The following is a 57,671-nucleotide window of genomic DNA, read 5'->3' on the forward strand; positions in this document are numbered from 1 at the left end:
GCTAAACGAGCCTGTTCAGCTTTTAATTTTATCCAGCTTTACGGGCTAGCCCTTCGGAAAAAAGATAAAATCCGATTGTGACAAATAAACGTCACCCTCTGATTTTCCTATTTTTCAGTCAGAGCTAAACGAGCCTGTTCAGCTTTTAATTTTGAGCTTCAATTTTTTCCAATAGATTTGGATCAAACGTTTGGGATTTCAGCATTGCGATTTCGTAACCGTATGGCGCTTTACTTGTTTTTTTATCAGCACCAACATACGGTGTTTCTAAAATTTTAGGTAGATCTTTTAATTTTTCATGGTGAACAACCTTGTTTAATGCATCAAAGCCAATCGTGCCAAAACCAATATTGGCATGACGGTCCTTATGTGAACCCATCGAATTTTTAGAATCATTGACATGGACTACCTTCAAACGATCTAAACCAATAATTTTATCAAATTCTTCTAAAACACCATCAAAATCATCTTTTACGTTATAACCAGCATCGTTGATATGACAAGTATCCATTGTCACTGATAGCTTTTCATTTAGCTTAACCCCTTCAATGATCGTTGCCAATTCTTCAAAGGTCCGACCGAGCTCAGTGCCCTTACCTGCCATTGTTTCTAAGGCAATTTGCGGTACTTGTTCTTTCCATAACACTTCATCTAACCCTTTGATGATTTGTTTCAAGCCAGCATCCACACCAGCACCCACATGCGCACCTGGATGCAATGTGATTTGTGTTGCTCCTAATGCATGAGCACGCTCGATTTCTTGACGTAAAAATGACGTTGCAAAGCCAAAATTTTCTAATTTGATCGTATTCCCTAAGTTAATGATATAAGGTGCATGAACCACAATATTACTTAAATCATGCTCAGCCATAAATGCTTGACCAGCTTCAATATTCATCTCTTCAATCGGCTTACGGCGCGTATTTTGCGGCGCACCCGTATAGATCATAAAAGTCGTTGCACCATAACTCGCAGCCTCTTCCGCTGAACCTAGTAACATTTTTTTACCACTCATACTAACATGTGAACCTAATAACATAATAAACCTCCTCATAATAATCAATGATCAACAGTTTCTTTGAAACTCTTGTACTGTTCAACATCCGTTCATTTTACTCACTGTGTTTCAAAGCAAAAGCGTAGCGAGCTCGTTTAGCTCTGACAGAAAAATATGAGGGTGGCGCTCTTTGCCACAATCAGATTTTATCTTTTTTCCGAAGAGCTAGCCCGCGTAGCTAGATAACAATAAAAGCGGAACAAATTGTTTAATCCTGTAGAAAATTAGGAAATTGCCATTGAAATGCTCTTTATTTCACTGACAATTTATCTATTTTCCTAAGGATTGATTTGTGCAGCTAGATAACAATAAAAGCGAAGCGGGCTCGTTTAGTCTTGACAGGAAAATAGGAAAAATTGATCGAGACGCTTTTTTGTCTCACTCCATTTTTATCTTTTTCCCGAAAGGCTAGCCCGCGCAGCTAGATAACAATAAAAGCTGAAAGAGCACGTTCAGCTTCGACAGGAAAATAGGAAAAAATGACTGAGGTGCTTTTTGCCTCATTCAGTTTTTATCTTTTTCTCGAGACGCTAGCTCTTGAAGCTAGATAACACATGGTAGCAACATTCCCCTTTGCTTCACCTTGTATTTTTAAACATCCACCAACTACAAACAAACATAAAATATTTCATTCTTAAAAAGAGTACGTGAAACAAACAGAAAAAACAATCTTTTTGCTTCTATAAAAACACGCTCTACTTCTTATTCTTCGCCGTAAAACGAGTATAACTAGCAACCCATTCGTCTACCGAAATTTTACTAACTAATTCCCCAATCAACTCATAAGGAATAACTTTAGGATTACTAAAACGAATACAACTTTTTCCCATGTTCAGCTTAGTTGGAACAACTTTTTTGTACTCTTCCTGAAACCAAGCTAATAATTCTTTATTTCCCATGAACCCCATATGATACAAAGATAGATGCTTTTTCTGAGCAGCTAAACTGATAAACGGCAATGGTTCGTCTTTTCGCTCTAAATAACCTGCTGGAAACACACTTAAGGGCACGACATATGTCGGCATTCCGTATTGTAATCGTAAATCAAAGCCAGCTGGTATATTTTCAGCAATGATTCTAGCTAATTTTTGATAGGACTCTTGCCACTTTTCGCCGATATTTTCTACATACTCTTCTATTTCCTCCAAATTATTCCCTCCTTTATTTAGCCACAAATTGACGATACAGTTCTTTAGACTTAAAACCTTATCCTAAAATCTCAATCATTTCTTGCTTTCTTTTCTCTTGCGTTGCTGCTTGCTTGGCACTATATACATATCTAGCCCAATCCTTTTTGTATCCAGGTGTTAGCTGATCAAATAAGACTTTTGCTTTTTCATGATTTGCAATAAAAGATTCTATTTCTGGGATAAATTGTAGATAGTCTTCTACACGACCACTACTGACAGCTTTTGATGATCCAGTTGCTTTTCGCTCGATATTTTTCATTCCTGTCACTGTAAATGTTTCATCTAAGCAAACCATTCTATTAAATTTTAAAGTGCTATTTGCTCTATAGCCGTCCTCTTCATTGACTTAAAGAGTTGGAAATATTTCATCTCGGTGGACAAAAGTTTGATATACTTTGTTTTCCTTTTTAGGATATGCCACAAAAAGCACCCCATTTTTATTCAGTAATTGTTGTTGGATAACGCTCATTACGACTGCTTTAAACTCAGCCATCGTTTCTACAAAAAAAAAGTAAATCGACTGGTTCTATCGGGAATTGGCTTTGTGCTTCTTTTAGTTCAGGCAAGTATTCGTTATTTGGACGATTGACAATCGCTTTATTGGTGTAACGCATTAAGTTCAATTTTTCAATAATCGATTTCTCCACTTTATTCAGTCTTTCATTCTGTTATAAGATGCACTGATAGTGTACCATAAAACGGTTACTTCTTTCACTCTCTGTGTTTTTGATCAAAAGAAATCCATCATTCTCTACATCATGGTATACTAAACATAATATTTCAACAGAAAGTAGGGATCGTGATGACTATCATCGAAGACTATGTCGCAAAAATGCCAGCAGATCGTCAAGAGAAATTACAACAGCTGTATACTACCATTAAAAAACTCGTTCCAAAAGCTACAGAAAAAATGTCTTATGGCATGCCCACATTCTATTTAAACGGTAACTTAGTCCACTTTGCGAATGCTAAAAACCATATTGGCTTTTATCCTACTCCAAGCGCTATTGAAGCATTTAAAAATGAGTTGATCACTTTTAATACAAGTAAAGGTGCCATTCAATTTCCTTTGGATCAAGAATTACCACTAACATTGATCAAAAAAATCGTATTATTTAGATTAGAAGAAAACACGTCAAAATAATAAAACTTAAGCAACACGTCACGTATTTATTATGGATCTACGCTGACCTTTTTGGTCCCGATTTATATTAAGTTTTTTCGATTAAGTTCCTATAAATATCTGAACAACTGTTCATTATAGCTTTTTTTTGCTATAATATCACGGAATGTATCATTTTATTGAGGTGAAGCTTTTGGACAATCAGGATAATTCCCGTATAACGGAACAACATTCTAAGAAGGTACCAGAAAAGAAAAAGATTTTTTTAATTATAAATGTCGTGATTCGTGTACTACAATCCTTATTTGTATTTGCAGTTGTTCTACTACTATTAGGTGGTGCCTTAGGCATGGGTATTGGTATGGGGTATTTTGCTTTTCTAGTGGAAGACACTCAACCACCTACTAAGGAAGAACTTCAGACGGAAATCAGCGATATCACAGAGGTTTCCAAAATGACATACGCTGACGGTACGAATATCGCTATGATCAAATCTGACTTAGTTAGAACCAGAGTTGATGGAGAGCACATCTCCCCACTATTGAAAAAAGCGATTATTTCTACTGAAGATGAGTACTTTGAAGAACACAAAGGTGTTGTTCCCAAAGCCGTGATTCGTGCCCTTGTTTCAGATGCAACAGGTATAGGCGGTTCATCTGGTGGTTCAACCCTAACGCAACAACTAGTCAAACAACAAATTTTAACGGATGAAACAACATTCAAACGAAAAGCCAACGAGATACTTTTAGCTTTTCGCATCGAAAAATATTTTTCAAAAGATGAGATCGTTACGACCTATCTGAATGTCTCACCCTTTGGCCGAAACAATAAAGGTGAGAATATCGCAGGTGTTGAAGAAGCTGCAAAAGGTCTATTTGGTAAAAGTGCCAATGATTTAACACTTCCTCAAGCAGCCTTTATTGCCGGTCTACCGCAAAGCCCTATCATTTACACGCCTTATAGTAACACTGGTGCTCTAAAAGCGGATGAGAATCTTGCATACGGTATGAAACGAAAAGATTTTGTGTTGTTCAGCATGTATCGCGAAAAAGCAATCACAAAAGAAGAATATGAAACGGCTAAAAACTATGACTTAAAACAAGATTTCCAACCACAAGAAGCGTCTAATGAAAATACTGAAAGCTATCTTTATAATGCTGTCTTAGAACAAGCAACGAATGTTGTAATGGATATCAATATAGAAAAAGCTGGCGTTAAAAAAGAAACACTAGATGAACTAGGTCTTTCCCAATATAAAGATCAAGCACGAAAAGAAATTCAAAATCGTGGATACACAATTCAGTCAACCATCGATCAAACAGTTTATGATACTATGCAAAATGCGGTCGCAAACTTTGGCTACATGCTAGATGATGGCTATGGTGCTGGTTTCGTTGAGACTGGAAATGTTCTGATGGACAACAAAACGGGGCGCATTATTGGGTTTATCGCCGGTCGTGACTTCAATGTCAGCCAAAGTAACCATGCCTTAGATACCGTCCGCCAAGTTGGTTCTACAATCAAACCAATCTCCGTTTACGGACCTGCAATTGATCAAGGAATGATCGGTTCAGAAAGCCGCTTAGCGAATTATCCGATGTCTTATAAAACTGGCGGAGAATTGACTAATGCCACAAATTCTGGAACGAACACCTTTGATACTGTACGTCATGCGTTAGAATGGTCGTATAATATTCCTGTCTACCATCTAAATGAAGCAATGAAAGCACAAATGGGTGACGACAATTTCTCTTACAATAACTATCTAAGTAAAATGAACTACCCTGCAAGTGATGCTTGGGCTTATGAATCAGCTCCTTTTGGTTCGGTTGAAACAACTGTTCTTACTCAAACAAATGGATTCCAAGCCCTAGCAAACAAAGGGCAATATCAAAAAGGCTATATGATCGAAAAAATTACAGATAATAGCGGCAAAGTGATTTATGAGCATAAAAATACGCCTGTTCAAGTCTATTCTGAAGCAACAGCATCAATCATGAATGACCTGATGCGCTCTGTCTTAGATTCAAAAATAACAACACCCTTTAAAAATATGTCTATAGGTCTCAATCCAGCGTTTGCAAATGTTGACTGGGTTGGTAAAACAGGAACCACGAATGCTTATAAAGATGCTTGGCTAGTCGTTTCTACACCAACCATTACATTAGGTTCTTGGACAGGCTATGATATCCCCACTGCTATGAGTCCAAATAGTGGTGATCAAAATAGTGCCTATCTAGCAAATCTGGCAAACGCCATCTACTCAGTCAGACCTGACTTATTCGGTGCAGGTGAGAAATTCACCCTTTCAAAAGATGTGATTAAATCAAATGTATCTAGCTTTACAGGAGAAAAACCTGGTACTTTTACTTATAATGGCGGTACTTATACAGCTCCTGGTCCAAACGTTGAATCCTTCTATGCAAAAGATGGAGCGCCTAAAGGCCAATATAAATTTGGTTATGGCGGAACAGATGCTAACTACAGTGCTTACTGGGGACGTTATGCAACAACAACGCCAAGTTCAGGTTCGACAACACCTTCTTCTGAGAAAAAAGAAGATACTAAAAAAGAAAATACGACACCTTCTTCAAGTGAAAAAAAGAATAATTAACTACCTACTTCCTTTTAGATTAAATTTAGAGCTTCAAACAAAACGGTTAACTGTTTTGTTTGAAGCTCTTTTAAGTTACTCTAAATTATTTAAGCGATAGACCTCTTCTATATCCTTTTCTAAAAGAGGTTGATCCTTATAATAAAATGCACGATCTTTTTCATTGATTTTACGAATGACTTTACATGGATTACCAACAGCCACAGAATTCTCTGGAATATCTTTTGTTACAATACTACCAGCACCCACTACACTATTTTTGCCTATCGTGACTCCTGGACAAATAGTCGTATTGGCTCCGATCCAGCAGTTATTCTCAATCGTTACCGGACTACCATACATCAATCGACGGTAATCAGGATGAATAGGATGTCCAACTGTTGCAATCGTCACACCAGGACCAAATGCAACGTTATTTCCAATTGTAATTTTAGCATCATCAATAAAACTACACCCCATATTTAAGTAACATTCTTCCCCAATTTCGATATTATGACCATAACAAAAATAAAATGGTGGTTCGATCCATGCATTTATTTTTGTTCCAAAAATGGCATCTAGTAACTGAAATCTTTTTTCTAATTCATCAGGTGCTGTTTGATTAAAAGCCATCATTCTTTTTTTAGCTTGTAATCGTTCTTCAGGAAAGCCTTCACAATCATCTAAAAATAATTTACCTGCAATGATTCTTTCTCTCATATTCATCGATTACCACTCCTTTTCTAGTTATATCATTTAGTGTTCATCAAAAAAACACTCCCCTAAAGTAAGTATACTAGCTTTTAATGCTAGAATCTACTTTGTAGGGAGTGTAGCTGATCAGTAACAGATACTTTCAACTATGTTTTTTATTTAGTTGAACCTTTTTGATCCATACCATATGGTAAGATAACTGTTTTATCTTCAATTTCTTCTTTGTTCATCAATTTTGTCAATAAGCGCATTGCTACCGCACCAATATCATATAACGGTTGTGTTACACTTGAAAGACGTGGACGAGCAACTTCTGTTAATAATGAGTTATTGCTTGTAATGATCTCGAATTCTTCTGGCACTTTCACACCAGCATCGATCATGCCATCTAACAAACCAATTGCTAGTTCATCATCGGTAACATAAGCAGCAGTTGCGCCACTGTTACGAATACGTTCAGCTAAAGAAATACCTGCTTTAAACTTGTACTCAGATTCAAAAATCAACCCTTCGTTATAAATCAAACCATTATCCGCTAAAGCTTCTTTGTAGCCTTTAATACGATTTTGACCATTGATTGGATCAATCAATGCACCGCTAACGAATGCAATTTTTTTATTACCGTTTTTAGCTAATAAATTCGTTGCATCTTTTGTTGCTTCTGTATAATCAATATTGACACTGCCAACTTGTTCATCTGGATCGATTGAACCCGCTAAAACAACAGGTGTTTTAGAACGTGAAAATTCTCCACGAATTTCATCTGTAATATGGTGTCCCATAAAAATAATTCCATCCACTTGTTTTGCCAAAAGATTGTTCAATACATTGACTTCTTTTTGATCATTGCTGTCAGAGTTAGCCAAAATAATATTGTATTTATACATTGTTGCAACATCATCGATCCCACGAGCTAAAGAAGCAAAAAAGATATTACTAACATCAGGGATAATAACACCCACAGTTGTTGTTTTTTTACTTGCTAAGCCACGGGCTACAGCGTTGGGACGGTAATCTAAGCGATCAATTACTTCTAACACTTTTTTTCGTGTAGCAGGTTTTACATTGGGATTGCCATTGACTACACGAGATACAGTCGCCATGGATACATTTGCTTCACGAGCAACATCATAAATCGTAATTGTTTGTTTTTCCATGTTTATTCTCCTAAATAGTTATAGTTGTTTTCGTTTTCTGAAAACGCTGTTTACATTTCTCACTAAGAATAGCAGAATTATTTTATTTTTGCAACCGTTTTATCCTATTTTCATGAAAATTTACTCGATATTTCAAAAAGCGCTTTACCTCATTTCGTGGTATGATAAAGATAAGTTTTATCTTAATCAGTTTTAAAAGAAAGAAGGATATTTATGAATCAAGAAAAAATCAACGAACTAAAAAAATGGATGGCCAAAGAAAATGTCGAATTAACGTATATTAGCGATCCTGGACATATTGCCTATTTTTCAGGCTATAAAAGTGACCCTCATGAACGAGTATTAGCCTTATTTATTTCATTAAATCATGATCCATTTCTATTTACACCAGCTTTAGAAGTTGAAGATGCTCAAAAGAGCTCCTGGGCTTATCCAGTCTACGGCTATCTTGATAGTGAAAATCCTTGGGAAAAAATTGCCCAATTAATTAAAAAAAGTGGTAATCCAAGTAAAATTGCAACTGAAAAAGAAGCCTTGACTGTTGCACGGTTTGATCAATTAAAACATTACTTCCCTGCTAGTGATTTTTCAGCGAGTGTTACACCTGTCATTGAAAAACTGCAATTATTAAAGACGCCATCTGAAATAGCTACCTTGATGGAAGCAGGTAATTGGGCTGATGTTGCTTTAGAGATCGGTTTTAAAGCAATTAAGGTAGGGGCTAAAGAACAAGAAATCCTAGCTGAAATCGAATACCAATTAAAATGCCAAGGAATTCGTTCAATGAGTTTTGACACACTTGTTCTAACTGGGAAAAATGGTGCGAGTCCACATGGTAATCCAGGAAGTACAGCTGTTGCGAAACAAGACTTGGTTTTATTTGATCTAGGTGTCGTTTACAATGGTTATTGTAGTGATGTTACACGAACTGTCGCCTATCAAGAACCAACTGATTTCCAAAAGGAGATCTATTCCATCGTACTAGAAGCACAATTAAAAGCAATGGATGCTGTGAAACCAGGGATTACCGCTGGTGAATTAGATGAAATTGCCCGTGGTGTTATCAGTGGCTACGGTTATGGTGAATATTTCAACCATCGTCTAGGTCATGGTATTGGGACTACAGTACATGAATATCCGTCTCTAGTCACTGGTAATGAACTGGTAATTGAAGAAGGTATGTGTTTCTCAATTGAACCAGGTATTTATATTCCAGAAAAAGTCGGTGTACGCATCGAAGATTGCCTACATGTTACTAAAACAGGCTGTGAAGCCTTTACAAAAACGCCAAAAGAATTAATGATCATCGACTAATAACAAGAAAAAAGCTGGCACTCTAATTAGAATGCCAGCTTTTTTAGATTCTACTTGCCAGTAACTTCTTCTACTGTTTCTTTAGCAGCTTGCTTTGTTTCCTTTTTTGCTGCTTCTACTTTTTCAGGAACATCTTTCGTTACTTCTTTTGCTTCAGAAACGCCTTCTGACACAGTTTCTTTCGCTTTTTTTGCTGACTCTTTAACATCAATAAAAATATCGTCTGAGGCATCTTCTGCGATATCCCCTAATTCATCAACTTGATCATTCACGTCTTGAGCAGTCTTCTTAAAGCGATCAGATAAATCACCTGTTTGCTTTTTAAATGATTCTAAGACTGTATCTGAAACACCTTGAGCCTTATCTAAAGAAGCTTTTGTCTTATCTTTGACATTGCCAGCTAAATCGCCTGCTTGCTCCCCTAGCACACTTGCTTTGTCTTTTGCAATCGATGATAATTCAGAACCTTTTTGCACAGCATAATCTGTATAATCTAATGCTTTATCTTTAAAATCATCTGCTTGATTTGCTAGATCTTCACGTAATTCTTTACCCGATTTTGGTGCTAATAAAAGAGCTGCAACGGCTGCTGCTGTCCCACCAATAATTGCTCCTAAAAAAAATCCGCCTTTTTTTGCCATGTTTATTCCTCCATTATCTTTTATTATTTAACCGATTCACTTGTTTTTGATGTTTTCTTTGGTCGAAAAGCACGAAAAGCTGCTCCTCCTACTTTACCGACAACACCTGCTTTAGCTGTTGATTTCCCAACTGCACCAACTTTTCCTAGTAAATTTCTACTAGAATAATTCAACTCAGAAACACTTTCACTTAAATCAGCAACTGCTGCAAACAATGGATCGATCGTTGCTACTTTCTTATTGACATCATCCAGCAATTCATTGCTTTTTACTAAAAGCCCCTCTACTTGTCTAGATAAAATATCAACATCTTTTGTTACGACCTCAATCGTTTTATTTGCTTCATCAACTGTCGTAGTAACTCGCTCAACGGTCTTACCGATTTTTATCAATACCAAAACAATAAATACTACTAATACAGCAAACGCCACTGCAGCGATTATCGCTGCAACCTCTCCACCTGTCATATTCTTGCTCCTTCCATCAATTATTTCATGTTCTTAGAATAACACCAACTGCTCTTTTTCACAAATTATTCAGTTGGCTTTGTTATTTTAATTATAACAATTTATAGTATAGCTCTCCATATTGATTTAATAAAAAAGACAGAACATATTTGCTCTGCCTTCAACTGAAAAAAATCTAGAAACAACTTCTAATTATTTTTCTTTTGGTGCATCTTCTTTTGCTAATTCAGCACCCAATTCAATGATATAGTCACGTAGATTGTCTTTCACTTCTGGATGGACTAAGCCATATTCAATACTTGTTTTCATAAAGCCAAATTTATCCCCTACATCATAACGTTTACCAGTAAACTCTCTAGCAAATACACGTTGTGTTTTGTTCAAGGTATCAATGGCATCGGTTAATTGAATTTCACCACCAGCGCCTGGTTTTTGCGATTCTAATACATGGAAAATTTCTGGTGTTAACAAATAACGACCGATAATCGCTAGATCACTTGGTGCTTCTTCAGGTGTTGGTTTCTCAACAAAATTATTGACGTTGTATAATCCTTTAGAAACTTCAGCTTCTGGATTAATAATGCCATATTTTGATGTTTCTTCATGAGGCACTTTCATAACTGCAATCGTTGAAGCATGTGTTTCATCATAATCGTTCATTAATTGTTTTGATAATGGAATTTTATCCTCCATGATATCATCGCCTAGCATAACCACAAAAGGTTCGTTGCCTACAAAAGCTTTTGCTTGTAAGACAGCATGTCCCAAGCCTTTTGGATGAGACTGGCGAATAAAATGCAGATTAACATCCGTTGTTTCTTCTACTAATTTTAGTAAGTCTGTTTTATTTTTTTCGCGAAGATTACTTTCTAATTCAAAATTTGCATCAAAATGATCTTCGATTGGACGTTTTGCTTTTCCTGTAACGATCAAAATATCTTCAATTCCTGATGCTAACGCTTCTTCAACGATAAACTGAATCGTTGGTTTATCTACGATTGGCAGCATCTCTTTTGCCATCGCTTTTGTTGCTGGTAAAAACCTTGTTCCCAGACCAGCTGCTGGAATCACCGCTTTTTTTACTTTCATGCCAATTGGCCTCCTCAAAAATTATATGGAAAATTCGTTCTCCATTTTACCGTCACGCAACATGATCTCTTTTGCTGCTTGTTTGACATCTTGACCTTCATATAATACGTTATAAATTGCTGTCGTAATCGGCATATCGACATTTAATTGTTGAGATAACTCATAGGCTGCTTTAGTTGTCGAAACTCCTTCAACAATCATCCCCATATTCTCAAGAACTTCGTCCAAACTATGGCCTTTGCCAAGCAAATTCCCTGCACGCCAATTACGTGAATGAACACTAGTACATGTAACGATTAAGTCACCAACTCCGCTTAGACCAATAAAAGTCAAAGGATTAGCCCCCATAGCTACACCTAAACGGCTGATTTCAGCTAAACCACGTGTCATGATCGCAGCTTTTGCATCATCTCCAAAACCTAAACCATGAATCGCTCCAGCACCTAACGCAATGATATTTTTCAAAGCCGCTCCCGTTTCAACACCAATAACATCGTCATTCGTATAAATTCTAAAATAATCATTCATAAACAGACGTTGAACATATGTCGCTGCCTCTAAATCCTCACTTGCGGCAGTAATCGTCGTAATATCATGAACTGCTACTTCCTCTGCATGACTTGGTCCAGATAAAACAACTACGCCGCGCCTTTTTTCTGATGGAATCTCTTCCATCAAAATTTCAGATATCCGTTTATGACTCCCTTGCTCCAACCCTTTACTGGCGTGGATGATCAATGGCTGATTTCGGCATTTTGCTGTAAATTCTTGTGCAACCGTTCGAATCGCTTTAGTCGGAACAACGAACAAAACTGCATCTGCATCAGCAATACACTCTTCCAACGACATTTTCCCTTGAATCGATTCTGGAATTACTAAATCGGGAAGATAATGCCGATTCGTATGGTGAGTATTGATTTCATCAATTTGTGCTTTATTATGCCCCCATATCCGAACCTCATGCCCATTTTCTGCTAAAACTTGAGCCAATGCAGTTCCCCATGAACCAGGACCTAAAACAGCAACTTTTTGTTTCATTGGTGAAAAACTCCTTTCAAAATAGAAAAGCTGAACGAATCATTTAGATCTGACTGAAAATTAGGAATCTGAACAGGGAACGCTTTTTGTTCCATATAAAGATTATCTATTTTCCGAAGAGCTGATTCGGTGAATCTAGATCATAGAAAAGCTGAACGAATTTGCCCAGCTCTGACAGAAAGATAGGAAAAATTGATTGAGTCGCTTTTTGACTCCTTCAATTTTTATCTTCTTTCCGAAGAGCTAGTTCGTAATGCTAGATCCTAGAAAAGCTGAACGAATCGTTTCGCTCTGACTGAAGAATATCAATTTCTCGAAAATCTAGATCGTCACTTTATATCCCCTTTAAATAAACAGACTAAATTACTAATTGTATAACTTTCATACCCACTTAATAGTTTAACATAGCTAGACCATAATGGGCAGTTCTAATCGGCTTTTTTTACTGTTCCTTTTTCACGGTTGTAAAATGGTATCGAGCCTTTTTTACGACGAATAATTAAAATGGCAATTGCTCCGAAAAATAGGACCAAAGAAAACAATTGTGAGACACGAATACTGCCAAATGCATACAGACTATCTGTCCTCATCCCTTCAATAAAGAAGCGTCCGAAAGAATACCAAATGACATAACCTAAAACAACTTCGCCTTCTTTTAAGAAATCCTTCTTTTTTCTTAAAAGAACCAAGACAATAAATCCCAAGACATTCCAGACAGATTCATATAAGAACGTAGGCTGATGATACGTTCCATCGATATTCATATTATCAATAATGAATTTAGGTAAATGTATTCCTTCTAAAAATCCTCTTGTAGTGGCTGGGCCATACGCTTCATGATTCATAAAATTACCCCATCGCCCAATTGCTTGCGCTAAAATCACACTGGGTGCTGCAATATCTAGAAAGGTCCATGTTGAAATAAAGCGATGTCTAGTGAAGAAAAACAATGCCAGCCCTCCACCGATCAAACCACCATAAATTGCTAAACCACCATTTCTAGTCAAAATAATTTCAATTGGATTATCGACATAATCCTGCCACTGAAAAATCACATAATACAGACGAGCACCAATAATCGCACTTGGTAATCCCCATAACATAAAATCAATCACATCATCTTCTTTTAACCCGACGCGAATCGCTTCTCGACTACTTAGCCAAACAGCTAGTACGATCCCTGAAACAATAATAACTGCATACCAGTAAACAGATATCCCAAAAAGATTAAACGCTACTGGATTTACTTGACCTAACATTTGGCTTCCTCCTATTCTAAAAGCGGAACGGGCTCGTTCAGCTCTGACAGAAAAATAGGAAATTTTGACTGAGGTGCTTTTTGCCTCATTCAAAATTTATCTTTTTTCCGAAGAGCTAGCCCGTGCAGCTAGATAACGCATGGTAACAACGTTCCGCTTCGCTTCACCTTGTACTTTTCAACATCAGTTCTTTTCTTTCACTGTGTTTCAAAGCAAAAGCTGAAAGAGCTCGTTCAGCCTTCAAAGGAAAATAGGAAAAAATAACTGTGGCGCTTTTTGCCTCATTTATTTTTTTCTTTTTTCCCGAAAGGCTAGCCCTTGAAGCTAGATAATACATGGTAACAACGTTCCGCTTCGCCATACCTGATACTATTCTACACCTGAATTTTCTTCAATCAATCTAGTCAAACGTTCCTCAAAAGCCTTAGTCGCATCATAGCCCATTGTTTTCGCACGGAAATTCATTGCCGCTACTTCAATGATGATGGCTACATTTCGCCCAGTTTTCACAGGAATTCTGATCTGCGGAACATCCACATTGGCAATTTCAACCATTGCATCATCTGAACCTAAACGATCATATTTTTTGTCTTTTTCCCAAGCCTCTAAATAAACCACAAGTTGCACTTGCATAAAACCACGGACTGCACTTGCACCAAATAGATTCATGACATCAATGATTCCAATTCCACGAATTTCAATCAGATGCTGTAAAATTTTTGGTGGTTCGCCAACTACTGTTAACTCATCTTGTTGATAAACATCCACACGATCATCTGCAATCAAACGATGACCACGTTTGATCAACTCCAAGGCTGTTTCGCTTTTTCCAATACCGCTATCGCCTTGGATCAAAACACCTAAACCATACACATCAACTAAAACACCATGAACGCTGGTTCTTGCAGCTAAACGGCTATCCAAATAACTTGATAGTTCACCTAATAATCTTGAAGTTGAGATGGGTGAACGTAAGACTGCCAAACCTTTTTCTTTGGCCGCTTGAACCATTTCTTCTGGTGCTTCTAGTCCTCTTGAGATAATAAATGCTGGTGTATCTTTTTCACATAAGCGGCGCATGACCATCAAGCGTTCTTCTGGAATCATTCGTTCAGAAAAAGTAATCTCTTTACTACCAAATAACTGTAAACGGTTATGAGGATAATAATTAAAATACCCTGTCAGCTCCAGTCCAGGTCGTGAGATGTCTCCTGTTGTGATTTCTCTATTTAAACTTTCTTCATCGCCATAAACGACTTCTAAAGAAAGCTTCTCTACCAGTTGATGAATTTTTACAACTTCTTCCATATCTATCTTCCATTCCTTTCCAGTTCTCTACTCGTACCATTTTATCATTTCAGGTGGGAAGTTTCTAGCTATTAGGAAGATTGCCTCAGTTTTATTCTGAACTTAAATCTAAATCTTATTTCAACTGATGTTTGACTATCCCAAATTAGTTTGTATACTTAATTTGTATCTTATCGAAAACAGCTGTTAGGAGGTATTGCGAATGAATGATCTTTTAAAGGAACAAGCGAGAAATCTACCTTTAAATCCTGGCGTTTATTTAATGAAAGATAAACAAGGAACGATTATTTATATAGGGAAAGCCAAAAAATTACGTGATCGCGTTAGTAGTTATTTCGTTAAAAATAAACAGCACTCCAGCAAGACACGACGGATGATCCGCCAACTAGTTGATTTTGAGGTTATTGAGGTGGCGACTGAACTTGATGCCTTGTTGTTAGAATGCCGCCTTATTCAAGAGTACCGCCCCTTTTATAATCGACAAATGAATTCATTTGAAAAATATAACTATTTTGAGATCAACACAGATAATGATGAACTCTCACTCAACATTTTATCGATTCCGACTAATAAAAATTGCTTCGGCCCTTTTTCAATCAATCGGAAACTTTCTGAATTAAAACAAATTTTAGAAAACTTATATGGACTAAACCAAAATAACTATTGGCAACACTCTTTTTCTCAACAGACTACCACACCACTAGCTCAACCTGTTTCTACTATGGAACTATTAGGTGCCTTTACGCAAGACAATCAACTACCACAAAAACGTCTAGAAGCAGCCATGTTGTTAGCTGCTAAAAATCATTCATTTGAAAAAGCTCAAAAATTACGAGAAGACTGGCAATTTCTTACTCGCTTTTTTAACCAAAATAAAAAACTTGTTCTAGCCAGCCAAACGAATTGGCAGCTATTATCTATTCCAGTTGGTTCAAAAGTAAAATACTATTTACTTTATCAAGGTCTTGTTGTTCACGAGCGAATCCTGACAAAACAGACTTTTAGTAAATATACACCTAATGAACTAGCTAAAAAAAAAATACCCTCTAAAAAGCCTAAAACTATTCAACAATTTTCTAAAGATCAAGTTGATTTTATCAATATTCTTTATCGTTATATTAACCATCATAAAGAATGCCACTTAGTCGCTATTGACGACCCCTTTGACTAAAAAAATAAAAGGATAAAACCCAACACATTCGTTTGGGTCTTATCCTTATTCACTATATTTATCTAAATTACGTTCACTAACGATCATATTGACCAAAGACATGATCACTGCCATTAGAATTGCTGCTCCAAAACTGGAAAAACCGAAATTCATTTCTCCAACAAAAGAAGAAGTCATCTTTAAAATTGCAGCATTCACAATAAAACTAAATAGACCAAATGTAAGCAAAGTAAAGGGAAGGGATAAAATCGTCAACACTGGTTTTACCAACATATTTAAGATAGATAAAACAAACGCTGCGATAATCGCCATCCAAATACTTCTTACATATATCATATTCGGAAAAATCACTGAGAGTGAAACAAATGTCAACGTATTAACGATCAGACGTTGAAAGTAAGTCATTAGAAGTCACTCCAGTCATCGTCATTCACTTTTTCAGCTTGTTTTCTTTGTTTTTGCTCATTAGCATACGGATTTGCATTACGGGTATTTCGATTGTATGGATTTTGATGACCATAACCATTGTTTCTAACTCTACCAGAAGGTATCAGTACAGCCAATAAAATATATAATACAATTGGGCTGCCAATAAAGATAAAGCTGGCTACTACATAAATCACACGTACAATCGTTGGATCAATTCCTAACCATTCAGCAATTCCTGCTAGGGTTCCTGTTAGTACCACATTATTAGGAGATTTCGTCAATCGTCTTTTCATTTCTTTCACCTCACATCTCTTAGATTTTACAATAGAATGGATGAAGAATCATCCTTTTTTTCTTTTAATTTTTCTATTTGATAGTTAAGAGTAATCCTCTCAACTATCAAATAGAAATCAACACAAGTTCAAAGTATCAAGTTCTACGCATCTATTTATCTGTGTCTTTTAAATAAATGTTTCCTGTTGTTGTAGAAGCATTGATTTGCGCCATATTCTCTTCGTTCAATCGTCTAAATTGTAGTAATTGGTTGGTTCTTTCTTTCTTCTCACGAATCACTTCATAGTCACTCAAACGGCTATTAATACTCCCTAGACTTGTTTTCACTGTACCTTCAACGCCTAGTTCAGTTGGTAGCGCAATTTTCACATTCCCATTGACTGAACTTGCCTCAACTTTACGTAATGTTTTTTCTTTCGCTGTGATGCGAACATCACCATTGATCAATGAAACACCGATTGTTTGAGGAGTAGCAGCAATTGTTACTGTACCATTGACAGTTTCGATGATATTGTCTAAAATTTCACCATCTAAAACCTTGATATCACCGTTTACACCTTCGATTTCAAGCATTGTTGCATCGATTTTATTGAATGTGATTGAGCCATTCGTTGATTTAGTGTAAACATCTTTTGCTTTTAAAGATTCAACAGATACGTTTCCGTTCAATAATTTGATAGATACATGATCAAACGTCCGCTCAGGTAAATAGAAAATCAAGTCTGCACGTACACGTTTATTAGGGATTTGGAAGGAAATCACTTCGTCATCCACATCGATTTGACTTCTTTCTAAGAATGCTTCAAGTGGTGTTTCAGCATCCATTTTACCATAAAGTTTGATTTTTCCTTCTACTTTAACATCTGGTTGATCCCAAGTTTTGAATACAATATTTCCGTTTGCAACTTTAACATCGATCAAACTTGCAAGTGGTGCTGGATAATTAAACTCATGTTCAAATTTGGTTGTCGCTACACCTGGAACTCTGAAGCTTACGTCTTTCCATTCCATATTATCATTCATTGTTTCGGAAAATGAGTTAAATGTTTTTTTCAGGAATGAACCTAATTGAGAACCTGCTTCACTCATTTTTTCACCGACTTGATTGATTGTATCGGTTGCTTGATCTTTCCAATCATCTGGAATATCAAATTTTGATGTGACACGGTCTTTGGTTTCTGACCATTGTTCTTTACGAATATTTTTCAACTCTGCTTCTAAAGTAATTTTTTCTTGAATTTGTTCATCTAAAGCATCTTCTAATGATTTAATTTCAGCTTCTAATGATGCTCTAACATCTAAATCTTCATTAGTTAATTCACTTAGTTCTTCTTTAGTATTTAATTCCATTAATTTTTCTTGCGCTTCTTTAATTTCTTCTTTGACACCAGCGATTTCAGCATTAACTTCATCTAATTCTACAGATGTCCGATTCGCTTCCGTTGCTAGATCATCTAGAATTTTTTCTAAACGTTCATGATCTTGCGCTTCTTTTGCTTTGACCTCTTCGTCAGAAATTTCTGGTTCAACGATCTCAGCTTCTTTTTGATTTTCTAGCTTATTTAGTAAATCTACGACTTTATCATTTTCTTTTGTATCAACAGTTGGATTTGTTACATTTACTTGGTCAGCAGCTTTTTTGATTTGTTTCTCATCTTTTTCTGTGGCCATGTTTTCTAATAATACTAAAGCTTCCTCTGAAGATAGGATACCTTTTTTAACTAAGTCTAATACTCTTTCTCTTTCTTTCATGGAAATTGCCTCCTTAGCAAATTTTTCACCCGAGGGTGTTTTCCTTATGTACCTATTATGCCTTCTTTTTTGTTGTTTGTCATAGGACTTAAGAATGAATTTTAGGTAGTCCTCAAGGGTAATCACTCATTTATTTTTTACATCTGTTGATTTTGACTGCATTTAATAGGAAGAAAGTTAGTTTTAAATCAAAAAAGAAAAGGTTTGAGCAGCACTCTCACCGAGTCACATCCCAACCTTTTCTATATATGAAACAAGCACTTTTTATTTTTATTTTTTTAGACTAACTATGGATCTCACGATAGATTAGTTTACTCTCTGGAACTTCTGCCCAAATTCGGATATTCTCCTTGATCATCGCAGTAACGTCAGAAACGTCTTCTTGATTTGCAAAAATTGTAACTAAGCTTTCGCTTTTCTTCACTTGGCTGCCAACTTTTTTTCTTAAAATCAAGCCGACCGCCAAATCAATATCATCTTCTTTTGTTTCTCGACCTACGCCAAGTTTCATTGCAGCTACCCCAATATTATCTGCAACGATTTCTGAAACAACGCCATCAGAGTCAGCTACAACCTCTATTTCAAATTTAGCTTGTGGCAATAGGCTAGGATCATCCACCCATTCCGGATTACCACCCTGGTTTTTAATAAATTGTTTGAGTTTAACTAAAGCCGAACCATCATTGATGACGCCTTTTAATAATTCTCTCGCTTCTATTAAGGAATCAATCTTACCTGCTAAAACGACCATTTGGCTACCTAAAGTCATAACAAGCTCCGTTAAATCTTCTGGTCCATTGCCATGTAGTGTATCGATTGCTTCTTGGACTTCTAAAGAATTACCGATTCTAACCATCGCAGAAGCAAGTTCAGCGGCATCTTCTTCAGTCTTCATAAAAGCACCCGCTCCCGTCTTAACATCTAAGACGATTGCATCTGCTCCAGCTGCGATTTTCTTACTCATGATCGAGCTAGCAATCAACGGGATCGAACTAACCGTTGCCGTCACATCTCTTAACGCATACAATTTTTTATCAGCTGGTGTTAAATTACCTGATTGACCAATCACTGAGATTTTATCGCGATTAACCATTTCGGTAAACTCATCATCGGTTAACTCTACATGGAATCCTGCAAAAGCCTCTAATTTATCGATCGTACCACCTGTATGACCTAAGCCGCGTCCTGACATTTTTGCAAATGGAATATCAAGTGCGGCCACGAGTGGCGCTAAAACTAAGGTTGTCGTATCTCCGACACCACCTGTTGAATGTTTATCTACTTTGATTCCCTCAATATTGGATAAATCGATCACGTCGCCTGAGTGAACCATTGCCAATGTTAAATTTGCTCTTTCTTCATCCGACATATCTTAGAAATAAACTGCCATCAAAAAAGCACTTGCTTGGTAATCTGGAATCGTTCCGTTAGTTAAACCTTCAATAAAGAATTCGATTTCCGTTTTACTTAGCTCTTTGCCATTGCGTTTTTTTTCAATGATGTCTACCATTCTCATATTCTGTACCCCACGATCTCAATTGTTTAAAATTTAATAGCCGCCTGTTGTATCGTTAATTGCTGCATCAACAATTGCAACACTTGAACTTGCACCAACTCTTGATGCACCAGCATGAATCATTGCTTTAGCATCTTCTGCTGTACGAACACCAGCTGAGGCTTTAACACCAATAGTAGGGCCAACCGTTTTGCGCATTAATGCAACATCTTTGATCGTAGCTCCTCCAGTTGAAAAACCAGTGGACGTTTTAACGAAATCGGCTCCTGCTTGGACAGATAATTTTGAGGCTACTGCAATTTCTCGATCAGTTAGCAAACAGTTTTCAAGAATTACTTTAACTAATGCTTTTCCTTTCGCTACTGCAACAACTGCTTCGATGTCTTTTAACACAGTCTCTTCATCGCCTGATTTCAAGGCACCGACATTAATGACCATATCAACTTCTGTTGCACCATTTTTAATAGCATCTTCTGCTTCAAAGGCTTTGACTGCCGTTGTGTTTGCACCTAAAGGAAATCCAATCACTGTGCAAATCTCAACTGAAGTACCTGCTAGCTCTTTACTTGCTAAAGCAACCCAGTATGGATTTACACAAACTGAAGCAAATTCATATTTTTTCGCTTCCTCGATCAACATTAATAATGCTTCCTCATTTGCTTCTGGTTTTAGTAATGTGTGGTCGATCATTTTGTTTACGTTCATTGTACTCTCCCTTTTCGAAATTCCGTTCTAATAACATGAAATTCCGTTCATAATAAGTATTTATAAAAGAGTAGCCACTATTGCCTACTCCGCTTACCAAATATAAGTTTAGTGCTTTAACAACTTCATTGCTGTAAATTTATCGATCAGTAAAACATTCGCATAGCCACCCGTTAGTGCACCATGAATCGCTTTGATTTTACGATCTCCACCAGCAATCAAGATTGATTTTTCTTTAGTCTTCAGTTCTTCAAGTTCGATACCAATTGTGCGACTATTGATCTCTGCATCACTGATTTGTCCCTCTTCATTGAAGAATCTAGAACAGATATCGCCGACTGCGTTGGCTTTGAGAGATTTTTCTTCCTGTTCGGTAAAATAACCTAACCGGAAATGCAATGATTCGCTTTGTACGGTCCCAACAGTAAATACTGCAATGTTTGCCTGTCTCCCCAACTCGATGACTTTACTGATATGGCGATCGACTACGACCAAATCTTTGGCTTCTTTACTATCTAAAATAACCGGTAAAGGAAAAGTCCGGGCTTTTGTATTTAGAAGTTCAGCTAGTAGCGTGATTGTCTCAAATGCATAATTATTAACATCAAAATACGCAATACCGCCTTTTAGCTGGACGACCTCGACCCCTTTAACATCCAGACGATCCATCTTTGTAACAGTCTTATGCATCGTTGTGCCCCAACTGACGCCAACGATATCGCCACTTTTAATGGTATCTTCAAGATATTCAGCAGCATATGAAGTTAGATATTCTGAAATAGAATTGTAGTTTGGATCTGGTGAAAAAGCGACATGAACTTCTGCTAAACCATATTTTTCTTTTAGCTTCTTTTCAATTTCAAATAAATCGGAAAAAGGATCGAAAATTGTGATTTGAACATACCCTTTTTCTTTTGCATAATTTAAAAGTCGCGAAATCGTTGGACGTGAAACATTTAGTTTTTCAGCTATTTCTTGCTGACTAAGTGAAGATTGATAATAGAGTCTTGCGACTTCGATACTAAGCTGTTGTTTTTCTTTATCCATACTCATTGTCCGTTCCTAATTATTTAAGCCCATTATAGCAAGAACAAACAAGGAAGACAAATCACTCTTTTTAGTCAGCTAGATAGATACTTCTTAGTTCCATTAATTTTTCCTGATCAAAGTTCAAACATTCAGCAGCATATTTTTCTGCTGTCCCAAGATTTTTCTCGATCAAATTGAAGGCATGATTTAAATAGTCTTCTTTAACATAAAGTGCCGTAGCTAATGATTCTAGTTGTTCCTCACCAAATCCTTGTTCTCTAAACTGTTGAATCAACTCATCGTTCGCTTGTTTTCTTTCTGTATTTGTAATCAAAAAATCTTTATAGATTTCTTCTTTTTCAACATCTAATAATAAAAGTAACAAGGCTGAAGCATAGCCTGTCCGATCTTTACCAGCAAAACAGTGGAAAATCGTTGATCCTGCTTTATTTGCTAAAATATACTCCATGAATTCTGTAAACCCTTCTTGAGCACCTGAGTTCAAAATTAAGTCTTCGTAAACACCTAACATATGTTTATCAACAGCTTCAATTAACTTTAACTTGGCAAAGTCAGCTAAGCTAGAATTTTTAGCATTCATTTTTCCAAGTAGGTCCAAATTGACATATTCCACATCTTCAATTGGCGTATCTGGTGATTCACTGATTTCAAACCCACGTCTAAAATCAATGATTCTTGTTAGATTGAACTGATCAACTAAAGCTGTTTGCGTCGCTTGATCTAAATTGAATAAATGACCTGAGCGTAGTAATTTATTCACTTTGACGACTTTACCTGCTTTGTTCTTGATGCCACCTAGATTTCTAAAATTTGTAATTTGTATATTCATTTGTCTATTCCACCTTTATGCCTTTACTTGTTTTCTTCTTCGTTCTTCTGCCAATGCTACGATCCCTAATAGAATGGCGATGATCACTATTGAAATATAAAAGATGATAAATGTATCATTCCAACCATGTAAAACATGTCCAAAGAAATTCACACCATCTTTAGAAGGATCAGAAATTTTAGCTAAAAGAATTTTAGCCATTGAATCACCAAAGAGATACGCAAAGGCGCCCAATAGTCCACCTGAAACAACCGTTGCTTTTTTAGGCACAAAGCCTAACATCGATAAATTGATCAATAACTGAGGACCAAAGACCATCATCCCCAACATAAATAATGAAGCATTGATCACAAATTCTGTTGTTCCTAATTGATACCCAATAATTCCGATCGGTAATAAAATTGTACTGACAGTAGCAACTAAAGCTGGACGACCTTTTAATAAATCTGAAATGTATCCCCAAGCTAAACATCCAATCAAGGCACCCATTTCAAAATAGAAAATCGTTTGTGCCGTAGCTTATTATGAGAAGTTCAAATGTTCGGTTACATATAATGGTGCCCAGTTATCGATCCCGATTCGGACGATATAAACAAACACATTGGCCACACATAAAACCCAAATATACGGATTGGTTAAAAGATACTTTTTGAAAATCTCCCATTTTGTTAAATTTTCTGCATCTACATTTGCTTTTTCAACCGGTTCACCAAAGATTTCCTCACTTGAATTCCAGCCCAGATCTTCTGGTCTATTTTTACCGATGAAAAATGTGCCGATTGCCACCACAGCTGCTACGATCGCTGGAATAATGAACATTCCGGCAACTTGTCCTTTAAAGAATGTTGTTGCACACCAAACTGCAAAAATCCCAGCAAAACCTCCGCCAATATTATGTGAGGCATTCCATAACCCAATGTAGCGACCGCGATGACTTCTTGTTGTCCATTGTGTGATTACTGAAGCACAACTTGGCCCACCTACACATTGGAACAAGCCATTCAATGACCATAAAACAACGATCCATCCCATCGGAACATTATTCATGGTAAAAAGGATCCCCATACATAAAACAGTGATCGAAGATAATAATAACAAAATAGACAAAATGTTCTTCGTATTTTTGCCATCTACAATATAACCAACAATAAATTTACCAAACCCATAGACAATCGAAAAGACAAAACCAATATAACCTAGATCGGTCGTTATAAGACCTAATTGACTTTTTAATAATGGCAGTGCTACTTTAAAGTTATTACGAATCATATACATCGTGATGTAAATCACCACAAAGATCGAAAACGATTTCATAAATTCCTTGAACCATTGCTTCCTTTGCTCAGCTAAGGTCGGTTCATTTTACCAACAACTACATTTGTTTCTTCCAAATTAACTCACCCCCAAATTTTAGTTATAATGGTTAGCGCTTTCCAATATAATTGTATAATACACGAGGTCAGAACAAATGTAAACAAATTAATGAAATTATGTTCAAAAATATTTTTTACATTAATAAATCCTTTGTGAGATGAAAATAAAAAGGGTGTGGGACAAAAGTAAAAAGCACTTTTGTTTCACACCCTAAATGCGAATAAACGGTGGGAGCAGAAGCAACCCCTTCGGAAATAAGCTGAAATTCACAAAAATTTGAAGAGCAATTTTCGTGAATTCCTTTTTATCTCTCGGGGTTAAACACTCCTGTCCCAACCTCTTTTATTACTTTATTCATCATGATTGCTATTTAACTCAGTAATTTTACCCGTTGCCAAGTAAACGATCCATTCACAAATATTCGTCACATAATCACCGATACGTTCTAGATACGTAGCAACATGGAGGTAATCCGTTCCACTGATTACAGTTTCTGGATTTGCTTGCATCGCTTTAATCGAATGGCTATAGATACTATCAAAATATTCATTTACGCGGGCATCCATTTTAGCGATCATTCGTGCATCTTTTTGGTCCGTTTTGACATAAGCAATCAATACGTTATCAACCATTTTCTTCACGTAATCAGACATATCTGAAATTTCTTTCTCGATTTCAGGAATTCTCGTTTCTCCCTTTAATCGAATCGTTGATTTAGCGATCGATACAGCGTGATCTGCCATTCTCTCTAAGTCGGAACTAGCTTTCATAACGGTGATGATCATTCTTAGATCCGTTGTGACAGGTTGTTGTAAAGCAATCATTTCAAAGCTTTTCTTTTCTAATTTTACTTCCATATCATTGATTTCTACATCATAATCGATGACTTCATTGGCAATTTTTTTATCGTGGTTAATGTAAGCTCGAACAGATTTATGAACGACATTACTTACCATCATCCCCATCTCATAAAATTGATTATGAAGATTTAATAGTTCTTCTTCAAATTGACTGCGCAACATGTGTGTTCCTCCTTTTTTTTAACCAAATTTTCCAGAAATATAGTCTTCTGTTTGTTTTTCTTTAGGGTTTAAGAATATTTTCTTTGTATCATTAAATTCTATCAATTCTCCTTGTAAAAAGAAAGCCGTTTTATCAGAAATTCTCGAAGCTTGTGACATATTATGCGTCACCATGATCATCGTATATTTTTCTTTTAGCGTTAAAAGCATATTCTCGATTTTACCACTTGAAACAGGATCCAAAGCACTAGTCGGCTCATCTAATAAAATGATCTCAGGATCAACTGCTAAAACACGAGCGATACAGACGCGTTGTTGTTGACCACCTGATAAAGATAATGCACTTTTATGCAGTTTATCTTTCACATCATCCCAAACTGAGGCTGCCTTTAAGCTATTTTCTACGGCTTCATCTAAAACTTGTTTATCCTTTTCTCCTTTTAAACGTAAACCGTAGATGACATTTTCATAAATTGAAAAAGGAAAGGGATTAGGTTGTTGAAAAACCATGCCGATTTCTTTCCGTAAATCTACGATATCTGTTTTAGGACCATAGATATCTTTGCCTTTATACACAACGCTACCGGTGATCGTCACGCCTGGAATCAAATCATTCATACGATTCAATGAACGTAGATAGGTCGATTTACCACAACCGGACGGTCCAATCATAGCAGTAATCTCCCCTTGATTGATGCTCAAGTCGATCCCTTTCAAGGCTTCTTTTTTACCATAATATAAATGCAGATCTTTTGATGAAATAATCTCTTTTGTCATCATGCTCCTCCTAACCAAAATGTCCAGAAACGTAGTCTTCTGTTGCTTGAATTTTTGGTCGTGTAAAGATTTTTCTAGTTTCATCGTACTCAATAACTTTGCCTAAATAGAAAAAGGCAGTATAGTCACTGATACGGGCAGCTTGTTGCATATTATGCGTCACTATGATGATCGTGTAATCATCTTTCAAATTCACTAATGTTTCTTCTACTTTACCGGTTGAAATCGGATCTAGTGCACTAGCAGGTTCATCTAAAAGTAAAATATCAGGTTTCATCGCAATTGCTCTGGCAATACACAGACGTTGTTGTTGACCACCTGACAAAGCTAACGCACTTTTATCTAAGTTATCTTTGACCTGCTCCCAAAGTGCAGCTTGTTTTAAACTAGTTTCGACAATCTCATCTAGTTTTTTCTTATTTTTTTCACCATGTTGTTTTAATGCAAAGGTAATGTTTTCATAAATTGATTTGCTAAATGGATTGGGACGTTGAAATACCATACCGATCCGTTTCCGCATTTCATACACATCAACCTCTTTCGTGTTGACATTCACACCTTTATACATGATATTTCCCGTTACCCGAGTATTAGCGATACCATCATTCATTCGATTTAACGAACGTAGATAAGTCGATTTACCACAGCCAGATGGTCCGATCAACGCGGTGATTTTATTTTTTTCAAACTCTAAGTCGACCCCTTTGATCGCTTCGTTATCACCATACCACACATGTAGATCATCGGTATGCAAAGCAATTGGTTCTGGCAATTTAATAATATTGGTGTCATTTAAATTATATTCTTTCATTCTGATTCCCCTAACATTAGGCTGATGTCATTCTTTTATATAATCTGTTTCCGATAAAACGTGCGCCGAAATTAAATAGTAAAACGACTAAAATCAGAACAGCCGAAGCACCTGCAGAAACAGCTGCGCCATCAGGCATTGTGCCTTCTGTGTTGATTTTCCAAATATGAACGGCTAATGTTTCTGCTTGACGGAAAATACTGATTGGACTTGATACACTTAAAGGATTCCAATTGCTAAAATCAAGTGCTGGTGCACTTTGCCCTGCAGTATAGATCAACGCTGCCGCCTCACCAAAAATTCTTCCTGAGCTTAAGATCACTCCTGTTAAAATCCCTGGTAACGCTTCTGGAACGACTACTTTCATAACCGTTTCCCAGCGAGATAACCCTAACGATAATCCCGCTTCACGTTGTGTATAGTGGACTGCTTTTAATGATTCTTCCACATTCCTAGTTAATAATGGTAAGTTGAAAAAGGTTAGAGCTAATGCACCAGAAATAATAGAAAAACCATAGCCCATTTGAACTACAAAAATCAAGAAGCCAAACAAACCAACTACAACAGAAGGAAGCGAACTTAAAATTTCGATTGATGTCCGAATCACGTCTGTTACCCAATTTTTCTTTGCATATTCAGATAAATAGATACCCGCACCTAACGAAATTGGAAAGCTGATCAGCATTGTGATCAGTAACAAGTATAAGGAGTTGAATAATTGAATTCCGATTCCACCACCTGCTTGATATGCTTTAGAAGGTTTCGTTAAAAAGTCCCAAGAAATATGAGGAATACCACGAATTAAAATGTACATTAGTAACGCTGCTAGAATCAAAACAATAATTCCTGAAACAGCATACAAGACGCCAGTTGCAAATTTATCTGCTTTTTTTGCATTCATTATTTCAAGGCCCCTTTCCTACCAATAATTCGAATAATAATATTAAAGAATAATGACATTAACAACAGGATCAAAGCCAATGACCACAGTACATTGTTTTCTACTGTTCCCATAATCGTATTCCCAATCCCCATTGTCAAAATACTGGTTAAAGTAGATGCTGGTGTTGTTAAACTTGATGGCATGATTGCTGCATTACCGATAACCATTTGAATCGCCAACGCTTCACCGAAAGCACGTGCCATCCCAAAAACGACAGCAGTTAAAATTCCTGGTACCGCTGCTCGTAAAACGACTTTATAGATTGTTTGCCAACGTGTTGCCCCCAAAGCTAAAGAGGCTTCACGATAATGACGAGGTACTGATTTTAAGGCATCGACTGTCATTGTAGTTACCGTTGGTAAAATCATTACAAACAAGACAAACGTCCCAGCTAAAATCCCAAACCCTGTACCACCGAAAATCGAGCGAATAAAAGGGACGATCACAGACAAACCAATAAAACCATAAACAACAGATGGAATTCCAACTAATAACTCAATAACTGGTTGTAAAATTCTTGAGCCTTTCTTAGGAGAAATTTCTGTCATAAACACTGCAGCACCAATTGCAAATGGTGTTGCAATAATTGCAGACATAAACGTCACAATAAAAGAACCTGCAATCATCGGTAACGCACCTACCATAGGCTTACCGTCAGTTCCAGTTTCACTTGGATTCCAATTTGTACCGAATAAAAAGTCAGAAACTTTAATTTTATTTGTAAAAAAAGTCGCTAAACCCTTACTTGCGACAAAATAAAAGATCGATAGAACAACTAAAACAATCAAAGCAATACACAGAAAACTAATAAATTTCCCCCGCTGTTCCATTTTTGCGCGCTTTGATTTCGTTAACAATGTTTTCTGCACATCTTCCAAGAAAATTCCTCCTTATTTTAAAAGCGTAACGAGCTCGTTCAACTCCCACTGGAAAATAGGAAAAATCGAATGTGGCGCTTTTTGCCACAATCTATTTTTATCTTTTTCCCGAGGAGTTAGCTCGTGAAGCTAGATAACCATAAATGCATAACGAGCTCGTTCAGCTTCGACAGAAAAATAGGAAAAAATGATTGAGGTGTTCTTTACCTCACTCATTTTTTATCTTTTTTTCGAGAAGCTAGCTCGTGAAGCTAGATAAGTTCCCATGAATGCAACTCCTATCACAATAAATCCAGTGTAACTTTCCTACATAAATTTGCGTTTAATAACATGTAAATCTTATGTTAAGTTTGTAAATTTTGTGTAAAGGTGATTAGTTGATAAGATTTCCTTGCCAATCACGCTCTACTTTCATTTTTGAAACTGGAATATAGCCTAATTGTCCAATGATTTTTTCTTGTACATCATCTGATAACATAAACGCGAGAAACTCTTCTGTTAATTGTTTTGGTCTACCTAATGTATACATATGTTCATAAGACCAAATCGTCCACTTATTAGTGATTACATTCTCATCCGTTGGTTTTACACCATCAATACTTAAAGTGTTGACTTCATCGTTCACATAAGAAAAAGCTGTATAGCTGATTGCTCCCGGTGTATCTGCAACAATCGAGCGAACCATCCCACTAGAATCTTGTTCTTGAGCTTGGATCGCAGTTTTTCCGTCCAAGACCCATCTTTCAAACGTTGCACGAGTACCACTACCCGCAGCCCGGTTCAGCATAACAATAGGAATATCTTTCCCGCCAACTTCTTTCCAGTTGTTGATTTCACCTAAAAAGATTTTTCTAAGATTTTCTAATGAAATATCCGATACTCCAATATTTTTGTTAACAATCGGTGTAATTCCAACCACGGCTACTTTGTGATCAGTCAGTTTAGCAGCGTCAATTCCTTTTTTCTCTTCTGCAAATAAATCTGAATTTCCAATATCCACGGCTCCAGATTGAACCTGACTTAACCCCGTACCGCTACCGCCACCTTGGACGTTTACAAATCGTCCTGGGTTTTGATTTTGAAATTCTTCTGCAGCTGTTTCAACTAAAGGTTGTAAGGCTGACGAGCCAACTGCTGTGATCGATTCACCTCGATCAATCCACTTCGTACAACCTGACAATGTTAATATTCCAATTAGACTAAAAAATAATAGCATTTTCTTTTTCATTTATCTGTTAATCCTCCAAACTCAATTCAATCAATTCATTTTAACATTAACTGTTTCAGTTGAAAATTATAAGTTGTTGAACTCAGCATTTTTTTAGAATAAAATAACATAAATACTTATTCTGAAAAACAAAAAAAGATGTGGATAAAAGTAAAAATCACTTTTGTCTCACACCTTAAATCCATTTAATCGTTTCTGTCTCAGCCGCTTTCCAAACGCATCATAATAATGGTGAAATTAGACGAGCCAGTCCTTCTTTTAGTTTAATAATTAAGCCACGATTACGGTATATTTCTTCTGTTAAGAGCTTCGATACTTTAGAATCTTCCCAGAAAGCGTCCCTAACTTCTTTTGAAAATTCTTGATCATAAATAATCGTATTCACTTCAAAATCTAAGCGGAATGAACGAACATCAATATTAGCTGAGCCAACTGACACAATCCCACCATCAATAATCATCGTTTTAGCGTGAATAAATCCTTGCTCATAGGTTTCAATAATTGCTCCATATTCTAGTAATTCAGCTGAAAATGAATAGGTTGCCCAATAAACTAACATATGATCTGGTTTGTTTGGTATTTGTATACGGACTTTAACACCAGATAACAGGGCTAATTTTAATGCTTCATGGATCGATGCATCTGGTATATAATAGGGCGTTTGAATCAGAATTTCCTTTTTAGCGATTGAAATCATCTTAAGGTAAGTCATTTTGATCTGCTCATGTTCTGAATCGGGTCCGCTAGTTACCACTTGAACTGCTTTTTTTCCATCAGAATAAATTGGTGGAAAATAGGCATCATCATAGCTTAACTCTTGTCTATGTTGTGAATTCCAATCCATCAAAAAACGATTTTGTAAACTGTAAACAGCTTCTCCATGAATCCGTAAATGATTGTCTCGCCAATAACCAAATTTTTCAACCTCACCTAAATACTCATTTCCGACATTAAATCCGCCAGTATAGCCGATTTTACCATCAATTACGACGATTTTCCGATGATTGCGATAGTTGATTCTAGGATTTAGATACGGCACAAACAATGGAAAGAAAAAGGCAATTTCTCCGCCAAGCTTTTTTAGTTCTTCAAAAAATTTCATATTGACTTGTGTTGAACCCCAAGCATCTAAAAGCAATCGGACTTTTACGCCTCGTTTTACTGCATCAATTAATTCCTGTCTAATCTCTTTGCCTAGTGTATCACCACGGTAAATGTAGTATTCCATATGCACATGATCCGTTGCTTGACGGATATCTTCGATCAGTCCATCAAATTTTTCTCTTCCATCTGTATATAAACGAACCTCATTATTGGTTGTGTATAAGGAACTTTCAAATAAAGTCAGCATATAAATCAATTGCTTTGAGTCAACTTCTCCTGTTGGTGGATGTGGAAATAAGCCTCTTAATAACGCTTGTTTCTCCGATTCTATTTCAGCATTCATCCCAATTTTCGCTTGCATCTTCATATCAAAAATCTTATCTTTTGAAATTCCACGTCCTAAGAAAATATAAAGGATAAAGCCTAAGACTGGAATAAACATTAGTACAAGCAACCATGACCAGGTTTGTGCTGTTTGTTTCCTTTCCCTAAAAACAATGACTAACGATAATAGCATGTTCGCAATAAAAATAATAACAAATAAATTATCATATAAAAATTTCATGTATCCACCCCAATCACTTTTACATATATCCCTAGTAAAGCATAACCAACTTAAGAAAATAAGTAAAGAAAAAGCAGACAAAATTGTCTGCTTTCGAGTTTTAAATTTTTAAGAAACGACGCATTGAAATGATTGACCCTAAAGACCCAATTGTCATTCCAATCACGATCATCAAAATATCTATTTGCCAAACAAATGACTCAGGTTTTAGTAATGAGTAATTTGAACTCAACAATTGCGGGTTAAACAAGGTATAGAACTGTTGATACCCAAATGTTAAGACTAAGATTGGAATAATCGCTCCAATCAAGCCAATCCAAGCTCCTTCAATAAAGAAAGGCCAACGAATATAGCCGTTTTTAGCACCAACTAAACGCATGATTTGAATTTCTCTTTGGCGTGAGAGAATCGTGATACGAATCGTATTAGAAATTAAGAATACTGCTACAAATAATAATAAAATTGCAGCACCTAATCCCCAAGTTCTAACTTTTCCTGCAATACTAAAAATCTTATCTGAAGAAACGCCGCCGTAATCCGCTTTAAAGACATTCGGTAGTTTTGCCGCTTTTTCTGAGATTTTCTTTGTATCTGAAGGTTCTTTTGCACTTACATAATAAACGTCATACAATGGATTGCTGTCGCCTTCAAAGAGGTTCCACGCTTCACCCATTTGTTTTTGGATTTTCTCCAATTGTTTATCTTTGTTTGAATAAGAAATAGTCTCAACATTATCGATCTTATTCAATTCTTTTTCTAGTTTTTGCATTTCGTCTGGTGTTGTACCAATATCAACGAATACAGAAACAGTTACGTTTTCTTCGATATCTTTTGCTAATTTTGTAGCATTGAAAATTACTGCCATAAAAATCCCAACAAGGACTAAAGTAATCGTAACGGCACTGGCAGAAGCAATCGTCATCCACCCATTACGTTTTAAACTTTTGATACTTTCTAGGACGTGAGAAAAGAACGTTCTAATCATCGTAGCCATAGTCTCCTTCCGCTTGGTCTCGAATAATTCGGCCATTTTCAATGGCGATTACGCGATGACGGATCGTGTTTACAATCGTACTGTTATGTGTTGCCATTACAACAGTTGTTCCTTGAGCATTGATCCGGTCCAACAATTTCATGATTTCCCATGAGTTTTCTGGATCAAGGTTTCCTGTTGGTTCATCGGCAATTAGAACTTTCGGTGTATTTACAATTGCACGAGCAATTGAAACACGTTGTTGTTCCCCACCAGATAATTCACTTGGAAAGACTCTGACTTTATGTTTTAAACCAACTAAATCAAGAACTTCCATCACTCGTTTCTTGATATCTCTTGGCTTACGTCCAACAACCTGCATAGCATACGCAACGTTTTCATAGACGGTTTTTTTCGTCAATAATTTGTAATCTTGAAAGACGATACCAATTTCTCTTCTAAGGTAAGGGACTTCCGAATTTTTTATTTTCATCAAATCATGACTGGCAACCTTCAAACGTCCTTTTGTTGCTTTTTCTTCACGGTACATTAGTTTGATGAACGTTGATTTTCCGGCACCAGAAGGGCCAACAACATAAACGAATTCACCTTGTTTTATTTCTACTGAAATATTTCGGATAGCCGTTGTACCATTCGAATATTTCTTCATTACATCTTTCATTTCAATCATGGCGTATTCTCTCCATCTCTGTTTTCTAGACTATCAATCATTATAACATGACTTTGTTTCAAGGCTCTTTCAACAGTTTACAATTTTGTTTCATTTCTGTGAATTGATCAATTTAATTTCTGCTTTAAGTATGCATCGATAAAACCATCCAACTCTCCATCCATTACCGCCTGCACATTTCCCGTTTCGTAATTCGTCCGATGATCTTTAACCATTGAGTACGGATGGAAAACATAAGAACGAATTTGTGAACCCCAGCCGATTTCCAGTTGTTCACCACGTAGTGAAGCTGCTTCTTGTGCTTTTTTATCCATTTCTAATTGATAAAGTTTTGCTTTCAACATCCCCATTGCTTGTTCACGGTTTTTTAGTTGCGAACGTTGCGCTTGGCTTGCAACTACTGTTCCTGTTGGGATATGAGTGATTCGGACTGCTGATTCAGTTTTATTGATATGTTGTCCACCAGCTCCGCTAGCACGATACGTATCTACTTTTAAATCATCGGTATTGATATCGATCTCAACATTCTCATCTAATTCAGGCATGATATCAACGGAACAAAAAGAAGTATGACGACGTTTAGCTGAATCAAACGGTGAGATTCGGACTAAACGATGAACTCCTTTTTCAGACTTTAAATAGCCATAAGCATTGTATCCTTTAATTAAGAGCGTAACACTTTTAATGCCTGCTTCGTCTCCAGATTGGTAATCCAATGTTTCAACTTGAAATCCATGACTTTCAGCCCAGCGAGTGTACATTCGAAGCAACATGCTGCCCCAATCTTGTGACTCTGTTCCGCCAGCTCCAGGATGCAGTTCCATGATAACATTATTTTTGTCATAAGGCTCGTTTAACAATAACGATAGCTCATAAATGCTTAACTTTTCTTTCAGTGCTAACAAGCGTTCTTCCAGTTCTATTTGAGTTTCAGCGTCATATTCTTCTTGCTGCATCTCACTCATGATTTCTAATTCTTCCAATTCATCCGCAAACTGATGGAATTGCTGATATTTTTCTTTATACGAATTGGTTTCATTGATCAATTGTTGAGCCGTCACTGAATCATCCCAAAAACCCGGCTCGGCCATTCTGTTTTCTGCTTCTGCAATGTCTTCTTCTAGCTGATCTAAGTCAAAGAGACCCCCTAAAGCTTGTAATTGACTGATTCATTTCATCTAAAAGAGTTCGGATTTCAGCATTTTCCATGATATTTTCTTCCTTCCATTTTCAATACTTTATCACACAAACGAAGGCGAGGCGAATGCCTCACCTTCGTTAATTGTTACAATCCTTTACCGTGACAATTTTTGTATTTCTTCCCACTGCCACATGGACAAGGGTCGTTACGGCCAATTTTTTCATCAACGTGGATTGGTTTCTTTTTAGCACTTGTATTGCTTTGAGGCTCTTCTTCATCGGATTGATGAACTGCTTCACCTTGTGCCACTTGTTCACGTTGAACATTTTGACGAATTTCTGATTTCATGAATAAGCGTGTCACTTCAAATTCGATGGCTCCAATCATTTCTTCAAACATATTGTAGCCTTCTGTTTGATATTCGACTAATGGATTATTTTGTCCGTAAGCTCGTAAGCCAACTGATTGACGTAATTGATCCATTGCATCGATATGATCTGTCCATTTTGTATCGACAACGCGTAGGATAACAACTTTTTGGAATTCCAAGATTTGTTCTGGTCCGTTTAGTTGTTCTACTTTGATGTCATAGACTTCTTGAGCACGTTTAACTAAATATTCTTTGATTTCTTCTGGTGTCTTACCTTCGATATCTGATTTTGCAATAGAATCTTCATGAACTAAGGTTGATGCAGCAAAATCTACGATGCCGTCAAGGTTCCAGTTTTCTTTTTCTAATTGTGTATGGCTATCAACAACACGAGTAATCGTACGTTTTACCATATTTAATAATGTTTCAGTCAACTCTTTATCTTCCATGATAACTTCTTGACGTTGAGCGTAAATTACTTCACGCTGTTCACGCATGACATCATCGTACTGCAAGACATTTTTACGTGTATCATAGTTATTACCTTCAACACGTTTTTGAGCAGATTCCACTTGTTTGCTTAACATTTTACTTTGGATTACTGCATCTGATTCTTCAATATTCATACGATCTAAGAACGCTTTGATACGCTCTGAACCAAAACGCTTCATCAAGTCATCTTCAAGTGATAGATAGAATTGAGAAACCCCAGGATCTCCTTGACGACCTGCACGTCCACGTAATTGATTATCAATACGGCGAGACTCATGACGCTCAGTACCAATCACGGCTAAACCACCAAGTTCGATCACGCCAAGGCCTAATTTAATATCGGTACCACGACCAGCCATATTGGTAGCAATCGTAACCGCTCCTTTTTGACCAGCATTCATGATGATTTCCGCTTCTTTAAAGTGATTTTTCGCATTCAATACTTCGTGCGGTACTTTTTCTTGATTCAATAATTCTGATAATAACTCAGAAGTTTCAACAGCAACCGTACCAACTAAGACAGGTTGTCCATTATGGTAACGTTCTTTGATATCTTGAACTACCGCTTTAAATTTACTTTGTAATGTTGGGTAAAGTAAATCTGCACGGTCATCACGAATGATTGGACGGTTTGTTGGGATTTGGAACACTTGAATATTATAGATTTCACGGAATTCTTCTTCTTCCGTTTTGGCGGTACCAGTCATCCCAGCTAGTTTCTTATACATACGGAAATAGTTTTGGAATGTGATTGTCGCCATAGTTTTTGTTTCGTCTTCAATCTCTACGCCTTCTTTAGCTTCGATTGCTTGGTGTAAACCATCTGAATAACGACGACCGTCCATAATACGACCTGTAAATTGGTCAACAATCAGAACTTTGCCTTCTTGAACCACGTAATCAATGTCACGTAACATGATAAAGTTTGCACGTAACGCTTGGTCCATATGATGCGTTAACGCTGTATTTTCGATATCATACAGGTTTTCTAAACCAAAATTTTCTTCTGCTTTTTCAATACCAGCTTCAGTTAAACTAATTGTTTTAGACTGAACATCGATTTTATAATCTTCTTCTTCTTTTAATCGTTTCACAAAATTATCTGTACGCGTATAAAGAGCTGTTGATTTTTCAGCTTGACCAGAAATGATCAAGGGTGTCCGTGCTTCATCGATCAGGATTGAATCGACCTCATCTACGATAGCATAATTTAACGGACGTTGTACCATTTGATTGCGGTAAACAACCATGTTATCACGTAAATAATCAAAGCCTAGTTCGTTATTTGTACTATAAGTAATATCACAGTTATAAGCATCGCGTTTTTCTTCTGATGTTTTTGAGTTGATATTTAGACCCACTGTCAGACCTAAGAAATTGTACAACTCACCCATCTCATCTGAGTCACGAGTTGCTAAATACTCATTGACGGTTACAACATGAACTCCTTCACCTGTCAATGCGTTCAAGTAAACCGGCATTGTGGCAGTCAAGGTTTTCCCTTCCCCTGTTCTCATTTCAGGGATATTCCCATCATGCAAGACAATACCACCCATTAATTGAACATGGTACGGATATAAACCTAGAACACGTTTAGCTGCTTCACGAACGACCGCAAATGCTTCTGGCAATAATTGATCTAGTGTTTCCCCTTTTTGATAACGCGATTTGAATTCGTCTGTTTTTGCTTTTAATTCTTCATCGCTTAATGCAGCAATTGCTGAAGCATGAGTTTCTACTTGGTTGGCAATACCGTCCAAGCGTTTTAGTTCCTTTTTATCATTTTCAATCATCTTTTTTAAAAAATTAGCCATGTTTTTAAGTGTTCCTTTCAATAAACTCTATTTATTTTTTGCACTAAATGCACAATCATCCTTTCTATTTTATCATTAGTTGCCAAGAAAGGAAATAACTTCTCTTAATATTAACAATATATTATATTATTTTTTATGTATACGCACGTAAAACAAAGAAAAAAGACTGCGGCAAAACGTGTGCCGTCTTGCTACAGTCTCTTAAATATCGAATATCTGGAAGTAAAATCCACTTGATCTTCCTATTCTTCAAAACGCTCTATCTTCTAATGAATCAGATAGTTTAAAGCCAAATCAAGTAAATTTACGTTCCTATTTTTGTTTAGTCTGTTTCAATCAAACCATATTTACCATCTTTACGGCGGTAAACAATGCTTGTTCCATTTGTTTCTGAATCTTCAAAGATAAAGAAGTTATGTCCTAACATGTTCATTTGTAAAACAGCTTCTTCACTGTCCATTGGTTTTAGTGAAAGACGTTTTGTACGAACAATGTCTAATTCTGGCGTTTCATCTGGTGTTTCTTCACCATTTAAGAAAATAGCTGCTTTAGCAGTATTCATCCCTGTTTCACGAGATTTACGGTTGATTTTTGTTTTGAATTTACGAATTTGTCGTTCTAATTTATCTACAACTAAATCAACACTTGCATATAAATCAGGTGATGTTTCTTCAGCACGTAATACTAAATAAGGTAGAGGAATAGTAACCTCGACTTTTGCTGTTTTTTCAGTGTAGACTTTTAAGTTTACATGAACGGTTGCTTCTGGTGAATCACTGAAATAACGTTCTAGTTTACCAACTTTTTTCTCTACATAGTCTCGGATTGCTTCAGTAACTTCGATGTTTTCTCCACGCACATTATATCTAAACATAACGATTACCCCTTTCATCTGCCACTAAAGAAGGAATAAAAGGACCACTCTGTTATCCTTCTTCTTAATTCTATTATAACGAATTATAGTACTTTTGCCAACAAAATTGCGGACGATTTTTCATTTTATTTATTCTGCTATCTCGCAAGAGAAAACGTATACAGTTTAGCCGGGTGATTTTCTAAAATAACTTGTGCTCCATGAAAAATCGTCCGCCCCGTTGTATAGATATCATCGACCAAAAGAACACTTTTATTTGAGACTGCTTTTTGCCCTTCTTTGGTCAGCTCAAAAGGTTGAACTAACTGGAGTCGTTCACTTCTAGTTTTCGTCACTTGAGAAAGACCATCGGCAAAACGGACCAAATATGGCTGATAGGCGATTCCTGCTGCCTCAAGTAACCCTTCAACTTGATTGAATCCACGGACAGCCATACGCTCTTTGGAAATTGGCATTGGTATGACTATCCAATTTTTCTTTTGTCTAAAGTAAGTTTGTAACAGCGCAACAAAACTATACCTAAGTCTATAATTGCCTTTAAATTTATATTCTTCAAACCATTCTTGCATCGCTTGATTATATGAAAAAAGTGCTTCATGATGAAAATCATACTGTGGGTAAAGTTGTTGCCATTTTAAGCAATCACTACAATACGTATTTTGGGTTTGACGCTGGCATCCTTGACAGTTCCCTTTTGACTCCAGTAACTGAAATTTTTGGGTACACCGAGAACATAATTGCTCCGATACAATTTTCTTAGGTAAGAATATTTCGGCGAGCGTTAGATTTCTATTGATCACTTGACTGCAGTAATTACACTTCATCGATCAAGCCTCGCTCTAATCCTAGCGTATTCATTTTTTTGATCTGCTTGACTGCTTCTTTCATAGCTTTTGTGCAGCCATCATGTAAAAACCAGACTTCTCCTGCAGTATATTCTTTTCTCCGATCAACTCTACCCGCAATCTGAACCAGAGCAGATGTTGCAAAAACAGTATGATTGGCACCTAAAACAATCACAGAAACACCGTCAAATGTCACACCACGTTCTAAGATAGTCGACGTCATCAGAATACGATATTCCTTATTTCTCATCTTTAGAACTTTTTCTAGCCGTTGTGAATCTTGCGAATGAACAGAAGCGAGTGGCGTTTCTGGAAAACTCTTTTCCACAGCTTTTTCTAGTTGATTCATCAATGTAATAGTGGGACAAAAAATCAAGACATCATTTTTACTTATCAGCATACGAATCGTATTCTCAAAAGATTTAGGGCTGACGCCTTGCTTGATTTTTTCGTGCCAACGATAACACCATTTCATTTTTGGAACAGGTAACACTCTTCTATGATAACGAGCGGGTAAAATACTTGTCTTTAATTCATTTTGATTTGTTTTTTTAGTTAACGCTTCGGTCGGAGTTGCCGTGAGATAGATCAGTGAACTTTTTGGCTTGACTGCTTGCTTTACTCCATATTGTAGTAGTGGATTATCAACAAACGGAAAGGCATCTACTTCATCAATGATCAATACGTCAAAAGCCTGATAAAAGCGCAGTAATTGATGTGTTGTACATATCAGCAATTTAGTATAACGGTAGCTCTCTTCCATCTTTCCATGAAGCAGCAGGGCCCCTTCATCTGGAAAAACAGCTTGTATTCTTGGGAAAAGCTCTAAACAAACGTCCACTCTAGGCGAAGCTACTCCAACTCGATAACCACATTCTAAAGAATAATGGATGCTTTTAAACAACATTTCCGTTTTCCCAGCACCTGTAACCGCCCAAATCATGCGAGATTCAGCTTTTTTTACAGAAGCAACTAATTCATCTGAAACTTGCTGTTGTCCTATAGTTAATTGACCTTCCCAAGCAAAAGAAACCTTTCTTTTTCCTAAATCAGGCTCTGGTAAATGGTAAAATTGCTGACCAGTATCTACTCTACCTAATTGGATGCATTCTGGACAATAGTAGCACTGGTTCACTAACTGTACGGTAAATTTCAATTGAATCTGACCACAACGTAAACATTGAATTTTATTTTCCGCTAGTTCTTTCATCGTCGGTAAGGTCAGACTCGCTGTGTCAATTTGTTCGCTATGCTTGATTTCTTTTATCAAGACTTTTCTTCCCCATAATTCTTGCATTTTTTATCCCCTCCACTATTAAGCTACGCATTTCTTGCTTTGTTTTTTTTGAAGGGAAGCTCTCAGTGTAGAAAATAAAAAAAAGAGCAAAACAAAACGCGACACGTTTTGTTTTGCTCACTTAAAATAAACTTGCTATTAAAGCAACCGCCGATTTTTTATTGATTGTCTCCAATTAGTCTCAACGCTTGTTGTAAAACCTTTTCCCCATTCATCATACCATAATCTGCCATGTTGATTACTTCTAAAGGAATTCCTTTTGGTTCTAAACGTTTCTCAAAGTCACCCTTCATAAAACGTACTTGTGGACCTAATAATAAGACATCTACAGGCTTACTTTCTAAATTGTTATCCGCATCAGAAGCCGAAACTGCAAAGATATCCGCATCCAGCCCTTGTGCATCGGCAGCTTTTTGCATTTTTGTTACTAACAAACTTGTGCTCATCCCTGCAGAACATACAAGCATAATTGTTTTTTTAGCCATTCTATCCATCTCCTTTTTCTAATGATAACCTAGCTGATCTTTGTCTTCTATTCTTCATGATATCGTATAAACCAAATATTTGTCAACGCTTCCCGATTTTGGGTTCTCGCTATTTTTTCGTTTAAAATAACCAATTTGATTTTAGTAATTTATTAAAGACCACATATTCTTTTTCAAGATTGACTTGTACCACTTGATATCCTGCGTTAAGCCAGCCGTAAGCTCCTTTTTCAGGGTGCTTATGATCATTGGCCCACCAATCAATATCAGTTCGTGCTGTCTTAGGAAGTCCTGAATGAGGAAAAAGCAACTCGTCAAACTGAGTAAACGTTAGAGTTACTTGTGATCCACCATTAGTTGTTAAATAATGAGTAACGCTATCATATTTCTTTTGACGCTCTTTTGCCAAATCATTCACTCCTTTAGTTGAAAAAAATAATTTCTGCCAAAAAAACAGTATTCCTTTTATTATTATCTCATAAAATTTTTAAGAAGCAAATGAAGCTCTCTCAGGTATTTTAGAGAGAACAGTTGCTTATCGCCTTTATTTTTTTTATACTTAAGGCATTATGTAGTAAAGGACTGAGCAAATGCTTGAAAGTTATTTTACCATTCGCTCTGATGGAGAAAGTGAAATTGAGATCAAAAAATCTCGTTTTATCTGCTCTCTCAAACGAGTTTATTCAGAAGAGGAAGCCAAGGAATTTATTGCTCAAAAGAAAAAGGAACATTGGAAAGCCAATCACAATTGTAGTGCTTTTGTGATTGGTGAAAAAAGTGATATCCAACGTAGTAGTGATGATGGTGAACCTAGCGGAACTGCTGGTATTCCTATGTTAGAAGTACTGAAAAAACAAGAATTGATCAATGTCGCAGCCGTTGTTACCCGCTATTTTGGTGGAACGAAATTAGGCGCAGGTGGTTTGATTCGAGCTTATAGTCAGTCCGTATCTCATGCATTGAGCGCTGTTGGCTTAGTCGAAGGAAAATTACAACAGGAGATCCGTTTAACGATCAGTTATCCAAATTTAGGCAGTGTTCAAAATTTTATGGAACACAACCCGTATACTCTAAAAGACACGGTTTACGGCGAACATGTTGATGTTATCTGTCTTGTGGATGAACCTAAATCTGAGGAATTTATGACAGAAATCGTCGAATTAGTGAATGGACAAGTAACGTTTGAAACAGGCGAGTGTTCTTATCATGAACTGCCAATCATAAAAAAGGAGCAAGTAAATGACATTTGAAGAAATATTGCCACATATTAAAAAAGGAGCAAAAGCGGTCAGAGAGGGCTGGGGTGGTTTTGAATTGTATATTGAGCTTAGAGACGAGATCGGTACCTCAGATGGCACGTTCCTCCAAGTCACTCCCTATTTTTTAATTAAAACATCTGACGAAGGATACAGCATGTTCTCTCCAACACCTTGTGATGTTTTGGCTGAAGACTGGAAAATCGTCCACGCCGACTAAAATTTTGCTAAAAAGCTAGAACACTTAAAATAAGTCGCTCTAGCTTTTCTTTGATTACTATGAAAAGAGGTACAAGTATGCATTTCGATGAATACCAAGGTAAAACAATTTTTGTAACAGGAGCGGCTTCCGGGATCGGTCAAGCTCAAGCGATCGCTTTCGTAGAACAAGGTGCAAATGTGTTTGGTATGGATGTTGATCAAATTGGCTTGCGTAATACGTCTGAGCAAGCAACAAATTATCCTGGAAAGTTTGTCGCTTTTATCGGTGATGTAACCAAACCCAACGATATTGTTGCTGCTGTGGAAAGCGTAAATGACACATTTGGCAGTATTCATATTTTATTAAACACTGCGGGCATTCTAGATGACTACACCCCTACATTGAAAACAACAGAAGCCTTGTGGGATCGTGTTTTAGCTGTAAATTTAAAAGGAACCTTTTTACTCACTAATCAAATTTTACCACAACTTTTGATGCAAAAGCATGGTGTGATCATCAACATGGCTTCGATTGCTGGCATGGTAGCTGGCGGTGGTGGCGCGGCTTATACTGCCTCAAAACATGCGATCATTGGCTATACAAAGCAGTTGGATCATGATTATATCAGACAAGGAATCCGTGCGAATGCAATTGCTCCTGGAGCGATCCAGACACCCATGAATGCGGCTGATTTTGCTGGAGATGGTAAAATGGCCGAATGGGTCGCTAATGAAACCCCTGCTGGACGCTGGGCTAAACCTGCTGAAGTTGCTTCGCTAACATTATTTTTGGCAAGTCAACAGGCAGACTATATTCACGGAACTGTCATGACAATCGATGGTGGTTGGTTAGAAAAATAATAACATTTATATTTCACACCTTACTTTACAAATAGCACAATCTCCGATAACATAACATCCAGTGAAGCCATTCACACTGTCTAGCTTTACGAGCTAGCTTTCACACTATGACACTTCAGTTGGCAGCATTCTTTCTGTCACGTCCTTTGGTCATAGTTATCACTAAAACAGAGAAACTGTTTTACAAAGGAGAATCCAAATGAATAATCCAAATTCGCAGACTAAAGCTTGGTCTGTCATGTCCCTGACAAAAATGGCGCTGATTACAGCACTGTATGTTGTTGTTACTATTTTTTTAGCATCCTTTAGTTTTGGTGCTGTTCAACTTAGGCTTTCTGAGTTGTTCAATTACTTACCGATTTTTAACAAGCGTTATATTGGCGCCGTTACATTGGGTGTAGCTATTTCAAACTTTGCTTCACCATTGGGTTTAGTAGATGTTATAATAGGTAGTTTATCGACATTCGTCGTTTTATGTTTATCTTATTATGCCACCAAGCAGCTAAAAAGCCCCGTCAAAAAAATGATTCTAACTGCAATGATTTGTTCACTATCAATGTTTACAGTAGCTGGACAATTGACTTACTTTTATCAATTACCCTTTTTCTATACATGGCTAACCGTTGGAATTAGTGAAGTATTATCTATGTCCGTTGGCGGTATCTTGATTTATTGGGTTAATGAAAAAATAGATTTAACTAAATAAAAAAGAAAATGAATGCTGACAACTCTTCGATCTGAGTATGTTTAACGCGTTCATTTTCTTTTTTTAGTTTATTTTTCTAAGTAAAATTCAAAGCGATTTCCTACGTACTGGGTTCTGACATACTCAAACGGCGTGCCATTTTCAAAATAAGAAATTTGACGTAAACGAAGAATCGCATCTCCTCGTTTGATTTTTAAATAATCAGCAATCTGTTCCGATGCCAACATTGCTGAGATTGTTTGATTGGCGTGACCGATTTTATTGCCGCCTTTTTCTTCTAACGTTTTATAAAAAGAATTTGTGATTTCGGCTTTACTATATTGATCTACTAAAGAATACGGTACACTAGCAACTTCAAAGCAGATGGGCAGGTCATCAGCAAAACGAACACGCTCCATTCGAACGATTTGCTCGTTTTCTTTTAGGTTCAACTTTTCCATCTCGCTAGAACTTGGTTTCGCTACATAATAAGAAATTGTACGACTAGAAGGTACTCGATTTTGTGAAAGCATGATATCCGTAAAACTGGTGGTACCTGTCATTTTTTCTTGGACTTTTTTACGGGCAACGTAAGTTCCTGAGCCAATCTTACGTTCTAAAATCCCCTCGTCAGCAAGTGTTTGAATCGCTTGTCTCAACGTCATTCGACTTACACTGAACTGGATTGCCAACTCACGTTCGGATGGAAGGCGGTCTCCAATCTTCCAAACACCATGCTCAATATCATCTTTAATTTTATCGTGGATTTGAATATAAACTGGTAAACTCGAAACCATCTTATTTCCTCCTTTTTATTCTCTTTCATTATAACTGGTATATACCTCATAAACAACCACAAAGTCTAAAATTCAGTGAAGGAAAGCCTTTACGTCAAAATTTGGTATGCTTCAAACGAGAAATTTTTTTAGTCATTAAGTCTATTGTATACCGAATTGCACACAAAAAGAAAGAAAAAGTTTCGATTGAATTATCTTTTCAGATTGACTAATCGTAGAAAAAATAGAGGGTGTGGGACAAAAGTAAAAAGTACTTTTGTTTCACACCCTCTATTCTTTTATGAACGAACGTTTTCTTCATTCATCATTTTATTGGCTGTCGCCATCATCAAACGGATTCGATTTAATTGATTCACTAATGATACCCCAGGATCATAATCAATCGGTGCAATATTCGCCTTAGGGTATTGACGACGTAACTCCTTTGTCACACCTTTACCGACAACATGGTTTGGTAGACAACCGAACGGCTGCATACAGACAATATTATTGACATCTGACTTTAATAGTTCAATCATTTCACCAGTCAGGAACCAGCCTTCACCAGTATGATTTCCAATTGAAAGGATCTTTCCGGCATCCTCAGCTAATTCGTGGATAGAACTCAATCCTTCAAATCGCTTGGAACTTCTTAAGGCTTTATCCATCGGTTTTTCAACATATTCGATAATTCGGATTGCAAATTGAGCTAAGTTTTTACTTTGTTTAGACATGCCCATATTATCGTATTTCCAAATTTGATTATATAAAGAGTAATTCATAAAGCCAACGATGTCTGGTACGACAGCTTCTGCCCCTTCTGCTTCTAATAAACGGACAATATCGTTATTAGCAGTCGGTGAGTATTTTACTAAGATTTCACCCACGATACCGACTTTGGGTTTCTTGATTTCATTCAAGGGCACTTCATCAAACTCTTTAATAATTTTTTTCATATTACGATTGAATAACGTCAGTGAACCGTTGCGGACATTTTTTTCGATTTGTTTTAGCCATTTATCATGGAGCGCATCGATCATCCCGACTTCGGTTTCATAAGGGCGTGTGCGGTAAACGACCCGTTCAAATAAATCCCCGTATAAAAATGCGACTGCGACACGTTTCAACATTGGCAAGGTAAATTTAAACCCTGGATTAGATTCGACCCCTTTGTTCCCCATCGAGACAGAAACAACAGGCACTTGCGGGAAACCAGCATCGTTCAAGGCTTTTCTAAGGAGCGGAATATAGTTCGTTGCTCGACAACCACCACCTGTTTGCGTCATCATCACACTGACATGATCGAGATCATACTCACCGCTTTCCAGCGCTTCAACCAGTTGACCGATCGAAATAATTGCTGGATAACAGGCATCGTTATTGACGTATTTCAGACCGACATTGACCGCTTCCCGATCATCTGCTGGTAAACAAACCACATTATAACCAGATGCTTTTAATGCAACATCGACTAACCCAGATTGATGGATTGGGCTAAGCATTGGTAGTAACAAGGTATGGGTCTTTTTCATTTCCTTGGTAAAGATGATTTTTTCTGGCTCTTCGTGCTGCATTTTTGGTTCAAAATGCATTTTTTCCCGTTCGCCAACTGCCGCTTTCAAAGAACGTAACCGAATCCTGATAGCCCCTAAATTAGACCCTTCATCGATTTTTAAGACCGTATAGATTTTGCCATATTGATCCATGATTTCCTCTACTTGGTCGGTTGTAACGGCATCTAAGCCACAGCCAAATGAATTCAATTGAACTAGTTCAAGATTTTTAGATTTTGCCACAACACGTGCTGCTGCATATAAACGAGAATGATACACCCACTGATTTACCACGCGTAAATTTCCAACATCACTTAAATGAGAAACACAATCTTCCGTTAAAACATGGAACCCTTCTTGCGTGATCACATCGGCGATTCCATGATTGATTTCAGGGTCTAAATGATACGGGCGCCCAGATAAAACAATGCCCTTCTCGCCTTTTTGATTTAGCATTACTAAGGTTTCTTCTCCTTTATTACGGACATCATCTTTAAAAGCATCTAATTCTTCATAACCATGACGAAGTGCTTGGGCCACTTGCTCTGCTGAAATACCAAGATCTGCAAAGGTTTCACTTAACACTTTTGCTACAGAAGCTTCATTTGCTAGATTGATATAAGGATTACGATAATCGACTTTACCGTCACGAATATCATCAACATTGTTCCGAATGACATCAGGATAGCTTTGCACGATTGGACAGTTAAAATGATTATCTGCTTCGGCTGACTCTTGGCGTTCAAAAACGACACCAGGATAAAAAATCATTGGTACCTTAGAATCGATCAAGGCTTGAATATGACCATGAGAAATTTTAGCTGGATAACACGCTGTATCACTTGGAATAGTTTCCATACCTTGTTCATACAATTCTTTATTTGAACGTGGCGATAATTCTACTCGGAAGCCCAGATCTGTAAAGAAGGTATGCCACAACGGATAATTTTCATACATATTCAAGACACGAGGGATCCCAATCCTGCCATGCACCGCATCTTTTTCTTTTAAAGGGCGGTACTTAAATAGTTTCCGGTATTTATAATCAACTAAATTAACCTTGCGATCTTCTTTCTTGACTTTGATCCTTGCACCACGTTCACAGCGATTCCCAGTGACAAATTGACGCCCATCAGAAAAAATCGTTACCGTCATCATACAATTGTTTTCACAAAGACCACAGTGAGTAAATTCTTTATCAGCTGTAAATGTATCTAGCTCCTCTAGCCCAAGAATCGTAGTTTCTTCTCCTAATTCGTAATTTTCTAAGGCAATCAATGCGGCACCATAAGCACCCATCAAACCTGCGATAGACGGGCGAACCACTTCTCGTTCACTGATCATTTCAAAGGCTCGCAACACGGCTTCATTATAAAAAGTCCCACCTTGGCAAACGATTTTTTTTCCTAGTTCTTCCGGACGACGGACTTTGATTACTTTGTAAATGGCGTTTTTGATTACTGAATAAGAAAGTCCTGCTGAAATATCGCCAACTGATGCCCCCTCTTTTTGAACTTGTTTCACTTTCGAGTTCATAAATACAGTACAACGAGACCCAAGATCCACCGGCGCTTTGGAACTGAGCGCTTCAAGGGCAAAGTCTTTGACATCAAAATTCAATGATTTAGCGAACGTTTCAATAAAAGAACCGCAACCAGAGGAACAAGCTTCATTTAATTGAATCGAAGACAACACACCATCTTTGATCGTCATCGCCTTCATATCTTGACCACCAATGTCTAAGATAAAATCGACACCCGGCTGAAAATGATTAGCGGCTTTATAATGCGCCATCGTTTCAACTTCACCGATATCAACTTTTAAGGCATTTTTGATTAGATGTTCTCCATAGCCTGTAACAGCTGCTTTCCCAATAAAAACATCTTGCGGCAAATGTTGGTATAAGTCTTTTAAAACACTCATTGTGGTCTCTAACGGCTGTCCTTGATTGTTTCCGTAAAATGAAAATAATAAATTACCGTCTTCATCGATCAGGGTAACTTTGGTTGTAGTTGAGCCAGCATCGATTCCTAAAAATGCTACACCATGATGTTCAGACAAGGCTTTTTCTTGCGCTTTCGCTTGATTATGACGTGCTCTAAACGCGTCTAATTCTGCTTCACCTTGAAATAATGGTTCTAACGTATCGGTCGGCTTTAATTGTTCTTGATCGCCTTTGGTTAAACGGTGGATCAACTCAGCTAATGTGGTTGGATTAGCCCCTTCTGAATAAATCGCCGCACCCATTGCCACAAATAATTGAGGGTTTTCTGGAAAAATCACATCTTCTGGTTTTACATCCAAGGTTTCAATGAATCGTTTTCTAAGTTCCGACATAAAGAACAGCGGTCCGCCTAAAAAGGCGATCTTTCCTTTGATTTTGCGACCAGCCGCAAGGCCCGCAATTGTTTGATTGACGACTGCTTGAAAAATGCTGGCAGAGATATCTTCTTTCGCTGCCCCTTCATTGATCAACGGCTGCACATCAGTCTTAGCAAACACACCGCACCTTGAGGCAATAGGATAGATTGTTTGATAGTTTTTAGCCAATTCATTGACACCATTTGCATCTGTTTTCAACAATACTGCCATTTGATCGATAAAAGCACCTGTACCTCCTGCACAGCTACCATTCATCCGTTGCTCTAAGGCACCTTCAAAAAAGGTGATTTTGGCATCTTCACCACCTAGCTCAATCGCTACATCCGTTTCTGGTATGATTTCTTCTACTGTTCTTGTACAGGCAATCACTTCTTGAACAAAAGAGATAGTCAAAACATCTGCTAGTCCCATACCACCAGACCCAGTGATTGTCATTGTGATCGGCGTTTCTTCACCTATTTCATTCATCGCTTCATTCAATACTTTTTCGGTTGCTGCTTTTACATCGGAGTAGTGTCGCTCGTATTTGGCGAATAGTGTATGATTTTTTTCGTCAATAATTACTAATTTCACAGTTGTTGAACCAACGTCTATTCCTGCTCTGATTGTCATACGTTTGATCTCCTTATAATCCATATCCTTTTATTTCACAACACTTTGTTGATTATCCTACAAGGTGTCTGATATAATACTTATGTATATTTTAGAAAGATTCTAATTTAAATGCAACAAGCAAAATACCCAAATTTGTGAGATAAGCAACAAACTTTAAAAATCTGTTGATTATTTCGAAAGGAAATTTTTATGTCAAAGAAAACTGACCTCCGAGTAAAACGAACACACAAAATGATTATTGAAGCTTTCTTTCACTTAGTTGAGGAAAAAGGATATGACTGTATAACGATTCAAGACATCGCCGACGAAGCAATGATCAATCGTGCGACTTTTTATGCTCACTTTAAAGACAAACAAGACCTTTATGAACAAATTTTTGATTTTGCAATCAATGCCTTCACTTCTGTTATTGATACGGAGCAGATCATCGTCAGTAATCGCATCAAAGTAAAACAGATAGAATTTTTACTAACCCATATTTATATCAATATTCAAAAAAACAAAAATTTCTTTTTGACGATCATGGATGGAAGTTCAAATGAGTTGTTACGCAAGAAGTTAGCAGATATCATTTATGAAAAATATGCGGATATCTTTTCTAAGTTGAAAATTACGGAGAATGATATTGAAGTACCGATTGATTTTATCATTGAATACATGACTTCTATCTTCATTGGCACCCTACATTGGTGGATCACAAGTGACACAGACATGTCGCCAAACCATCTGGCTAGACTTGTTATTAAACTGGTCGGAAATGGTCACCTGACCGTTCTGGGCCTAGAAATCGATAAATAACCCAGATTAAAGGAAAATAGGCTAAAACAACAGATAATCGCTGTTGTTTTAGCCTATTATTGATTTAGCGGTTTTTAGCACGCCATTTTTTTGTATGCGCCGTATCTCGAGTAGATACAACTTGGATACCTGTCGCTTTATCTTTGCTGTCTTTTTTAGAAAAAAGATTGACCTTTACATCATATTTACCTTCACGTGCTAAGTCATAGACTCTTTCTGCCGTTTCAGTTATTTTGTCTTTAATATTCATCGGGTTCACTCCTCATGCTTTTTATCCACTTTATCACATATTTTGAAAAAAGAGAACAGAAGTCACCCTGATTTTTCAAGCAAAAAAAAGAACAACTCTTAGTGAGTTGTTCTCATAAAAAAAACTGGGGTAGCTGGATTCGAACCAACGCATGACAGGATCAAAACCTGTTGCCTTACCGCTTGGCTATACCCCAAAGGTTAAAAATGGAGGAAAGTGGATTCGAACCACTGAACCCTAAGGAACGGATTTACAGTCCGTCGCGTTTAGCCACTTCGCTATTCCTCCAAAAGGTTTTAGTAAAAAACCTGACTTAGTTATAATACAAAACTTTTAACAAAAATGCAAGCCTTTTTCGAAAAAAAGTTGTTATTTATTTTAGTCGTTTAAATTCCATTGGCGAATCACGTATTCGATTGCTTCATCAAGCGTTTTCACAGTCGCTTCATTGCGTCCATCGATCACAACCGCAAATTTTTTTGCTTCTTGTGCAAGAACTTGACCGATTTCTTTCTTGCCGATCGTTAAGATACTAACTGTGACTGACTCACCATTGATTTTTTTTTCAGTTTCTTCTATTTTTACTTCTATATCTTTATTTTTCTTCGACATCTTCATCCCTCCCAAGCCTCTATGGTATCACGTTACACGAAAAAAAGAAAGAGGCCGAGACAAAAGTGTTTAGCTTCTGCTTATTTCCGAAAGAGCTATTTTTTTCTCGCCGTTTATTCGAATTTAAAGAGCGGGATAAAACTGGTTTTTAGTTTTGTCCCGCTCTTTAATTGTTCTAAGTTTAAATACTAAATAATTGTTTTCTCTTCACTTCACTAAGTAAGCCAAAGACAATACCTGCTACAATCGAAACAGCTCCTACAACGATAAACAGCCATAAAAAGCTTGATAAGTAAGTTTGGATAAAATCATACATGGCCTTAGACTGAATACCAAGCCTCGTTAAAGTACCCTGAATTAGGATAATTGCTGGAACTACAAGCATCATCAAGCCACTACCAACCCAAACATAAGCCCAGTATCTAAATAAACGATGGACATACCCTCTTAACGAAGAATAGAGAGAAAAGCTTAGTAAAGCCCATAAAACACCACAAACAACCATAAAAATAACTAATGTTGATTTATAATTCATCACTTTACGTCCGTAAGAAACTAAAAACGGCAGCTCAACATAGCCTTTATAAATTTTCACAGCATTCTCTGAAAGTCCCGTGACAGCCGCCTCTGATTCTGGTGTTGTCTGGATGCCCTTCTCATTCATATAATGACTGATTGCCGTTGAAACAGTTGTTTGAATCTCTTTTTCATTAGAAATCGAATATTTTGTCCCAGTATTGTACATTGCGTTAAAATAGGCATCTACATCTTTTTTTACTAACTCTTTGCTGATTGATTGATGCAATACACCTTCTGGAATGTTACTTCCTAAAGCGCTATTTTCAATTTGTCGATTGATTTCTTCAGTCAACTCTGAATAATAGTCTGCTTTAACTGCTTGTTTTTCTATATAGCCTTCACTAAAAAGTGTCAATCGTAAGGTCAATAAAATCAAAAAGGCAAACAAAAATACAGAAGATAAGAAAGCAATAAAATAGCGAGAGATAGTTTTCATTAAATGACCACTTTTTTTCATCTGACGGGTTCTCCTCCTTTATGACTTCTCATCAATGATTGGTCCAGATACATAGTCTGCAGAAACAAAAACACGTTCTGGTGTTAAACCAATCGCATCTAATGGATAACAAGTATAAAGAATCAGTGATCTTTTTGAACGGTCGCCTAACTTCGTATTGATTGCTGAGTCTTTATAATTCGCAACCTTTACTTCTGTCACTTGATACGTATAATCGCCATAATGAGTATGGACCTCGACTTGATCACCAGGTTCTAAGTAATAGATTTTCCCAAAAGAAGGCAGATTATGCCCGCCGATCAACGTCGCTCCAAGATCTCCTGGAATCATACTGCCGATGTACTGTCCTGCGCCTAAACGCAAGATTTCTTCGCTATCTCCGTAATATAATGGCTCATTAATTCCAACTTTATCGATCACTACTTCCCCAAATTGATCTCCACCTACTGGATAGACCATACTTGAAGAAGCTAAATCGCCCGTTTTAGTCACTTCGATTCCATTCGCAACTGCTTTCGACTCTTGATCAACGAGGTCCGCTGTCTGCTCAGTGGTTTGATCTACTGATTTATCGGTTACTTTTCCTGATGTTGTTTGCTCTTTTGTTGCATTTCTTTGTTCAAAAAGGTTCGTCCCTTTTTGCTCAAAATTCGGAGCATCATTCAGTGAAATCAATTCGACTGCTGAAGTAGCAAAATTAATGACAGGTGCGCCAATTATGTAAATAATGAGATAGCCAAAAAACATAAAGAGAAGAGGCATGTAAATAAATGCCCCTACTCTTTTTAATTGTTTCATATTATGCTAGTTTGTTCTTTCTGCTCACGAATACTGCACCTGCTGCAGCTACGATCAATGAGCCAAAAGTAATACCGCTTAATGCGTAATTAGAACCTGTATTTTTCACTGGAGTTCCAGTTTTGTAAACAGGTGCGCCATTCGCATCTGTGATTGTTACTGCTGAGTAGCTTCCGCCACCAAAAGTAATTTTCACGCCAACAGCATTTCCAGCAGCAACTGCGTAATTTTGTACTTGAGAAATTACGTTAGCTGGCAATAATTTAATTGCACTTGCAAGAGAATTAGCACTTGATGTATTAACAGATACACTTTCAACTAATCCACGTGCTGCTTGAATATTTTTTACAGCCTCATCAGCTTGAGCTTGTGTTAAGTCAACACGTTTCAAGTGATTTGCAGCTGCGTTTGTTTCAGCCGCATCAAAATTGAATTTTTTACCGCCGATTGTTACACCAGCATTCAATTCATTAAGAATAGACTGTTCTGTTGTTGAAATAGCTCCATCAGCAGAAGCTGGTGTAGCAAAGCTTAATATCGCAACAACAGCCACGATAAATCCAATAACTTTTTTCATTTGTTTTCCTCCTATCTTAAATATTTATAATTAATTACAGATGTTCTGTAATAATCATACCAACAATAACCCCTATTGTTTTAGGACATAATGTACAAATAGTAAAACATTAAATCTTTTACTATTTAAGTGTGATTAAAAGAGATTCTCCTTACCACACTATATAAAACTATCACATGCCAATATAATAGTCAAACTCTTTTTCAGTAAAAAATTTCTGGTAAATTCTTGCTATTATTGACTTTTTTATACTTTTTTTGATATAAATACCGCTTCAAAAACATCATAATTTGCTTCTTTTAAAATTTTTTCAATTTGATCAGTCTCGCGACTTTCGATTTGTAACTCAATAACAGTTTCTAACTCTTTACGATTTACGATAACCGTCAAAATGCTAAAATCATTATCGGCTAGCAACTTTGTAATATCCGCTAATATGCCTTTGTGATCTTCTGGAATGCGCAGTTGAACACGTGTCCCACCGTCATTGTACCCTGTGATTTTTAAGAATGCATCGAAAATATCATTATTTGTAATAATTCCGACTAGTGTCTCGTTTCCGTCTACAACAGGCAATACCCCAATATTATTTTGACGCATTTTAAAAATACCATCTTCTAAAGAAGCGACTGGTTCAATAGTTTGAACCTCTTTTACCATGATATCTGCTACTGTCGTCTTGTTAAGTAGGTAATTTACTTCATAAACGCTTAAGCTAGTAGCTTTTGATGGCATTGCAGATTGAATCGTGCCTTCTGTGATCAACCCAATTATGCGCTCATTTTTGACTACAGGTAAACGATGAATATTATTTTTTTTCATCAAATCTACCGCATCAAAAATTTTCATTTCTGGTTGAGCAACGACTAAATTTTTTGTCATAAAATCACTTACACTCATGCTTTTATCCCCCTAGATAGGCTTTTTTAACTTCTTCACTTTCAAGAAGCTCTTTTCCTGGACCGCTTAAAACAACTTCACCCGTTTCTAAAACATAGCCTCGATCTGCAATGGAAAGTGCCATTTTCGCATTTTGTTCAATTAGTAAAACGGTTGTTCCTTGTTTATTGATTTCTTTTATGATATTAAAAATTTCTTGAATAAAAATGGGTGCTAATCCCATCGATGGTTCGTCCAGTAGCAATAGTTTTGGTTTAGACATCAGCGCCCGTCCCATAGCCAACATTTGTTGTTCTCCACCTGATAAAGTAGCTGCATCTTGGTTCTTTCGTTCTCTCAAAATAGGAAATCGTTCAAAAATCATCTCATAATCTTGCTTTAGCTCGCCATCTTTTCTCAAAAAGGCACCCATTTCTAAGTTTTCCTGAACCGATAATCCAGCAAAAACATGGCGACCTTCTGGAACTTGACACAATCCTGAAGCAACAATTTTTTGTGGAAGCATTTTTTGGATCTGTTGCCCTTCAAAAGTGATCGTTCCATTTGAGGGTCGATTCAAGCCTGAAATCGTTCTTAAAATCGTCGTTTTTCCAGCCCCATTGGCGCCAATCAACGACACGATTTCACCTTGTTCTACATTAAAACTAACATCACGAACAGCTTGGATTACGCCATAATGAACGGATAAATTTTCAATTGTTAACATTACAGTTCCCCCCCAAGATAGGCTTCGATTACTCGAGGATCGTTTTTGATTGTTTCTGGTTCCCCTTCAGCAATGATTCTGCCATATTCTAACACATAAATTCTTTGACAAACTTCCATGACTAAACTCATATCATGCTCGATCAACACAATCGTAATTTGAAATTCTTTTTGGATTTTCCTGATTAGTTCAGTTAAATCCGCCGTTTCTTGTGGATTCATCCCAGCTGCTGGTTCATCTAAAAATAACACTTTTGGCTGTGTTGCCAACGCACGCACGATTTCTAAACGTCTTTGTTCCCCATAAGGAAGATTTTTTGCTAGAGTTTGAACTTTATCTTCTAAGCCAAAAATCGCAAGCAACTCTAAAACTTTCTTTTCCATCTCTTCTTCTTTTTTATAAAAAGTTGGCAAACGTAAAATACTCGATAGGATACCTTCTTTATTTTTACTATTCATTGCGATCAATACATTATCCATGACCGTCAAATCTTTAAATAAACGAATATTTTGGAAGGTTCTGCTCAAGCCCATGTCGGCAATATGATATGGTTTCATTCCGTTTAAGACATGCTCTTTCCCTAAAACATCTAATGTCACGGTCCCATCGCTTGGCTCATAAACGCCGGTCAAAAGATTAAACAGCGTTGTTTTACCAGCACCATTAGGACCGATCAAGCCAATCAATTCGTTGGGTTCTAAAGAAAGATTGACATTTGAAACGGCAGCCAGCCCACCGAAATTTTTTGTTAAGTTCTTAACGTTCAATAGAGGCATTTGTTTTGTCCTCCTTCTTCTTGAAGATTTTTTTTACCGAAAATTCCCACGTTCCAAGTAAACCACCTGGCTTGAAAATCATAATAATGATCAAGGCCAATGCGTAAATGATCATTCTTAATGCGCCTGCATCCTGTAAAAACATGTTCAAAATTCCTAGTACAATGGCTGCAATAAAGGTCCCTGTCACGCTACCGATGCCACCAAAAACCACGATGATCAAAATGTCGATTGACTTCATGAAACCAAAATCTTTTGGTGCAATCGTTTGAACATAACTTGAATAAATAGCACCTGCCACACTAGCTGTAACCGCACCAATAATAAACGCAACTACTTTATATTTAGTCGTATTAACGCCCATTGATTCAGCAGCAATCTCATCTTCTCTGATTGCCATTGTTGCGCGTCCTGGTCCACTGTGAATAAAATTAACAATGATCAAGGTCACAATAACCACAAATCCAAAGACCATCGACCAGTTGACCATTGGGGGAATACCAAAGATTCCAGCAGGGCCATTCGTGATATCTTTCATGTTGATAATAATGATTCGAATAATCTCAGAAATTCCTAAAGTTGCAATCGCTAAGTAATCGCCTTTTAATCTCAATGTTGGAATCCCAACTAATAATGCCACGATCCCAGATAAAAAGATTCCTAGTAAAATCCCACTAAAAAAACCACCCATTGTAGGATATTTAACGGACATGATCGCTGCACTATAAGCCCCGATTGCCATAAACCCAGCATGCCCTAAAGAAAACTGACCTGAAAAACCAATAATCAAATTCAATCCTAAGGCTAACATAATATTGATTCCGATCGTAATCAAGGTATATTCAGTGAAGGGTGTAATAACCCCTGTAACATATAATACATAGATAAAAGCATAAGCTAATGCGGCAAGTAAAAGCCAAACGAAGTTATATTTTAAATTCTTTTTCATACTTACCACCTACACTTTCTCTTTGATGTTCTTGCCGAGAATACCAGCAGGACGAATCAATAAAATAATAATCAACAATGCGTATACGACTGCATCTTTATAATCTGAAAAACCAAGTGCTATCGTGATCGTTTCCAACAAACCGATCACAAAGCCGCCCAAAGCTGCACCAGGTATGATCCCGATTCCACCTAAAACTGCGGCAACGAAAGATTTAAGTCCTGGAACAACACCCATCATAGGATCGATAGAGTTATAATACAAGCCTATCAGCATACCTGCTGCTGCAGCTAACGCTGAACCTAAAGCAAACGTAAATGAAATAGTCCGATTAACATTGATCCCCATCAATTGCGCAGCATCTGCATCAACCGAAACAGCTCGCATTGCTTTACCCATCTTGGTCTTTTTCACAATCAATTGCAACGCAATCATCAGGACTAGGGATATGACTAAAATAAGAACTTGAATATTTGAAATTTGAATAAAACCTAGTTGATAATTTTTAAATTCAATTGCTTGCGGAAATGATTTTTTCTCAGGTCCTAACCAGTAAATCATCCCGTTTTGTAGTAAAAATGAAACCCCAATCGCTGTAATCAAAGCTGCAATTCGTGTTGATTTTCTTAGCGGTCTATACGCTAAAAATTCGATTACAACACCGATTACCGCAGCTCCTGCCATCGATAAAATTAAGGCTGGGAAGAACCCTAAACTTAATTTATTAATAAAGAAATACCCCATAAAACCACCTAACATATAGATTTCTCCATGGGCAAAGTTGATCAATTTGATGATCCCGTATACCATTGTATACCCTAACGCCAATAGCGCATAAATACTACCTAGAAAAAGTCCATTGACTAGTTGTTGGATAACTACTTCCATGTTTATCACTTCCAATGTTTTAGAATAATTGCTATTTAATAAATGAAAAAAGAGGATGGACAAAACGCGGAACCTTGTCTCACCCTCTTTTAGTTTCGTCACGATAATGTTGTTAAGGATTTACAGCATCCGCAGATGTTTCTTTTCCTTCTGTCAAGCCTAGTACAACAGCAGATTTTTCAGGATTGTGATCTTTATCCATCGTCATTTTCCCTGTTACACCAACAAAGTCTTTTAATGAAGCTAAACCTGCTGTAATGTCTTTTGAATCTGCTGAATCTTTATCTTCCATTGCTTGTTTCAACATGTAAACTGAATCATAGCCTAAAGCGTTAAATGCAGATGGTTGTTTGTCATATTTTTTCTTGAATGCTTCTACAAATGGTGTTACTTTGTCTGTTGCAGGTGCTTTTTCTGAGAAATGACCTGTGTAATAAACTTCAGATACATTTTTCGCACCAGCGATTTCAACTAATTTTTCATCACCAAATCCATCAGCTCCAAGAATCGGTTTGTCGATGCCCATTTCACGTGCTTGTTTGATGATCAAGCCAGCTTCTGCATAGTAGCCTGGGATGTAGATTGCATCGTAATCAAGGTCTTTGATTTTTGTTAAGATGGCTTGGAAATCTTTGTCTCCTGCTGTAAAGGTTTCTTCTTTAGCGATCTTGC

The 57,671-nt window shown here is 37.0% G+C and carries 58 protein-coding genes, 2 tRNA genes and 1 pseudogene (1 of these 61 running past the window's edge); 9 read left to right on the forward strand and 52 right to left on the reverse strand.

Going from position 1 to position 57,671, the window contains the following annotated elements:
* Nucleotides 1-145 precede the first annotated feature (145 nt).
* From A5819_RS00620 to A5819_RS19580, 4 genes are all read right to left on the reverse strand, one after another.
* A complete protein-coding gene (locus A5819_RS00620) occupies nt 146-1,039 on the reverse strand; it encodes a deoxyribonuclease IV (protein WP_086281146.1) in 894 nt (297 codons plus the stop codon).
* 713 nt (nt 1,040-1,752) lie between these two features.
* On the reverse strand, nt 1,753-2,205 hold the full coding sequence (locus tag A5819_RS00625; protein WP_086281144.1) for a DUF1801 domain-containing protein: 453 nt from the start codon (nt 2,203-2,205) through the stop codon (nt 1,753-1,755).
* A 58-nt stretch (nt 2,206-2,263) separates the two neighbouring features.
* On the reverse strand, nt 2,264-2,506 hold the full coding sequence (locus tag A5819_RS19575; RefSeq protein WP_254907290.1) for a YdeI/OmpD-associated family protein: 243 nt from the start codon (nt 2,504-2,506) through the stop codon (nt 2,264-2,266).
* Between the two features lie 226 nt (nt 2,507-2,732).
* Entirely contained in the window at nt 2,733-2,894 is a 162-nt protein-coding gene (locus tag A5819_RS19580) for a hypothetical protein (RefSeq protein ID WP_254907176.1), read from the reverse strand.
* A gap of 155 nt (nt 2,895-3,049) precedes the next feature.
* Between A5819_RS19580 and A5819_RS00635 the strand changes: the two genes are divergently transcribed.
* Nucleotides 3,050-3,391 carry an iron chaperone gene (locus A5819_RS00635; RefSeq protein ID WP_086281141.1) on the forward strand — a complete coding sequence of 114 codons (342 nt, stop codon included), beginning with the start codon at nt 3,050-3,052 and terminating at the stop codon, nt 3,389-3,391.
* 145 nt (nt 3,392-3,536) lie between these two features.
* Nucleotides 3,537-5,984 carry a transglycosylase domain-containing protein gene (locus A5819_RS00640; protein ID WP_086281138.1) on the forward strand — a complete coding sequence of 816 codons (2,448 nt, stop codon included), beginning with the start codon at nt 3,537-3,539 and terminating at the stop codon, nt 5,982-5,984.
* A 75-nt stretch (nt 5,985-6,059) separates the two neighbouring features.
* On the opposite strand, the gene A5819_RS00645 is transcribed toward A5819_RS00640, so the two are convergent.
* Both A5819_RS00645 and ccpA read right to left on the reverse strand, forming a co-directional pair.
* Nucleotides 6,060-6,689, reverse strand: coding sequence for a sugar O-acetyltransferase (locus tag A5819_RS00645; RefSeq protein WP_086281136.1), 630 nt, complete (start codon nt 6,687-6,689; stop codon nt 6,060-6,062).
* Nucleotides 6,690-6,832: 143 nt separating this feature from the next.
* Nucleotides 6,833-7,834 (reverse strand): catabolite control protein A, encoded by a 1,002-nt coding sequence (gene ccpA / locus A5819_RS00650; RefSeq protein WP_086281134.1) that lies wholly within the window; start codon nt 7,832-7,834, stop codon nt 6,833-6,835.
* Between the two features lie 213 nt (nt 7,835-8,047).
* On the opposite strand from ccpA, the gene A5819_RS00655 reads away from it, so the two are divergent.
* Nucleotides 8,048-9,148, forward strand: coding sequence for an aminopeptidase P family protein (locus A5819_RS00655; RefSeq protein WP_086281131.1), 1,101 nt, complete (start codon nt 8,048-8,050; stop codon nt 9,146-9,148).
* A 50-nt stretch (nt 9,149-9,198) separates the two neighbouring features.
* Here the strand turns inward: A5819_RS00655 and A5819_RS00660 are convergent, their stop codons facing one another.
* The 6 genes from A5819_RS00660 to hprK all read right to left on the reverse strand — a co-directional run bounded on the left by A5819_RS00660 (nt 9,199) and on the right by hprK (nt 14,950).
* On the reverse strand, nt 9,199-9,789 hold the full coding sequence (locus A5819_RS00660) for a YtxH domain-containing protein (RefSeq protein WP_086281130.1): 591 nt from the start codon (nt 9,787-9,789) through the stop codon (nt 9,199-9,201).
* Between the two features lie 23 nt (nt 9,790-9,812).
* Nucleotides 9,813-10,256, reverse strand: coding sequence for a DUF948 domain-containing protein (locus tag A5819_RS00665; RefSeq protein ID WP_086281127.1), 444 nt, complete (start codon nt 10,254-10,256; stop codon nt 9,813-9,815).
* Nucleotides 10,257-10,448: 192 nt separating this feature from the next.
* The gene (gene galU, locus A5819_RS00670) at nt 10,449-11,345 is read right to left on the reverse strand and encodes a UTP--glucose-1-phosphate uridylyltransferase GalU (RefSeq protein WP_086281124.1); all 897 of its coding nucleotides are present in this window, start codon (nt 11,343-11,345) and stop codon (nt 10,449-10,451) included.
* 21 nt (nt 11,346-11,366) lie between these two features.
* Nucleotides 11,367-12,383 (reverse strand): NAD(P)H-dependent glycerol-3-phosphate dehydrogenase, encoded by a 1,017-nt coding sequence (locus A5819_RS00675; RefSeq protein ID WP_086281122.1) that lies wholly within the window; start codon nt 12,381-12,383, stop codon nt 11,367-11,369.
* Nucleotides 12,384-12,811: 428 nt separating this feature from the next.
* Entirely contained in the window at nt 12,812-13,642 is an 831-nt protein-coding gene (lgt, locus tag A5819_RS00680) for a prolipoprotein diacylglyceryl transferase (protein WP_086281118.1), read from the reverse strand.
* 369 nt (nt 13,643-14,011) lie between these two features.
* Entirely contained in the window at nt 14,012-14,950 is a 939-nt protein-coding gene (gene hprK, locus A5819_RS00690) for an HPr(Ser) kinase/phosphatase (protein ID WP_086281111.1), read from the reverse strand.
* 202 nt (nt 14,951-15,152) lie between these two features.
* On the opposite strand from hprK, the gene A5819_RS00695 reads away from it, so the two are divergent.
* Complete coding sequence (locus A5819_RS00695) at nt 15,153-16,121, forward strand: GIY-YIG nuclease family protein (RefSeq protein ID WP_086281109.1); 969 nt, start codon at nt 15,153-15,155, stop codon at nt 16,119-16,121.
* 45 nt (nt 16,122-16,166) lie between these two features.
* Here the strand turns inward: A5819_RS00695 and A5819_RS00700 are convergent, their stop codons facing one another.
* From A5819_RS00700 to A5819_RS00815, 25 genes and pseudogenes are all read right to left on the reverse strand, one after another.
* On the reverse strand, nt 16,167-16,526 hold the full coding sequence (locus A5819_RS00700; RefSeq protein WP_086281106.1) for a phage holin family protein: 360 nt from the start codon (nt 16,524-16,526) through the stop codon (nt 16,167-16,169).
* The gene (locus tag A5819_RS00705) at nt 16,526-16,843 is read right to left on the reverse strand and encodes a PspC domain-containing protein (protein ID WP_086281432.1); all 318 of its coding nucleotides are present in this window, start codon (nt 16,841-16,843) and stop codon (nt 16,526-16,528) included. The genes A5819_RS00700 and A5819_RS00705 overlap by 1 nt, the downstream gene beginning before the upstream one ends.
* A gap of 151 nt (nt 16,844-16,994) precedes the next feature.
* Nucleotides 16,995-18,596 (reverse strand): daptomycin-sensing surface protein LiaX, encoded by a 1,602-nt coding sequence (gene liaX / locus A5819_RS00710; protein WP_086281103.1) that lies wholly within the window; start codon nt 18,594-18,596, stop codon nt 16,995-16,997.
* A gap of 283 nt (nt 18,597-18,879) precedes the next feature.
* A pseudogene (locus A5819_RS00715) lies at nt 18,880-20,112 on the reverse strand (thymidine phosphorylase).
* Between the two features lie 33 nt (nt 20,113-20,145).
* Nucleotides 20,146-20,817, reverse strand: a complete 672-nt coding sequence (deoC, locus tag A5819_RS00720; RefSeq protein WP_086281100.1) for a deoxyribose-phosphate aldolase — start codon at nt 20,815-20,817, stop codon at nt 20,146-20,148.
* A 108-nt stretch (nt 20,818-20,925) separates the two neighbouring features.
* Nucleotides 20,926-21,864 carry a sugar-binding transcriptional regulator gene (locus A5819_RS00725; RefSeq protein WP_086281430.1) on the reverse strand — a complete coding sequence of 313 codons (939 nt, stop codon included), beginning with the start codon at nt 21,862-21,864 and terminating at the stop codon, nt 20,926-20,928.
* Nucleotides 21,865-21,934: 70 nt separating this feature from the next.
* Nucleotides 21,935-22,696 carry a tyrosine-protein phosphatase gene (locus A5819_RS00730; protein WP_086281098.1) on the reverse strand — a complete coding sequence of 254 codons (762 nt, stop codon included), beginning with the start codon at nt 22,694-22,696 and terminating at the stop codon, nt 21,935-21,937.
* 15 nt (nt 22,697-22,711) lie between these two features.
* The gene (locus tag A5819_RS19585; RefSeq protein WP_254907177.1) at nt 22,712-23,176 is read right to left on the reverse strand and encodes a hypothetical protein; all 465 of its coding nucleotides are present in this window, start codon (nt 23,174-23,176) and stop codon (nt 22,712-22,714) included.
* Nucleotides 23,177-23,218: 42 nt separating this feature from the next.
* On the reverse strand, nt 23,219-24,010 hold the full coding sequence (locus A5819_RS19590; protein WP_254907178.1) for an MFS transporter: 792 nt from the start codon (nt 24,008-24,010) through the stop codon (nt 23,219-23,221).
* A gap of 410 nt (nt 24,011-24,420) precedes the next feature.
* On the reverse strand, nt 24,421-25,092 hold the full coding sequence (phoU, locus tag A5819_RS00740) for a phosphate signaling complex protein PhoU (protein WP_086281095.1): 672 nt from the start codon (nt 25,090-25,092) through the stop codon (nt 24,421-24,423).
* 18 nt (nt 25,093-25,110) lie between these two features.
* Nucleotides 25,111-25,869 (reverse strand): phosphate ABC transporter ATP-binding protein PstB, encoded by a 759-nt coding sequence (gene pstB, locus A5819_RS00745; protein WP_069655593.1) that lies wholly within the window; start codon nt 25,867-25,869, stop codon nt 25,111-25,113.
* A 10-nt stretch (nt 25,870-25,879) separates the two neighbouring features.
* Nucleotides 25,880-26,680 (reverse strand): phosphate ABC transporter ATP-binding protein PstB, encoded by an 801-nt coding sequence (gene pstB, locus A5819_RS00750; RefSeq protein ID WP_086281092.1) that lies wholly within the window; start codon nt 26,678-26,680, stop codon nt 25,880-25,882.
* Between the two features lie 16 nt (nt 26,681-26,696).
* Entirely contained in the window at nt 26,697-27,581 is an 885-nt protein-coding gene (pstA, locus tag A5819_RS00755) for a phosphate ABC transporter permease PstA (RefSeq protein ID WP_086281088.1), read from the reverse strand.
* Nucleotides 27,581-28,501, reverse strand: a complete 921-nt coding sequence (pstC, locus tag A5819_RS00760) for a phosphate ABC transporter permease subunit PstC (protein WP_086281085.1) — start codon at nt 28,499-28,501, stop codon at nt 27,581-27,583. Before pstC ends, pstA begins: the two co-directional genes overlap by 1 nt.
* Nucleotides 28,502-28,874: 373 nt before the next feature.
* Entirely contained in the window at nt 28,875-29,729 is an 855-nt protein-coding gene (locus A5819_RS00765) for a phosphate ABC transporter substrate-binding protein PstS (protein WP_086281080.1), read from the reverse strand.
* A 220-nt stretch (nt 29,730-29,949) separates the two neighbouring features.
* Entirely contained in the window at nt 29,950-31,398 is a 1,449-nt protein-coding gene (gene cls, locus A5819_RS00770; protein ID WP_086281077.1) for a cardiolipin synthase, read from the reverse strand.
* Between the two features lie 100 nt (nt 31,399-31,498).
* On the reverse strand, nt 31,499-32,383 hold the full coding sequence (gene ftsX / locus A5819_RS00775) for a permease-like cell division protein FtsX (RefSeq protein WP_086281074.1): 885 nt from the start codon (nt 32,381-32,383) through the stop codon (nt 31,499-31,501).
* Nucleotides 32,376-33,062, reverse strand: a complete 687-nt coding sequence (gene ftsE / locus A5819_RS00780; RefSeq protein ID WP_010764430.1) for a cell division ATP-binding protein FtsE — start codon at nt 33,060-33,062, stop codon at nt 32,376-32,378. The genes ftsX and ftsE overlap by 8 nt, the downstream gene beginning before the upstream one ends.
* 107 nt (nt 33,063-33,169) lie before the next feature.
* A protein-coding gene (prfB, locus tag A5819_RS00785; protein ID WP_217808599.1) for a peptide chain release factor 2 occupies nt 33,170-34,271 on the reverse strand; the annotation gives its coding sequence in 2 pieces (ribosomal slippage) (nt 33,170-34,198 and nt 34,200-34,271; 1,101 coding nt in all).
* Nucleotides 34,272-34,347: 76 nt separating this feature from the next.
* Nucleotides 34,348-36,879, reverse strand: a complete 2,532-nt coding sequence (gene secA, locus A5819_RS00790; protein WP_086281063.1) for a preprotein translocase subunit SecA — start codon at nt 36,877-36,879, stop codon at nt 34,348-34,350.
* Between the two features lie 322 nt (nt 36,880-37,201).
* Nucleotides 37,202-37,753 carry a ribosome-associated translation inhibitor RaiA gene (gene raiA, locus A5819_RS00795; RefSeq protein ID WP_010760772.1) on the reverse strand — a complete coding sequence of 184 codons (552 nt, stop codon included), beginning with the start codon at nt 37,751-37,753 and terminating at the stop codon, nt 37,202-37,204.
* A gap of 137 nt (nt 37,754-37,890) precedes the next feature.
* Nucleotides 37,891-38,577, reverse strand: a complete 687-nt coding sequence (locus A5819_RS00800) for a ComF family protein (RefSeq protein WP_086281060.1) — start codon at nt 38,575-38,577, stop codon at nt 37,891-37,893.
* Nucleotides 38,567-39,895 carry a DEAD/DEAH box helicase gene (locus tag A5819_RS00805; RefSeq protein ID WP_086281054.1) on the reverse strand — a complete coding sequence of 443 codons (1,329 nt, stop codon included), beginning with the start codon at nt 39,893-39,895 and terminating at the stop codon, nt 38,567-38,569. Before A5819_RS00805 ends, A5819_RS00800 begins: the two co-directional genes overlap by 11 nt.
* Nucleotides 39,896-40,053: 158 nt before the next feature.
* Nucleotides 40,054-40,380 (reverse strand): PTS sugar transporter subunit IIB, encoded by a 327-nt coding sequence (locus A5819_RS00810; protein ID WP_086281051.1) that lies wholly within the window; start codon nt 40,378-40,380, stop codon nt 40,054-40,056.
* A 121-nt stretch (nt 40,381-40,501) separates the two neighbouring features.
* Entirely contained in the window at nt 40,502-40,789 is a 288-nt protein-coding gene (locus A5819_RS00815; protein ID WP_086281048.1) for a hypothetical protein, read from the reverse strand.
* 181 nt (nt 40,790-40,970) lie between these two features.
* On the opposite strand from A5819_RS00815, the gene A5819_RS00820 reads away from it, so the two are divergent.
* The 4 genes from A5819_RS00820 to A5819_RS00835 all read left to right on the forward strand — a co-directional run bounded on the left by A5819_RS00820 (nt 40,971) and on the right by A5819_RS00835 (nt 43,404).
* A complete protein-coding gene (locus A5819_RS00820; protein WP_086281045.1) occupies nt 40,971-41,630 on the forward strand; it encodes a YigZ family protein in 660 nt (219 codons plus the stop codon).
* Complete coding sequence (locus tag A5819_RS00825) at nt 41,620-41,856, forward strand: DUF2829 domain-containing protein (protein ID WP_086281043.1); 237 nt, start codon at nt 41,620-41,622, stop codon at nt 41,854-41,856. Before A5819_RS00820 ends, A5819_RS00825 begins: the two co-directional genes overlap by 11 nt.
* A 59-nt stretch (nt 41,857-41,915) precedes the next feature.
* Nucleotides 41,916-42,698 carry a 3-oxoacyl-ACP reductase gene (locus A5819_RS00830; protein ID WP_176271330.1) on the forward strand — a complete coding sequence of 261 codons (783 nt, stop codon included), beginning with the start codon at nt 41,916-41,918 and terminating at the stop codon, nt 42,696-42,698.
* A gap of 199 nt (nt 42,699-42,897) precedes the next feature.
* Nucleotides 42,898-43,404: a QueT transporter family protein gene (locus A5819_RS00835; protein ID WP_086281038.1), complete on the forward strand. Its 507-nt coding sequence runs from the start codon at nt 42,898-42,900 to the stop codon at nt 43,402-43,404.
* A gap of 68 nt (nt 43,405-43,472) precedes the next feature.
* Here A5819_RS00835 and A5819_RS00840 read toward each other — a convergent pair whose 3' ends face one another.
* Nucleotides 43,473-44,180 (reverse strand): GntR family transcriptional regulator, encoded by a 708-nt coding sequence (locus tag A5819_RS00840; protein WP_086281034.1) that lies wholly within the window; start codon nt 44,178-44,180, stop codon nt 43,473-43,475.
* Nucleotides 44,181-44,458: 278 nt separating this feature from the next.
* On the reverse strand, nt 44,459-48,706 hold the full coding sequence (locus A5819_RS00845) for a 2-hydroxyacyl-CoA dehydratase (RefSeq protein WP_086281031.1): 4,248 nt from the start codon (nt 48,704-48,706) through the stop codon (nt 44,459-44,461).
* Nucleotides 48,707-48,898: 192 nt separating this feature from the next.
* Between A5819_RS00845 and A5819_RS00850 the strand changes: the two genes are divergently transcribed.
* Nucleotides 48,899-49,507, forward strand: coding sequence for a TetR/AcrR family transcriptional regulator (locus tag A5819_RS00850; RefSeq protein ID WP_086281028.1), 609 nt, complete (start codon nt 48,899-48,901; stop codon nt 49,505-49,507).
* Nucleotides 49,508-49,571: 64 nt separating this feature from the next.
* Here the strand turns inward: A5819_RS00850 and A5819_RS00855 are convergent, their stop codons facing one another.
* The 13 genes from A5819_RS00855 to A5819_RS00915 form a co-directional block, all read right to left on the reverse strand.
* Complete coding sequence (locus A5819_RS00855; RefSeq protein ID WP_086281026.1) at nt 49,572-49,757, reverse strand: hypothetical protein; 186 nt, start codon at nt 49,755-49,757, stop codon at nt 49,572-49,574.
* Nucleotides 49,758-49,881: 124 nt separating this feature from the next.
* Nucleotides 49,882-49,953 (reverse strand) — tRNA-Gln (locus tag A5819_RS00860).
* A gap of 11 nt (nt 49,954-49,964) precedes the next feature.
* Nucleotides 49,965-50,045: transfer RNA gene (locus tag A5819_RS00865), tRNA-Tyr, on the reverse strand.
* Nucleotides 50,046-50,135: 90 nt separating this feature from the next.
* Nucleotides 50,136-50,369, reverse strand: a complete 234-nt coding sequence (locus tag A5819_RS00870) for a DUF2969 domain-containing protein (protein WP_086281023.1) — start codon at nt 50,367-50,369, stop codon at nt 50,136-50,138.
* A 181-nt stretch (nt 50,370-50,550) separates the two neighbouring features.
* A complete protein-coding gene (locus A5819_RS00875; protein ID WP_086281020.1) occupies nt 50,551-51,405 on the reverse strand; it encodes a hypothetical protein in 855 nt (284 codons plus the stop codon).
* A gap of 18 nt (nt 51,406-51,423) precedes the next feature.
* Nucleotides 51,424-52,203 (reverse strand): class D sortase, encoded by a 780-nt coding sequence (locus A5819_RS00880; RefSeq protein ID WP_086281016.1) that lies wholly within the window; start codon nt 52,201-52,203, stop codon nt 51,424-51,426.
* A gap of 1 nt (nt 52,204) precedes the next feature.
* On the reverse strand, nt 52,205-52,780 hold the full coding sequence (locus A5819_RS00885; protein WP_086281013.1) for a hypothetical protein: 576 nt from the start codon (nt 52,778-52,780) through the stop codon (nt 52,205-52,207).
* Nucleotides 52,781-53,026: 246 nt separating this feature from the next.
* Complete coding sequence (locus tag A5819_RS00890) at nt 53,027-53,680, reverse strand: CBS domain-containing protein (protein ID WP_086281010.1); 654 nt, start codon at nt 53,678-53,680, stop codon at nt 53,027-53,029.
* 4 nt (nt 53,681-53,684) lie between these two features.
* Entirely contained in the window at nt 53,685-54,386 is a 702-nt protein-coding gene (locus A5819_RS00895) for an ABC transporter ATP-binding protein (protein ID WP_086281007.1), read from the reverse strand.
* Nucleotides 54,386-55,162, reverse strand: coding sequence for an ABC transporter ATP-binding protein (locus A5819_RS00900; RefSeq protein ID WP_086281004.1), 777 nt, complete (start codon nt 55,160-55,162; stop codon nt 54,386-54,388). Before A5819_RS00900 ends, A5819_RS00895 begins: the two co-directional genes overlap by 1 nt.
* Nucleotides 55,143-56,111 carry a branched-chain amino acid ABC transporter permease gene (locus A5819_RS00905; protein WP_086281001.1) on the reverse strand — a complete coding sequence of 323 codons (969 nt, stop codon included), beginning with the start codon at nt 56,109-56,111 and terminating at the stop codon, nt 55,143-55,145. The genes A5819_RS00900 and A5819_RS00905 overlap by 20 nt, the downstream gene beginning before the upstream one ends.
* A gap of 9 nt (nt 56,112-56,120) precedes the next feature.
* A complete protein-coding gene (locus A5819_RS00910) occupies nt 56,121-56,999 on the reverse strand; it encodes a branched-chain amino acid ABC transporter permease (protein WP_086280998.1) in 879 nt (292 codons plus the stop codon).
* A 112-nt stretch (nt 57,000-57,111) separates the two neighbouring features.
* On the reverse strand, nt 57,112-57,671 hold the 3' end of the coding sequence (locus A5819_RS00915; protein WP_086280996.1) for an ABC transporter substrate-binding protein. It continues 607 nt past the right edge of the window; only the last 560 of its 1,167 coding nucleotides appear in the window; its start codon lies off the right edge, out of view — the gene reads right to left on this strand; it ends in the stop codon at nt 57,112-57,114.

Source organism: Enterococcus sp. 7E2_DIV0204 (genome assembly GCF_002140855.1).
GTDB classification, from domain to species: domain Bacteria; phylum Bacillota; class Bacilli; order Lactobacillales; family Enterococcaceae; genus Enterococcus_L; species Enterococcus_L lemimoniae.

Excerpts from the sequence above, each read along its gene's own strand:
- A5819_RS00620 (WP_086281146.1), bottom strand. The coding sequence starts at position 1,039 with ATGTTATTAGGTTCACATGTTAGTATGAGTGGTAAAAAAATGTTACTA.
- A5819_RS00635 (WP_086281141.1), top strand. The coding sequence starts at position 3,050 with ATGACTATCATCGAAGACTATGTCGCAAAAATGCCAGCAGATCGTCAA.
- A5819_RS19575 (WP_254907290.1), bottom strand. The coding sequence starts at position 2,506 with ATGAAAAATATCGAGCGAAAAGCAACTGGATCATCAAAAGCTGTCAGT.
- A5819_RS00705 (WP_086281432.1), bottom strand. The coding sequence starts at position 16,843 with ATGAAAAGACGATTGACGAAATCTCCTAATAATGTGGTACTAACAGGA.
- cls (WP_086281077.1), bottom strand. The coding sequence starts at position 31,398 with ATGAAATTTTTATATGATAATTTATTTGTTATTATTTTTATTGCGAAC.
- A5819_RS00700 (WP_086281106.1), bottom strand. The coding sequence starts at position 16,526 with ATGACTTACTTTCAACGTCTGATCGTTAATACGTTGACATTTGTTTCA.
- A5819_RS00800 (WP_086281060.1), bottom strand. The coding sequence starts at position 38,577 with ATGAAGTGTAATTACTGCAGTCAAGTGATCAATAGAAATCTAACGCTC.
- A5819_RS00845 (WP_086281031.1), bottom strand. The coding sequence starts at position 48,706 with ATGACAATCAGAGCAGGAATAGACGTTGGTTCAACAACTGTGAAATTA.
- pstB (WP_086281092.1), bottom strand. The coding sequence starts at position 26,680 with ATGAAAGAATATAATTTAAATGACACCAATATTATTAAATTGCCAGAA.
- raiA (WP_010760772.1), bottom strand. The coding sequence starts at position 37,753 with ATGTTTAGATATAATGTGCGTGGAGAAAACATCGAAGTTACTGAAGCA.
- phoU (WP_086281095.1), bottom strand. The coding sequence starts at position 25,092 with ATGTTGCGCAGTCAATTTGAAGAAGAACTATTAAATCTTCATAATCAA.
- A5819_RS00640 (WP_086281138.1), top strand. The coding sequence starts at position 3,537 with ATGTATCATTTTATTGAGGTGAAGCTTTTGGACAATCAGGATAATTCC.
- A5819_RS00820 (WP_086281045.1), top strand. The coding sequence starts at position 40,971 with ATGCTTGAAAGTTATTTTACCATTCGCTCTGATGGAGAAAGTGAAATT.
- A5819_RS00850 (WP_086281028.1), top strand. The coding sequence starts at position 48,899 with ATGTCAAAGAAAACTGACCTCCGAGTAAAACGAACACACAAAATGATT.
- A5819_RS19590 (WP_254907178.1), bottom strand. The coding sequence starts at position 24,010 with ATGAAATCGTTTTCGATCTTTGTGGTGATTTACATCACGATGTATATG.
- ftsE (WP_010764430.1), bottom strand. The coding sequence starts at position 33,062 with ATGATTGAAATGAAAGATGTAATGAAGAAATATTCGAATGGTACAACG.
- liaX (WP_086281103.1), bottom strand. The coding sequence starts at position 18,596 with ATGAAAGAAAGAGAAAGAGTATTAGACTTAGTTAAAAAAGGTATCCTA.
- A5819_RS00890 (WP_086281010.1), bottom strand. The coding sequence starts at position 53,680 with ATGAGTGTAAGTGATTTTATGACAAAAAATTTAGTCGTTGCTCAACCA.
- A5819_RS00655 (WP_086281131.1), top strand. The coding sequence starts at position 8,048 with ATGAATCAAGAAAAAATCAACGAACTAAAAAAATGGATGGCCAAAGAA.
- A5819_RS00665 (WP_086281127.1), bottom strand. The coding sequence starts at position 10,256 with ATGACAGGTGGAGAGGTTGCAGCGATAATCGCTGCAGTGGCGTTTGCT.
- A5819_RS00855 (WP_086281026.1), bottom strand. The coding sequence starts at position 49,757 with ATGAATATTAAAGACAAAATAACTGAAACGGCAGAAAGAGTCTATGAC.
- A5819_RS00875 (WP_086281020.1), bottom strand. The coding sequence starts at position 51,405 with ATGAAAAAAAGTGGTCATTTAATGAAAACTATCTCTCGCTATTTTATT.
- lgt (WP_086281118.1), bottom strand. The coding sequence starts at position 13,642 with ATGTTAGGTCAAGTAAATCCAGTAGCGTTTAATCTTTTTGGGATATCT.
- A5819_RS00765 (WP_086281080.1), bottom strand. The coding sequence starts at position 29,729 with ATGAAAAAGAAAATGCTATTATTTTTTAGTCTAATTGGAATATTAACA.
- hprK (WP_086281111.1), bottom strand. The coding sequence starts at position 14,950 with ATGGAAGAAGTTGTAAAAATTCATCAACTGGTAGAGAAGCTTTCTTTA.
- A5819_RS00810 (WP_086281051.1), bottom strand. The coding sequence starts at position 40,380 with ATGGCTAAAAAAACAATTATGCTTGTATGTTCTGCAGGGATGAGCACA.
- A5819_RS00880 (WP_086281016.1), bottom strand. The coding sequence starts at position 52,203 with ATGAAACAATTAAAAAGAGTAGGGGCATTTATTTACATGCCTCTTCTC.
- A5819_RS00645 (WP_086281136.1), bottom strand. The coding sequence starts at position 6,689 with ATGAATATGAGAGAAAGAATCATTGCAGGTAAATTATTTTTAGATGAT.
- A5819_RS00905 (WP_086281001.1), bottom strand. The coding sequence starts at position 56,111 with ATGAAAAAGAATTTAAAATATAACTTCGTTTGGCTTTTACTTGCCGCA.
- A5819_RS00910 (WP_086280998.1), bottom strand. The coding sequence starts at position 56,999 with ATGGAAGTAGTTATCCAACAACTAGTCAATGGACTTTTTCTAGGTAGT.
- ccpA (WP_086281134.1), bottom strand. The coding sequence starts at position 7,834 with ATGGAAAAACAAACAATTACGATTTATGATGTTGCTCGTGAAGCAAAT.
- A5819_RS00675 (WP_086281122.1), bottom strand. The coding sequence starts at position 12,383 with ATGAAACAAAAAGTTGCTGTTTTAGGTCCTGGTTCATGGGGAACTGCA.
- pstB (WP_069655593.1), bottom strand. The coding sequence starts at position 25,869 with ATGACAAAAGAGATTATTTCATCAAAAGATCTGCATTTATATTATGGT.
- secA (WP_086281063.1), bottom strand. The coding sequence starts at position 36,879 with ATGGCTAATTTTTTAAAAAAGATGATTGAAAATGATAAAAAGGAACTA.
- A5819_RS00895 (WP_086281007.1), bottom strand. The coding sequence starts at position 54,386 with ATGTTAACAATTGAAAATTTATCCGTTCATTATGGCGTAATCCAAGCT.
- ftsX (WP_086281074.1), bottom strand. The coding sequence starts at position 32,383 with ATGATTAGAACGTTCTTTTCTCACGTCCTAGAAAGTATCAAAAGTTTA.
- A5819_RS00885 (WP_086281013.1), bottom strand. The coding sequence starts at position 52,780 with ATGAAAAAAGTTATTGGATTTATCGTGGCTGTTGTTGCGATATTAAGC.
- A5819_RS00695 (WP_086281109.1), top strand. The coding sequence starts at position 15,153 with ATGAATGATCTTTTAAAGGAACAAGCGAGAAATCTACCTTTAAATCCT.
- pstA (WP_086281088.1), bottom strand. The coding sequence starts at position 27,581 with ATGAATGCAAAAAAAGCAGATAAATTTGCAACTGGCGTCTTGTATGCT.
- A5819_RS00900 (WP_086281004.1), bottom strand. The coding sequence starts at position 55,162 with ATGCCTCTATTGAACGTTAAGAACTTAACAAAAAATTTCGGTGGGCTG.
- A5819_RS00830 (WP_176271330.1), top strand. The coding sequence starts at position 41,916 with ATGAAAAGAGGTACAAGTATGCATTTCGATGAATACCAAGGTAAAACA.
- A5819_RS00805 (WP_086281054.1), bottom strand. The coding sequence starts at position 39,895 with ATGCAAGAATTATGGGGAAGAAAAGTCTTGATAAAAGAAATCAAGCAT.
- deoC (WP_086281100.1), bottom strand. The coding sequence starts at position 20,817 with ATGAACGTAAACAAAATGATCGACCACACATTACTAAAACCAGAAGCA.
- A5819_RS00870 (WP_086281023.1), bottom strand. The coding sequence starts at position 50,369 with ATGTCGAAGAAAAATAAAGATATAGAAGTAAAAATAGAAGAAACTGAA.
- A5819_RS00660 (WP_086281130.1), bottom strand. The coding sequence starts at position 9,789 with ATGGCAAAAAAAGGCGGATTTTTTTTAGGAGCAATTATTGGTGGGACA.
- A5819_RS00835 (WP_086281038.1), top strand. The coding sequence starts at position 42,898 with ATGAATAATCCAAATTCGCAGACTAAAGCTTGGTCTGTCATGTCCCTG.
- A5819_RS00725 (WP_086281430.1), bottom strand. The coding sequence starts at position 21,864 with ATGGATAAAGAAAAACAACAGCTTAGTATCGAAGTCGCAAGACTCTAT.
- A5819_RS00825 (WP_086281043.1), top strand. The coding sequence starts at position 41,620 with ATGACATTTGAAGAAATATTGCCACATATTAAAAAAGGAGCAAAAGCG.
- A5819_RS00730 (WP_086281098.1), bottom strand. The coding sequence starts at position 22,696 with ATGAATATACAAATTACAAATTTTAGAAATCTAGGTGGCATCAAGAAC.
- galU (WP_086281124.1), bottom strand. The coding sequence starts at position 11,345 with ATGAAAGTAAAAAAAGCGGTGATTCCAGCAGCTGGTCTGGGAACAAGG.
- A5819_RS00840 (WP_086281034.1), bottom strand. The coding sequence starts at position 44,180 with ATGGTTTCGAGTTTACCAGTTTATATTCAAATCCACGATAAAATTAAA.